A 55,800-nucleotide genomic window follows, 5' to 3' on the forward strand; every position below is an offset into this window, starting at 1 on the left:
TCATGAGCATGAACGTCACCCCTGGTCCTGGTCGGCGTCGACATCCCCGGCTCCGGACTGCTGCGCGAAGGACGCCATGACCCCGCCACCGGACAATGGCGCCTGCCTCCATCCCGGCATGCCAAGCCTCATGGGCTGGAGGCCACCCAGACCGAACGGCGCCTCGACCTGATCGAACTGGACCGCTTCCACTACAGCACCGCACCGCAGATCTCCGCCTGGGTCCAGCACCTGCACGGAGTCCAGAGCGGTCTGCGGCTCCTGGACGCGGGCCCTGGCACGCTCACCGAGGGCACGAAGCCCCTCTACCGCCGCACCAACGGTGTCGTCGGACTCCTGGAACGGCTCATCGAAGACGGCTGCCGCGAGGCCATCGACTCCGGCCGCGAACCGAGACCGCTACGACATCACCCACTGGCTCAAGCAGAACGAACAGCCCTACTACCAGCAGATGAAGCCCTTCCTCGACACTTACGCGGACCAGCTCATCCACGCCAACGACACCGAGCACTCCGGTCGCCAACTCACCTGCTCACTCGCCAAATGAAGCGCTCCTTACCTTATTGGCGGGTTGGTTCAGGTCCTTCGTACGATCGGGAGACCCGAGGCTGGAAGCGCTCATGCCGTGGTTGTGGCTCTGACTGATTGGCCACCCAGTGCCCCTCGACGACACGGCCACTCATCGGGATAAGCGAACAGAAATCGCTTCGTAAGGACACGTCGGCGCGGTCGTCTGCAGGGACCAGTCAACCGATCGACGAGGGAGGCTCGGGTGCCCGAGCTGTGGGCGGGGACGGATGCCGGCAAGGCCGCGCATCACTGCACGGTGATCGACTCGGACGGCACGAAGGTGCTCTCGCGCCGGGTGCCCAACAACGAGCCCGAGCTCCTGGAGCTGATGGGCGACGTTCTCGCACTGGCCGAGGACTGCCCGGTGACCTGGGCAGTCGACCTGAACGCAGGCGGGGGCGCTCTGCTGATCGCCCTCCTGAGCAGCCATAGTCAGCGACTCCTCTACATTCCTGACCGCACCGTTCACCATGCCTCCCGTGACTACCGCGGGGACGGCAAGACGGATGCGAAGGACGCCTACGTCATCGCCGACCAGGCACGGATGCATCGAGACCTGCAACCTCTGCAGGACTGGGACGAGATCGCGGTGGACCTCAAGATCCTCACAGCCCGCCGCTACGACCTCGCCGCCGACCGAACCCACACCACCAACCGGATGCGAGCACAGCTCCTGGAATACTTCCCCGCCCTGGAACGGACCTTCGACTACGCCGCCTCCAAAGCCGCCCTCATTCTCCTGACCGGCTACCAGACCCCGACCGGCCTGCGCCGGGTCGGCCCGAGCCGGCTCGCGACCTGGTTGAACAATCGCAAAGTCCGTGGCGCCCGGGCCATGGCCGAGGCGGCGATCGCCGCGGCGCAGGCGCAGCACACTGCTGTGGCCGGGGAGAGCACGGCCGCGGCCGTGGTCAACACCCTGGCCAGGGCCGTGCTGGCTCTGGACGAAGAGATCGCTGGCATCGACGCACAGATCGCGGTCCGGTTCCGAGAGCACCGCCACGCCGAAGTGGTCCTCAGCATGCCCGGCATGGGCCCTTTGCTGGGAGCGGAGTTCATCGCCTGCACCGGCGGTGACATGGACGCGTTCGGCAACTCGGGGCGGCTTGCCGGGGTCGCCGGCCTCGCCCCGGTCCCACGGGACTCAGGTCGCATCAGCGGCAACATGCGCCGACCACAACCGCTACCACCGCCGGCCTCTGCGCGTCTTCTACCTCTCCGCCCAGATCGCCGCCCGCTTCTGCCCCACGTCCAAGACCTTCTACGACCGGAAACGAACCGAGGGCAAGAGCCACAAACAGGCGATCCTCGCCCTCGCTCGCCGCCGACTCGACGTTCTGTGGGCCCTCATCCGCGACCAACGCCAATGGGAAGCACAGCCACCACAACCGGGCCTGACCAACGCCGCATAACGTTAGCCGGCCTGGTGAAGGTAGGTTCATCACCAGTTGGCTGGGGCCGTGGGAGGAGCTGCTGTGACACAGATCGAGGTCCCTGGACCTGAGCCCGACTGGCAGCCGGCTATACAACCGCCCTACTCCACCGGCAAGAACCCCGCCTTCCAGTACAGCGTCTGGGAACACTCCGCCCCGCTGTTCCAGATGATCGGAGTGCTGGCGTTGCCGGTGCAGCCCGTGGCTCAGAGGCTGCATCTGCACGTGGAGCGCTCGTGGGACGGGCTGGACGATCTCGACGTCGTTCTTTTCCGGCTGAAGGGTTTCAGCTTCGCAATCAGTAAGCACGACGGCAATCCGGTCGGCGTCTCGTATGTATGGCTCACCCAGCCGCACGAGCAAGCCGACAAGGCCCTGGACACCCTCCTGGAAGTAGTCGGGATCGGGGAGGACGCCGTCGCATTCCGCGGAGACGCTCACCAGGACCCAACAGAGCGGACCGCCACCGCACAGGATGCTGGCTCTCCTGATGAAGTCTCTGGCGTCACCTTGCCGACCTCTCTATGAGCAAGGGTCCGGCGTGCCATCGGCATGACCCCGTAGGCGCCTTCGGCGCTTGACAACGGTCATTGGGAATCAGTCACAGTCGGCGCGGGCCGGGTCCTTGCGACCGGGGATGTCTACAGGCCGAACTCGAGGTACTCGATGTCCGTGAAACGGACCTCTTCCAGGCTTCCGGCGCGGCGGCCCCCGTCCTGGAAGTACACCTCCTTGAGTGCCTCAGCGGCAAGCTCCTGGAGGCGCTGCTCGGTGGCGCCCTGCTCCTGGGCGTCGAAGAGGCGGGCGGCGTAGCGGGGCGGCAGTGCGATGGTCAGGTGCCGGAGGCGGTCCTGGTCCGTCGTGCCGATCGGTGCGGTGTAGCCGATCCGGGCGCGGGTATCGATGACGATGCCGCTGGTGGTGGCCGCCTTCTGGCGGGCCTTCGCACGGACCTGCGGCTGCCACCGCGCTTTCACCTCGCGGTCCAGGCGGGCCGCGAGGTCCGGGCGCGGTTTCTTGATCTGGTTCTTCACATACCGCTCGACGGTGCGCTGGGAGATCCGCAGGAGCTGGGCGACCACTCTGGTGCCGCCCAGTTGCCTGACCAGGTAACGCATCTGCGCGGGCGCGGCCTTGGGCACGAGCAGCGTCCTCTTGCCCCTGACGACCCTTGTCGACGAGCAGCAGAACCGCGCCATGCGACAAGATTTATGCCGCGGCGGCGGCACGGTGCAGCGTGAACCAGAACGTCGGAACCGGGTTCGTGCCGGGCGTCACGTCGACCAGCTGCCATCCAGCGAACCTGGTGCGGAGTTCGTCCGCGGTGACACCGGACCACGAGTCGTCAAACGCCCCGGGACCGTACCCGAACATCAGCAATCGTGCACCGGGGGCGGCACGCTGGGTGAGACCGGCGGCGTAGGCGTCGCGCCGGTGCGGCGGAATCCCGCAGTAGCAGCTCAGGTCGAAGAACAGATCGTACGGGCCGTGCACGCCCACCTCGTCGAGCCGGGTGGCGTCCCCGCACAGCACCCTGACGTCCACCCCGGCCCCGGCGGCCTTCCGCGTCGCCTGCCGAACCGCGCTGTCGACCAGGTCGACAGCTTCCACTCGCCAGCCGTGACGGGCCAGGTACACCGCGTTGGTCCCGGTGCCGCAGCCGAGCTCGAGGACCCGGCCCGGCACCGGCGCACCAGGACCCTCGACCAGAGCCACCAGCTCGGGCGGCGTGACGCCGCTGTCCCACGGCGGCTTGCCGGCCCGGTAGAAGTCCTCCAACACGCTGCGCACAAATGCCTCTTGGTTGAGCTCCGCAGCTGTCCGAGTTTCACTCATCGCTACCCCTCCAATATTTAGAGTTCAACTCTAGTGATTGACTCTAGATATAGACTTTCGACATGGATGCGGTCAAGGGATCCGACGGACAGAACACCAAGCGCCCCAACAAACAGGCCGAGCGCTCACGGCGAACCCGCGAGAAGATCGTCGCGGCGGCGCGGGACCTGTTCGTCGCGCAGGGGTACGGCGTGACGAGCCTTCAGGAGGTCGCGGATCGCGCGGGCGTGGCCGTCCAGACCGTGTACTTCGTGTTCCGCAACAAGCGCGCGCTGTTCAAGGACGTCGTCGACACCTCCATCGCGGGCGACGCCGAACCGGTCGCCACCATGGACCGCGACTGGTTCCGCGCAGCGTGCGCCGAGCCCACCGCGGCCGCACAACTGCGCGCCCACGTGCGGGGCGTATGCGAGATCCTCGGCCGCGTCGCCCCGATCATGCAGGTGATCGCGGCAGCGTCGGCCACGGACCCGGAGATCGCCGCGCAGTGGCCCGCCGCCCCAGACCCGCGCTACACCGTCCAGCTTGCCGTGGCGGAGTCGCTCCTCTCCAAGCCGGACGCCCGCGCCGACGTCGACACCGCCCACGCCGCCGACCTGTTGTACGGGCTGCTCAGCCCCGAGCTGTACCTGATCCTCGTACGCGACCGAGGCTGGTCACCCGACGCCTGGGAAAGGTGGGCCTGCGCGGCGCTGACCGCCCAGCTCTGCACCGACTACGAGTAGACGCTGTCCGGTGCCGGCAGTTCACTGGCAGCGGGGCTCTCTCGACCGGCGAAGCGAGACTCCGGTGATCGGATCTCGGGGAACCGTGCGACCGGCACTGCCGTCTCCGGTAGGCATCGCGCCCGGCGCGCAGGCGAAGCGAGCCACGGCGCGTCAGGCGTCGGGGAGCCAGCCCCGTTCGCGCAGCGCCTCGACGAACCGGCCGTAAGAGTCTTCCAGGGCAGGGCGCTGCGCCGACACCGGCTCGACAAGGGCGCCGCCGCGCACCATCGCGGCGGCGCTCGCCGCGAGGTCCTCGTGGAGCGTGCCGGACGCGGCGAGGAGCGCGGCGCCGAACGCCGTCTCCGCACGCTCGACAGCCCGGACCGGACGGTCCAGAACGGTGGCCCGGATCGCCGTCCACACGGCGCTGCGGCTGCCCCCGCCCGCCGCGTACAGAGGGCCGACCACCGGGACACCCAGACGCTCGACCCGGTCCAGGGCCAGGCGTTCGACGAAAGCGACCCCTTCGAGTGCGGCCCGGTGGGCGTCCGCCTCGTCCCGGGCGCGGCCCAGCACGAAACCGCGTGCCGCACCCGAGACGAAGGGGAACCGTTCGCCGTCGCGGCGCAGCGGGTAGCGCACGTACGAAGCGGGGCCCCGGGCCGCCGCCGCGGCGTCCAGCGCGGGCAACCGGGCCGGTGCGACATCCGCCATGCACTCCCCTCCGGTGTTGGACGCCCCGCCGGGCAGCCACCAGCCGTCGGGGTGGCGGTGGCTGTAGAACGCTCCGGTCTCGTCGCGCACCAGGTGCTCGGAGACGCCCTTGAGGACGTACGTGGTGCCGATGACGCCCACGAACCGGCCCGGCTCGACCGCCCCGGTGGCGATCTGGCCCGCGCAGCCGTCCGTCATCCCGAGGCGTACGGAGCATCCTTCGGGCAGACCCGTGGCCTCGGCCGCCGCCGGGCCGACGACCCCTGCCTCCGTGGCGGGGGCGCCTACGGCGGAAAGCAGCCCGAGCGGGAAGCCGAGCGCGTCGAACACCTCGTGCGCCCACTCCCCCGCACGGGCGTCGTAGCCGGACTTCAACGCGTGACTCCAGTCCACGGCCACGGGATGACCCGTCAACCCGCGGCCGATGACCTCAGGCGTGTGCAGAACACGGCGCAGGGCGGAGCCGTTGGCCCGCAGACACCACACCGCCCGGCCCAGCGCGGCCGTAGGACCCACCGACAGACCCAGCGCGTCCCAGCGGGCGCTGCCCACCCGCTGAGCCTCGGCGTTGATGTCGGCGCCCCGCCGGTCGTCGTACATCAGGGCCGGGCCGAGCGGTCCGCCGTCGGTCCCGATGGGCACGATCGTGCCGGATGTGGCGGACACGGCTACCGCGATCACCTCACGGCCACCCCTGGGCAGCACGCCCGTAGCGCGCCGCAGCACCGAACACACGGCAGGCCACCACGACGTGGCATCCTGCTCACTCGTCCCCGCAGTGGTCCGGACGGGGGGTGGCAGATCGGCCCGCGCCTCGGCCAGCACACGTCCCCGCCCGTCCACGCACAGCGCGCGGACAGACGCAGTCGCCACATCGATACCGATCACAGCCGGAGAGCCGAGAGCGGCGGGACGGGATTCACTGCTCATAGCGGAAGCGTCCTTCCCGACGGAGCGGGCCACACACACTCACACCAGTCCGCCGATCGGGTGGCGGTCCATCGTCGCGGTGGTGGCTCGGTGTGAAATTAACATGCTTTCCATCATGACGGGAGGACGCGTTCATGGTGCGACGGTCGCCACCGTGACCCGGGTCCGTTCGCGGAGTTTGCCGAGCAGTTCGGTGTCCGCGCCGTCGTCCACGACGAGATGGTCCAGGTCACCGACGGGCCCCACCCGGTGCAGCGCGGTCCGGGCGAGTTTGGTGTGGTCCATGAGCATCACCTTCGTCGCCGCCGACGTCAGCATCGCCCGTTTGACCAGCACCACGTCCTGCTCCTGGTGGTAGGCCGTCCTCGCGTCGAGCGCCGACGTGGAGACGGCGACGAGATCGACGGAGAGCGCCTCCACCGCCTCGACGCAGGGCATCCCGAGGAAGGAGTCATGGGTGCGCGAGTACTCGCCGCCCAGGGCGATCAGGCGGATGCCCTCGCACCCGGCGAAGACGTCGAGCACCCGGCGGGCGTTGGTGACCACGGTGAGCGGGGCGAGGTCGACCAGCAGGCCGGCCATGACCAGCACCGTCGTGGAGTCGTCGAGCATCACCGACATACCGGGCTCCACCAACGCGGCGGCGGCGCGCGCGACGGCCTTCTTCTCCGCCGTGTTGACGCCGAGCCGGTAGTCGAGGCTCGACTCGAACACCGTGGACGGCAGGGCGGACGCGCCGCCGCGGAAGCGTCGCAGCACCCCTTGCCGCGCGAGGTCGTCGAGGTCCCGGTGGACGGTCATCAGGCTCACGCCCGTGAGCCGGGCGAGAGCGGCGCCGGTGGCGGTGCCCTGCTCCACGACGTGGTCGGCGATGAGCCGTCGGCGTTCTTCGGCGGATCTCTTGGTCATGGGGGTCAGTCTCCCGCAGGGCTCGGACCGGGCGCGGGGGCGGGTGGCGAGGCGGTGGGTACGTTGAGCGAGCGCAGCGCCGTCTCGGCGCCGCGGATCTCGATCTCCGTGACGGCCCCGTTGTCCAGCCGCGGGAAGATCCGCCGGTAGCGCCCGAGGGGCAGTCCGAGGAGTTCGCACAGGGCGATGCGCAGCAGCGTGTTGTGGGCGACGACGAGCACCCTGCCTCCCTGGTGACGGTGTGCGAGGTCGCGCAGGGACGCGGTCGCCCGCGCCGCGGCCCGGGCGACGGGTTCGGAGCCGGGAAAGGCACCGGTGTCGGCGTCCTCACGGAACCGTCGTACGGCTTCGGGGTCCTCCTCGGCCATCTCCTCGATGGTCCTGCCCTCGCCCCATCCGAAGTCCACCTCCCGCAGCCCCTCCTGGACCTCCACCGCCAGGCCCAGCGCCGCCGCCGCGGGACTCGCCGTCAGGCGGGCGCGGCTGAGCGGGGAGCAGGCGACCGCGTCCACGCCGTTGTGCGTGGCCCAGGCTCCGAGGCCGGCTCCCTGGGTCACGCCTCGGGGCGTCAGGGCCACGTCGGTGACGCCGGCATACCGGTTCTCCGCGTGCCACTCGGTCTCGCCGTGCCGTACCAGCAGGAGACGAGAGGTCATGGAGACCGCCTTTTCGAGGTCGAGGAGAAGCCGTGGTCCACGTCGCAGTCGCAGCAGCCGGGGGCGAAGCCCGTATGCGCCGGGTGCATTGCCGGTTCACTCACGCGCTGTTAAATTTAACAGAAATTCCACAGCCCAGGACCGGCCTGTCGCGGCTCGGATCGCGCTCCGACCTGGTCGCCACGCAATCCCACCGGCTCTCCTCGCAGAAGGAATCCGACGTCATGCGCATCCTCGCCGCAGGCGACCACTTCGTCCGTCCCGCGTTGATTCGCGAGGCGGTGAGCCAGGAGCTGTCCCGCATGGGCCGGGAGCTTCCGGAATTCACGGAGCTGACCCTCCCCTGGCCCCATGAACCCTTCGGTCCGGTCGCGGAGGTCCACGAGGCGAGCGGCACGGAGGACGAGCTCGTGAAGGCGTTGGACGGGGCGTCCGTCTGCGTGACGCAGATGGCCCCGTTCACCGAGCGGGTGTTCGCCGCGTCGCCCGCGTTGCGTCTCGTCGCCGTCTCGCGGGGCGGTCCGGTCAATGTGGACCTGGCCGCCGCCACCCGCCACGGGGTCAGGGTCAGCTTCGCCCCCGGCCGCAACGCCCCCGCCGCCGCGGAGTTCGCCGTGGGGCTGGTGCTCGCCGCGATGCGGCACATCGCCGCCGCCGACGCGGAGCTCAAGCGGGGCGTCTGGCGGGGCGATCTGTACGCGTACGAGGAGAGCGGCGGCGAGCTGGGCGGGGCCACGGTCGGGCTCGTGGGCTACGGCGCCATCGGCCGCATCGTGGCACGGGTGATGCGCGCCTTCGGGGCCCATGTGCTCGCGGCCGACCCTTACGCCGACTCCGCGGAGGCCGCGGCGGACGGCGTCGAACTCGTCGAGCTGGACGTCCTTTTGAGCCGGAGTTCGGTGGTGAGCCTGCACGCCCGGCTGACCGAGGAGACCCACCACCTGCTCGACGCCCGCCGCCTCGGGCTGCTGCCGCACGGCGCGGTTCTGGTCAACTCCGCGCGCGGCGGGCTGCTCGACCACGCGCCGCTGCCGGAGCGCTTGCGCAGCGGCGCTCTCGGGGCGCTCGCCCTCGATGTGTACGACGTGGAGCCGATCCCCGCCGGCTGGGCCCTGCGTGACGTACCGAACGTGATCACCACGCCTCATCTCGCGGGCGCGACCCGGCAGACGGCGCACCGCGCGGCGGCCATCACGGCCGCTGAGGTCGGCCGCTTCGTGCGGGGGGAGGAGTTGCGGCACCTCGCTAACGGGGACGTCCCTGCGGCCGGCCGGCCCTGACGGCCGCCGCCGCCGACACCCCGGATCCCATCGGCTCGCACAGGAGGTAGCAGGGTTGAGGACCATCATCGGCGTGGACATCGGAACGTCGGTCACCAAGGCCGTGGCGTTCGACGAGGCAGGCGGGGCGCTGGCCTCCGCCATCCGGCGCTCGCACGTGGAGATGCTGCCGGGCGGACGGGTCGAGCAGGATCTCGACGACGTGGTGTCCGGCGTCGGCGAGGTCGTCCGCGAGGTCGCCGCCGAGGTCGGCCGGCTGCCGGACGCCGTGGCGCTCACCGGGCAGGGGGACGGGTTGTGGCTGCGGGACTCCGCCGGCCGCCCGGTGCGGCCCGCCATCTCCTGGATGGACGCGCGGGCCTCGGACCTGGTGACCCGCTGGCTGGCGGACGGCACGATCAACGCCGCTTACGCGCACACCGGCTCGGGCATGTTTCCCGGGTGCCACGGCCCGCTGCTGAACTGGCTCCAGGAACACGAGCCCCGATCTCTGGACCGGGCCGCCGTCGCGGGGTACTGCGTCGACGCGGTCGCCCAGCGTCTCACCGGCCGGGTGTGCCTCGACGCCTCCGACGCCACGCTGCCGTTCCTCGACCCCCGCACCCGCCGCTACGCGCCCCAGGCCCTGGCGGCGTGCGGCGTCGAGGACCGGGCGGGGCTGCTGCCGCTTCCCGCCGCCCCTGGCACGGTGCTCGGGCTGGACGGTCACGGCGCCGGACTTCTGGGACTGCCCGAGGGGCTGCCGGTGGTGGCCGGGCCGTACGACCTGCCGGCCTGCGCGATCGGCAGCGGGGTGCGCAAGGTGGGGGACGGGGTCCTCATCCTCGGCACGACCCTCGCGAGCCAGGTGCTGACCGACCGCGTCGATCTCGATCCGCTCGCCGAGCCCGCCGGCATGTGGCTGTGCACTCCGCATCCCGACCGGTGGCTGCGCGCCATGCCCGCCATGGTGGGAACGGCGGCGTTGGAGTGGGTGCTCGCCCTCGTCGGCGCTACCACCGCCGATGTGGACGCCCTGCTCGCCGACAGCCCGGCCGGCGCCCGGGGCGTCCGGGCCTTCCCCTTCCTGTCCGAGGCGGGCGAACGGGCCCCCTTCGTCGAGCCGTCGGCCCAGGGCAGACTCGACGGGCTCAGCCTGGGCACCGGCCGGGCGGACGCCGTCCGGGCCGTCTGCGAGGCCATCGGCTACGCGGCCCGGCACTGCCTGGACACGGCGGGGCTGAGCGGCACCCTCGCCCTGTGCGGTGGCGGCACCCGGTCGCGGACGTGGGCCCAGCTGATCGCCGACGTCCTCGGCCGGCCTGTCCGCATTCCGCTGGAGGAGCAGGTGGGGGCGCTCGGCGTGGTGTCCGTCGCCAGGGCCTCGCTGTCCCCCGGGTACGAGGCGCCGCCGGGACGCCATCAGGTGGTCGATCCACGCGCGGACGTACGGGCGTTGTACGAGGACGGATACGAGCGGTATCGAGCCGAGTTGGCGACGGCCCGAACCGCCTGGGGGGCTCACGCGCGGCCTGTCGGACGCCTCTGAGAGCCCCTCACCTCCCGGTGGGCACTCCCCCTCGTCGTTTGAGTGCTCACACCATCCTGTTACTTATGACATGCCCATTGACACTAATAACATGTTCGCTGTTAATTTGACGCGAAGGAGGCTCTCCGCCTGAAGACCGGGAGATTCCAGTGAAGCAACGCTCTGTCAGATCGTTTGCCGCGGCTCTGTCCGTGATGGCGGTGCTCCTCTCCGCCGCCGCCTGTACGACGAAAGCGCCGAACCGCTCGGACGGCAGGTCGTCGAAGGACGCGAAGATCGCATTCCTGATGCCCGATATCGCCTCCACCCGGTACGAGTTGTACGACGCACCGCTCTTCAAGGCCAAGATGAAGGATCTGTGCGGCGGTTGCGAGGTCCTCTATCAGAACGCGGGCGGCGACGCCGCGAAGCAACAGCAGCAGGCCGACTCCGCTCTCGCGCAGGGCGCCGACGTCATCGTGATCGACCCGGTGGACTCCGCCGCGGCGGCCAGCACCGTCCGTACGGCACAGGGGCGGGGGGTCCCCGTCATCGCGTACGACCGGCCGATCCCGGCGGTCAAGGCGGACTACTACGTCTCCTTCGACAACGAGAAGATCGGATCCATGATCGGCAAGTCGTTGGTGGACCATCTCGAGGCCACCTCGGCGAACGGCGGTCTCCTCCAGGTCAACGGATCGCCGACGGACGCGGCGGCGGGCCTGATCAAGAAGGGCATACACAGCGCGGTCGACTCCAGCGGGTTCGAGCTCCTCGCCGAGTACGACACCCCTGCCTGGGAACCGGGCAAGGCCCAGAGTTGGGTCAGCGGGCAGATCAGCAAGTTCCGGGGGAAGATCGCCGGAGTGGTGGCCGCCAACGACGGCACGGGCGGCGGTTCCATCGCCGCGTTCAAGGCGGCCGGAACGACCGTGCCACCGGTGACCGGGAACGACGCCGAACTCGCCGCCGCCCAGCGGATCATCAAGGGCGATCAGTACAACACCATTTCCAAGCCCATCAAGACCGTCGCGGAAGCCGCGGCCGTCGCGGCGTTCTCCTTCGCCGGGGGAAAGAAGCCCAAGGGCGACACCACCCTGTTCGGCACCCCCTCGGAACTCTTCACCCCCACCGTCGTCACCCGCGAGAACATCGCGCAGGTTCTGGTGGGCGACGGCAAGCCTCTGAAGACAGCCGAGGTGTGCACGGCGACGTACGCGGCCGCCTGCGCCGAGGTGGGCGTCACGTAGTCGCGGGACGACCGCGGCGCGCCCTCCCTTCCTCTGCCCGACTGCCCCACGCCTGCCTGCCCGCTTCGGAAGGTCGGTCATGACCGCTGAGTCCTTGCCCTCCCCTCGCGCGTCGTCAGGGGGCCCGCTGCTCTCGCTGCGCGGGATCAGTAAATCCTTCGGGGCCGTCGCCGCACTCACCGCTGTCGACCTCGACGTCGCCGCGGGTCAGGTCGTCGCCCTGGTGGGCGACAACGGCGCGGGGAAGTCCACCCTGGTCAAAGTTCTCTCCGGGGTGCACCAGCCGGATGCCGGAACCGTGGGCTTCGGCACCGGGACCGTCTCCATCTCCTCCCCGGCCGTCGCCCAGCGGCTCGGCATCGCGACCGTGTTCCAGGACCTCGCCCTGTGCGAGAACCTGAATGTGGTGGAGAACCTGTTCCTCGGACGGGAGTTGCGCGGGCTGCGCCTGGACGAGGTGGCCATGGAGGTCCGCTCCCGCGCTCTTCTCGGGGAGCTGTCGGCGAAGATCCCCTCGGTACGCGTCCCGGTCGCGGCCCTCTCCGGCGGCCAGCGGCAGACGGTGGCCATCGCGCGGACCCTCCTGGGCGACCCCAAGGTGATCATCCTCGACGAGCCGACGGCCGCGCTGGGGGTGGCGCAGACGGCGGAGGTCCTCAACCTGATCGAGCGGCTGAGGGAGCGCGGCCTGGGCGTCATCATGGTCAGCCACAACATGGCCGATGTGCGGGCCGTCGCCGACACCGTGGCCGTCCTGCGGCTCGGCCGCAACAACGGTGTCTTCGACGCGGCCGAGGCGACGGCGTCGGACCTGGTGGCGGCCATCACCGGAGCCACGGACAACGTGGTCAGCCGCCGCGCCGGCCGCGGCCGGACCGCGGGCATCGGGGCCGACGCCGACCAGACCGCGGGCGACGGGGCCGTGGGCAACGGACCGGAGGCGGCGCACAAGGGGGAGACATCATGACGGAACCGGCCACTGTCACGACGAGCCCGGAGCTCTCCCCCGGCGAGCCCCGCAAGCCGACGACCTGGTCCGCCAGGGCGCGCGACCGCCGGCGGGCGGTGTCCGCCCGGCTGCGCGGCGGCGATCTCGGCCTCCTGCCCGTCCTCGCGGGGCTCGTGGTGATCTGGGTCGTGATGCAGATCCTCAACCCCATCTTCCTCTCGAGCGCGAACCTCACGAACCTCGCCCTGGAAAGCGTGCCGGTCGGCATCATCGCCCTGGGAGTCGTCTGCGTCCTCCTTGTCGGGCAGATCGATCTGTCGGTCGGCTCGATCAGCGGCCTCAGCGCCGCCGTGCTGGCCGTCCTCTTCGTGGACCGGGGGCTGCCGGCCTGGCTCGCCGTCACCGCGTCGCTGGTGCTCGCGTCGCTGATCGGCTGGTTCTACGCCCAGGTCCACAACCGGATCGGGGTGCCCAGCTTCGTCATCACCCTCGGCGGCCTCCTCGGCTTCCTCGGCGTGCAGTTGTGGATTCTCGGGCCCAAGGGTTCGATCAACCTGCCCTTCGACTCGGGTCTCGTGGCCTTCGCCCAGCTCCAGTTCCTGCCGCCCTGGCTGGCGTACGCGCTGGTCGGCGTGGGCGCGGCCGTCCTGTACGCGACCGGTGCCGCCCGTGCCGCGGAGCGCCGTCGGGCGGGTCTCGCCGCCGCGTCCCGGCGTCTGCTCGTCGGACGGAGCCTGGCGTTGCTCGCCGGTCTCGGCGCGGCGGTCTGGTATCTCAACCGGGACCGGGGGGTGGGCTGGATGTTCGTGTTCTTCCTCGCTCTGGTCCTGGTGCTGCACTACGTCCTGTCCCGCACCTCGTTCGGCAAGTCGATGTACGCGGTCGGCGGCAATATGGAGGCCGCCCGGCGTGCGGGCGTCAACGTGAAGGCCGTTCTCACCACAGCGTTCGTGCTGTGCACGACGCTGGCCTGCGTCGGCGGGATCCTCTCCGCCTCGCGGCTCGCGGCGGCCAACCAGAGCAGCGGCGGCGGGGACGTCAACCTCAATGCCATCGCCGCCGCCGTCATCGGCGGCACCAGCCTGTTCGGCGGCCGGGGCTCCGCGTTCGCCGCTCTGCTCGGCGTACTCGTGATCCAGTCGATCTCCAGCGGACTCACTCTGCTGAATCTCGACTCCGCCTATCGCTTCATGGTCACCGGCGGGGTACTGCTCCTGGCGGTGTCGTTGGATGCCGTGGCCCGGCGTTCGCGGGTCTCCCACGGCAGGGCCTGAGGCACCCCCGTATCCCGCCGCGCCACACCCCAGGATCACGATCTCGGAGGAACCATGCGAAGCCGAGCACCCGCGCGTATCGCCGCCCTGTTCCTGTCCACCGTCGTCGCGTCGGCCCTCCTGGCGGCGGGCGGGGGCGCGGCCCGGGCCCGTACCCCGTCGCCGACCCCGGCCCTCACCGGGTACGACGCCGTCTCCGGCCGGGGCACCGTCCCGGGCCTGCCCTCGCTGCCGGCTTCCGTCGACGGAGGGGCCTGGTCGTCCGGGCATCTCCAGGGCACGGCCATCGACCGCCGCAAGGGCCACATGTACTTCTCCTTCACCGATCTGCTGGTGAAGACGGACCTGGCGGGCAGACCGATCGGCTCGGTCACCGGGCTCACCGGGCACCTGGGCGATCTGGACTTCAACAGCGGCGACGGCCGGATCTACGGCTCCCTGGAGTACAAGGCCGCCAGGGCTTTCTACATCGCCATCTTCGACGGGGCCCGCATCACGCGGATGAACATGGACGCCCGGACCACCGATGTGCTCTCCACCGTCCATCTCCGGGAGGTCGTGCGGGACTACACCGCCGACATGAACGGCGACGGCGTCTTCGACGGCAACACCGGCAACACCCCCGACCACCGGTACGGCTGCAGCGGGATCGACGGCGTCGCCTTCGGCCCCGGCCTGAACGGCAGGGGCGACGGGCGGCTCACGGTCGCGTACGGGGTCTACTCCAACACCACCCGCAGCGACAACGACCACCAGGTGCTGCTCCAGTACGACGTACGCGACTGGCGGACGTACGAGCGGCCCCTCGTCGAAGGTGCTCTGCACACCAGCGGCCCCGCCTCCCCCGACGGCAAGTTCTTCGCCTACACCGGCAACACCACCTACGGGGTCCAGAACCTGGAGTACGACGGGCACAGCGGCAACTGGCTGATGGCCGTGTACAAGGGCAGGAAGGCGGCCTTTCCCAACTACGCGCTCTATGTGGTGGACGGCTCGAAGCCGGCCCGCCGGGGCGTGGTGAAGGGGCAGCCGCGCCCCGAGTCCGGCCGCATCGTCTCCCTCCTCCCGCGCGGGCTGCACCACGAGCCGTCCGGTGTGTACGGCTACGAGTCCGCGGGCCAGTACGGTCTGGTCTCGCTCGACGACGGCCGCTATTACGTGGCCGAGGCGGGCACGGTCGACTCCGGGGGAACCACGCTGCAGACCGGGCGCGCGGTACTGCGCCGCTGGACGGGAGCGGTCCCGGACCCGTTCGCGGTCCGGGGGCTCGCCCGATGAGCGTGTCGCCGACCGCTCCTGTGGCGGGGCAGCATCGGTACGCCCGCCCGCCTCCGGCCAGTGACCCGCATCACATCCGCGTCCTGTCAGCAATCGAGGCGCCGTCCCGTTCTAGGGGTACGCGAACGAGACAGGGAGCCACGTCATGAAGCTCACGAAGCACCGCATCGTCGTCCTCGGCGCCGGCTACGCCGGGGCCTTCGCCGCCGGGAACCTGGCCCGTCGGCTCTCCCCCGCCGACACCGAGATCACCGTCGTCAACGCCGCACCCGACTTCGTCGAGCGGATGCGGCTCCACCAGGTGGCGGCCGGACAGGACATCGCGCGCCGCAAGCTCGCCGACGTGTTCGCGGGCACCGGGGTGCGGCTGCGCCTGGCCCGGGTGACCGGGCTCGACCCCGAGCGCAGGACGGTCGCCGTGACCGGCGAGGACGGGCCCGGGGAACTGCCGTACGACACCCTCCTCTACGCGCTCGGCAGCTCGGCCGCCCACCACGGCGTCCCCGGCGCGGCCGAGTACGCCTTCGACGTGACCGGTCTGGGCTCGGCGCTGCGGCTGCGCGAGCGCCTGGCCGACCTCGGCGAGGGCGGGTCCGTCCTGGTCGTCGGCGAGGGGCTGACCGGCATCGAGACCGCGACCGAGCTGGCCGAGTCGCGACCCGGCCTCTCGATCGCGCTCGCCGCCCGTGGCGAACTCGGCGCCTGGCTCTCCCCGAAGGCCCGCCGTCACCTGCGGGAAGCCTTCGACCGGCTCGGCGTCACCGTCCACGAGCACACGGCCGTCGAAGCCGTCGAGCCGACCCGGGCGGTCGCCGCCGACGGAACGGTCCTCCCCGCCGACGTGACCGTGTGGTCGGCCGGGTTCGCGGTGCATCCCATCGCGGCCGCCGCCGGCCTGAAGGTCGCGGACACCGGGCAGATCGTCGTCGACCGCTCCATGCGCTCGGTCTCGCACCCGGACGTCTACGCCGCCGGCGACTGCGCCTACGCGATCGGGGAGAACGGCCGGCCGCTGCCGATGTCCTGCGCCTCGGCCGGGCTCACCTGTCTGCGAGCGGCCGCGGCGATCATCGCGCGCCTGACGGGTGATGAGGTTCCGGCCACCGGGCTGAAGTACTTCGGCAACCACATCAGCCTCGGCCGCCGGGACGCCATCTTCCAGATGGTGGGCGGGGACGTCCGGTCCAAGCCCTGGTACGTGGGCGGCCGGACCGCCGCACGGCTCAAGACGCGCATCCTTCAGGGGGCCGGGTGGGGCATCTCCCACCCGACGTACGGCCTGCCGACGCGCAGGCGCCGACTGGAACCGGCGGCCGGCCGGGCCGGTGCGCGGGTCGCCGCCTAGGCTGCATCGCATGGACAGCGCAACCGTCGAAACGTTCGAGGCCGGTCGGGGGAGGCTGGCCTCGCTCGCGTACCGTCTGCTCGGGTCGGCAGCCGACGCCGAGGACGCCGTGCAGGACACGTTCCTTCGCTGGCAGGCGGCGGACCGCGATCGGATCGCGGTTCCGGAGGCGTGGCTGACCAAGGTCGCCACCCATATCTGCCTCGACCGGCTCCGCTCGGCGCAGGCACGTCACGAGCGAACGGCCGGCGCGTGGCTGCCCGAACCGCTCCTGGACGGGGACCCGATGCTCGGTCCCGCCGACACCTTCGAGCAGCGCGAGTCGGTGTCCCTGGCGGTGCTGACCCTCGTCGAGCGCCTCTCGCCGAACGAGCGGGCCGTCTACGTCCTGCGGGAGGCCTTCGCGTACAGCCACGCCGAGATCGCCGGGATCCTCGACATCACGGAGGCGGCGAGCCAGCAGCACGCGCACCGGGCGCGGACCCGGGTCGCCGACGAACGCCGCCGCGGGGGCGGCACGGCCGACCCGGCGTCCGCGCGCCGCGTGGTCGAGGAATTCCTCGCCGCTGCGGCGTCGGGGCGGACCGACCGGCTGGTGGCGCTGCTCACCGACGATGTGACGGCGGTCTCGGACGGCGCGGGACTGGCGAGGCGGCTGCTGCGGTACCGGACGCCCGAGCGGGTCGCCTCGTTCGTACGGGCCGGGTTCAAGCCCACAGCGGCGAAGCGTCGGCTGGCGGGCGGCCCGGCGGCGATACATGTGTCGCGGGTCAACGGTTCCCCGGCCGTCATCGCCGTGGTCGGGGACCGGGTCGTGGGGGCCGTGGCGTTCGACGTCGGCGACGGCAAGGTCGCGGCCCTGTACGGCATGGCCGCCGCGCACCGGCTCACGCGGCTGGATGAGGCCTGGCGGCGGCATAACCACGGCGTGCCGGTCATCGAAGCGTGGTGACCGGCCCGTCGCACGGGGCGGCCGGGCCGTGGGAGGGTACCCCCGCACCTGCCCGGGGCGGGGGCGGCACTCCGACGGGCACTCCGGCCTTCAGGGGGCGGCGGCCAGCGAGAGTTGGGTGTTCCAGTAGGAGGTCGGCGGCAGGGTGTCCCAGGGGTTGCCGTCCGCGATCGTGTCCGGCGTGATGTAGACGTGTCCGGCATTGCGCTGCTTGCTGAGGGACATCGCCGTGCGCAGCGTGCTCTCGTCGGGTGACGAATAGACCATGTGCCAGATCCTGTCCGCGGGTACGCGCGCCTCCCAGCTCTGCGGGCGATGGGAGCGGTAGGAGGCGTCATTGCCCTCGAAGGTGACGAGTGTGTCGGCGGCGGCGGTATAGCACTCCTCCACGCCGGTTCCCGGATTGTCGACGACCGCCGACGCGGCGCCGTGACGCTGCTCGACATAGGCGCGCAGTTCGATGTAGCGGTTGACGTCCACGTTGCCGGCTCCGCACCGGGACATGGCCTCGTCGAAGAAGACGCCTCCGAGACCGGCGCTTCCGTAGAGGCGGTACCAGGTGTCGACGTCGCTCTTGATCTGGCGCATCCACTCGGCAGGGTCGGTCGAGCCGCTGCGCGTGGTGATGCCGGTCGTACCGAAGTAGCCGGTGGCCACATAGCCGATGACGGTCATGCCGGCAGACCGGGCCCGCTGGATCGCCTGGGTGTACTGCGTGTCGCCGGTGCCGGGGCCGTTGTAGGGGTTGGCGATGGCGAGACCGACGCGGTCTCCGGCACCGACCAACTGGTCCCAGGTCGCTCCCGGATAGAAGTAGGCGGGTACCGATACCTTCTGGGCCAGAGCCGAGGCCGAGGCCGGCCGGGCATCGACAGCCGCAGGTGAGCCGACGGCGGGAGCGGCGAGCGCCGTCACGGCGACGCTGCCGACCGCCGCCGCCAGGGCGCACGTGCGTAAAGCGGAACGTAGAGAAGTCATCGAGTCCTCCAGGGCATGGCAGGTCGGGAAGGGAGTTCGACCGGCCTGCGGACGGGTGGGTAACCGGATGCGGAACCCGGCGGGGGAGTTCCGAGGAGGGTCAACTTAGGATCCGGCGGGAGGGCGCACAACCATGGAGTGAAAGAAATTCTTTGGTTACACGTGTCAAACGTCGGGCGAGCACACGAGCTCACACTTTTCCGCCAAGGAAAGCGCGTTCTCGATTGTCGGATCTGGCTGGTTCACGCCCCATCCCTGCCTGCACCATGGGAAGAACTACGGATGCGCGACTTTGATTGCTGCCTTGATCAAATAAAAAGATTCTTGCTTCATGTCTTTGCACGGCCATCGGAACGGTTCTAGGTTGACCGCGCCGGAGCCCTCGCGCTCGGGCCGACGTACCCCGTCAGACGCGAACCGGAGCCGCCCCATGAGATCTCGCAGCCCCTGGAAACCCTTACGCCTGGCAGCCGTGCTGGCGGCGATCTCGGCGGCCACCCTGCCGCTGGCGCCGTCCGCCTCACCGGCTGCGGCCGAGCCCGCCGGACCCGTATCGCGGACGGCGGATCCCGCCACGTCGATCGTGTACGACCCCGGCGTCAAGTGGCGCTGCTACAGCGTCTCGAACGAGACCGGCGGGAGCAATTACGGCAACGATTCCCGGGACTGCGGAAATATCGATCACCCGAACCGGGTGAACGCCGCGTGCACCTGGTTCGGTTACACCTCTCCCCGGGGCGTGGAGTGCCCTGCCTGGCGATTCGTCACCTACAACTGGGAACAGGAACACCTGCGCACCTATCCCGGCTACGACCACCAGGTGCAGGGGAATTCCGGCACACCCTTGAAGCTGGTCCTGCAGAACAACTCCCGAGGCCTGAGGAACGTGGTCAGCCACGCGCAGAACTGTGAACTCAAGGAGGTCGCCGTCTCCCACGAATATGTGGGGAGTTCGTTCAAGCGGAAGGCCGACGGCAGCACCTACAACTTCGCCGACGGCCAGGTGAAGGTCTCCTATGACGCGCTCGTCGAGCAGACCGGCGGCTTCGCTTGCGAGGAGAAGCGCGCCCTGCTCACCACGGACTTCATCTACCGGACGGCGCGAGGGATCAACGTCATCTCCGTCGTTCACTTCGACCCGGGGCCCTTCTCCCGACCGAATGACGACGGCGTGCTGTGGTCCAACAACTGCCGCAAGGCCGACGGCACAGCCGACGGCTGTCGGATGACGGTCTACGGCGAGCGACTGACATCCGGTGAGCGGCGGCACCTGGAGATCGACTTCTCCGGCATCGCGACGAAGTACCGGGGCTATCTCAACGACGAAGCGGTGCCGGTCGCGTCGCAGATCGAGGCCGTACAGGTGGTGAACAGCGCCAAGGGCGCCGATCTGAAGGCAGAAGTCTCCGGGCTGGACGTCACCCTGCGGTAGGGCACCGCGCACGGTAAGGAAGCCGGGGATCAGCACAGCGCCATGCGGGCCTCCGCGTGTGCCGGACGGCGGTCCGCGGCCATCGCGTTCATCGGCGGCGCCACGCGCGCCGCCGATGAACCCCGACTCCCTCTGTCCGTAATGCCGGGATATGCATCCTGCGCAACCGGGGGTTGACCGAAGCGGAATGTGTCCTTAGGTTTCTCGCAACCCGCAGGTATATCGATTAACCAACGTCGTCACCGTCCCGGTTGGAGACATCTCGCTGTGCGCTCATCCCTGAGCCGGCGCGGCTTCCTCGCTGCAGGTTCCGGCCTTGCCGCCGCCGCACTCCCCGCCCTGTCCGGCTGTTCCCCGTTCGCCTCGGCCGATTCCGACCCGGGCACGCTGATCGTCCACACCCAGCTCGGCACCACCGCCCCGGGCTCCCCCACGTACAAGGCCGTGGTCGAGGAGTTCCACGCGGAGCACCCCGGGCTCCGGGTCAAGAATCTCGTCAACGGCGACGACCTGCCCCAGGTCTACGAGACCTCCCGGCTGGCCCGCAAGGAGCCGGACGTCGTCATGGTCAACCTGTACGACAAGACCCTGGCCTGGACCGAGGTCGGCGCGACCGTCGACGTGCAGGGGTACCTCGACGACTGGGGTCTGCGCGAGCGGGTGCTGCCGGCCGCGCTGGAGGAGTGGACCGACGACGAGGGCCGGCTCCGCGCCTTCCCGTACTTCGCCACCAACTGGCCCGTCGCCTACAACACCACCCTGCTGGAGCGCGCCGGAGTGGGCTCCGTGCCCACCACCGGGGACCAGCTCATCGGCGCCGCCCGGAAGTTGCGGGGCAAGGGCATCGCCCCCGTCACCGTCGGCGGCAACGACTGGACCGGGCAGAAGCTGCTGGCCCAGATCATCCAGACCTTCCTCACCCCGGACGAGGCGCGGAAGGTCTACGCGAGCGGCGACTTCAGCGGCAGCCGGGCCGTCCGCGAGGGCATCGACTACTTCGTCGAGCTGCGGGACGCCGGTGTCTTCGCCGACAAGGCGCAGGGGCTGACCTCGGACACCATGACCACGCAGTACAACACCGAGGCCGCGGCCGTTCAGTCGGCGATGTCCTCGGCGCTGGCGAAGGTCCCGCCGAGGACCGCGGACCACACCGCGATCGGCGGGTGGCCGCTGGCCCCGGGGGCGGCCCACGACAGGCCCACCGTCCTGCGTTCGTATACCCTCATCGGTTTCTGGATCAGCCCGAACGGGGTCAGGAAGATCTCCTCGGTCGAGAAGTTCCTGCGCTTCATGTACCGGCCCGAGGTGGCCTCGCGCTTCATCACCGAGAGCGGGCGGGACATGGCCCTGGTGACGGACACCGTCAGCAGGGACTTTCCGCTGGTGGCGAAGGCCCAGCGGCTCGGGGACCGGGTCGGCCAGGTGCTGCTGCCCGATCTGTACGTCCCCCCGACGGCCACCCAGCCGCTGATCACCGCGACGAGCACCGCCTTCACCCGGGGGACGAGCGCCGCCACCGTGCGCTCCGCCCTCGAATCCGCCTACCGCACGGGCTGATCCCGCGCGCCCGAGCCCTAAGCGAGTCCCTCATGACGTTGCTCTCGTCCGCCCCGGGCGGCGCCTCGGTCGCCCGGAAGGCCCCCTCCGCCCCCGCCCCTCCCCCGCGCCGCAAGCAGGGCGGGGTGATCCTCGCCGTGCCCGCGCTGGTCTGGTACCTCGTCTTCATGGTCGGCCCGCTGGTCGCCATCTTCGTCATCGCCGCACTGCGCTGGCCGGGCATGTTGCAGCCGGTGTCGTTCGCCGGGCTGCAGAACGTCCGCACCGTGCTCGCCGACCCGGTCTTCATGGACGCGGTGACCAACACCGCCGTCCAACTCGTCGTCGCCCTGCCCCTGATGATCGTCGGCGCGTACATGCTGGGGTACTACGTCGCGCAGCAGCCGCCCGGGCACCGCGTCCTGCGCTACCTCCTCTTCATCCCGGGCCTGATCTCCACCCCCGCCAAGGCGATGGTGTTCTACGCGGTCCTCTCGCCGGACGGCCTGTTCAACGGGGCGCTGGACAAGGTGGGCCTGGGCTCGCTGGCCGACGCCTGGCTGGCCTCGCCGTCGACCGCGCTGGCCTGTCTGATCGTCCTGGACGTGTGGAGCGGCATCGGGTTCACCGCCGTGCTGTTCGCCGCGCGACTGGGCAGTGTGCCGGACGAGATCGGGGAGGCCGCGCAGCTCGACGGGGCGGGGCACTGGCGGGCCATGTGGCGCATCCACTTCCCCGTGATCCGGGACTTCGTGGGGGTGGTCACCATGCTCCAGTTCCTTTGGACCCTGTTCGGGTCGGCGCAGAACGTGCTGCTGCTCACCCAGGGCGGGCCGGGCTCCTCGTCGACGACCCTGTCCTTCCTCGTGTACCAGAAGGCGTTCATCGCGGCCGACCTGGGCTACAGCCAGACGGTGGGCGTGTTCCTGTTCCTGGTCGGTCTGGCCGGGCTGCTGACCATCCGTCGCGTCTTCCGCCAGAACTACTGATCGGAGCGGTTCCATGAAGTTCGGAAGGTCCTGGCTGCCGGCGCATGTCCTCGCCTGGCTGTACGCGGCGCTGCTCGTCGTCCCTCTCTACTATCTGCTGGTCTCGGCGTTCAAGACGAACGACCGGATATTCGGGAGCCCGTTCGCGCTGCCGACCTCGCTGTCCGCGCACAACTTCACCGAGGCGTTCTCCTCCGCCGACCTCGGCTCGGCCGTCGTCAACTCGGTGCTGGTGACGGCGCTGGCGCTGGCGCTCACCCTGGGCCTGGCCATTCCGGCGGCGTTCGCCATCGCCCGTACGGAGGGGAGGCTGGGGGCGTTCGTGGAGCGGGTGTTCTCGCTCGGCTTCCTGGTGCCGACGTTCGCTGCGCTCTTCCCCACGTTCCTGCTGGCCGCCGCGACCGGGCTGTTTCACACCCGGGCCTTCATGGTGCTGTTCCTGCCCGCGACGGCGATGCCGCTGTCGGTGGTGATCCTGGTGCAGTTCATGCGGACGATCCCGCGCGAGATGGAGGAGGCCGCGCGGATCGACGGCGCGTCCACGTTCGGTGTGCTGCGGCATGTGTACACCCCGATGTGCATGCCGGGGATCGCGACGATCCTGCTGCTGAACTTCCTGACCTTCTGGAACGAGTACCTCTACTCGCTCGTCATCATCGGGCCCGACCCGCAGCAGCGCACCGTGCAGGTGGCGCTGCCCACCCTCAAGTCCCTGACCGGCACGGACTACGGCATCCTGACCGCCGGTACGGTGCTCACGCTGGTCCCGGTCTGGGCGGTGTACACCGTGCTGCAGAAGCGCATGCAGCAGGCACTCGTCAGCGGGGCGGTGAAGATGTGAAGGAACGTCTGGAGGGCCGGCCGGGAGAACCCGCTCCCGGTCCGGTCGAAGGGGCATCGGCGGGCGCGGCCCGGCCGACCATCAAGGCGGTGGCCGCGGCGGCCGGGGTCTCCACGGCCACGGTGTCCCAGGCGGTCAACGGCACGGGCCGGATCTCGGATGCGACCCGCCGCCGGGTCCTGGCGGCGGCGGCCGAGCTGGGGTGGTCGCCCAGCGCGTCGGCGACCGCCCTGCGCCGCGCGCGGACGCGGACGATCGCGCTGGTCGTGCGCCGCCCCACGGACGTCCTCGGCGTCGACCCCCACTTCAGCGAGCTGATCACCGGTCTGGAGGGCGAGCTGGCCCCCCGGGGCTATGGTCTGCTGCTGCATCTGGTCCCGGGCCTGGCCGAGGAGAGCGCGCTGTACGAACGGCTCGTCGCCGAGGGGAGGATCGACGGTGCGGTGCTGACCGAGGCCCGGTCGCAGGACCCGCGCCCAGGGCTCCTCCAGGGTCTCGGGCTGCCCGCCGTGCTGCTCGGCGCGCCGGACTCCGCGGGCCCGGTGCCAGGGGTGGGCCTCGGGCAGCAGGGGGCGGGCGTCCGTGAGGCCGTCGGCCATCTGCTGGCGCTGGGCCACCGGCGTATCGCGTACGTCGCGGGCCCGGCCGAGCTGGTGCACACCGGGGCGCGGCGGGCGGCGTTCGAACGGGCGCTGGCCGAGGCGGGGCTGGCACCCGCCGCCGTCCGGCACACCGACTTCACCGAGGAGGCCGCCGTCGCGGTCACCGAGGAGCTTCTCGCGCTGCCGGACCGGCCCACCGCCCTGGTCTTCCCCAACGACTCCATGGCCGTCTGCGGGATGGGCGCGGCCCAGCGCGCCGGGCTGCGGGTGCCCGCGGACGTGTCGGTGGTGGGGTACGACAACCTTCCCCTGGGCCGCTGGCTGCACCCCCGCCTCAGCAGCGTGGACCAGCAGGTGCAGCGGGTCGGCGCGGCCGCCGCGCTGACGCTGCTCGCCCGGTGCGGCGAGGACGTTCCCGTGGCGCTGCTGGAGGGGCGACCGCGCCTGGTCGTACGGGAGTCGACCGGTCCCGTGCCTGCCGCTCCCTGACCCATGGACCGTTCACCTCGCACCGCGCGCGGGCCGCCTGGCCTGTCCCGCACCACTTCCTGGCCGGCGCGCCTCCCCCGGACCGCGGCCGGCCGATCCCGTACACCGAAGAACGCCGGAGAAGGACCATGCGACGCCACAGCGCCCAACTCACCCATGACCATGCCGTGCTCCCCTGGCTCGGCGCCAACTTCTGGTCCCGCACCGGCGGTCCGCTGATGTGGCGGAACTACGACCCGAAGACCGTGCGCGAGGAGCTGGCCGTCCTGCGGGAGCACGGGCTGACGATGACCCGGTCGTTCTTCTACTGGCCGGACTTCCACCCGGAGCCCGGGCGGATCGACGAGGAGCTGTGCGACCGCTTCCGGGACTTCCTCGACGCCCATACGGAGGCGGGGATGGGGACCGTGCCGACGTTCATCGTCGGCCATATGTCCGGCGAGAACTGGGACCCGGTCTGGCGCGGGGGGCGTGACCTGTACGAGGACGTGTGGCTCGTCGGGCGGCAGGCCTGGTTCGTCTCGCAGATGACCCGGCGGTTCAAGGACCACCCCGCCGTGACGGGCTGGCTGATCACCAACGAGATGCCGGGCTACGGGCGTGTCTACCAGGTGGACCCGCCCTCCAGTGAGGTGGTCACCGCCTGGGCGCAGTTCATGTGCGACGCGGTGCGCGCGGCGGGCGGGACCCAGCCCGTGTCGCTCGGCGACGGGGCGTGGGGCATCGAGGTGACGGGCCGTGACAACGGCTTCTCGCTGCGGGACACCGCACAGTACGTGGACTTCGTGGGCCCGCACGTCTACCGCTCGGACACGGACCGGCCGCGCCAGCACTACCGGGCCGCGTTCGAGTGCGAACTCGCGGCGGTGACCGGGCAGCCGGTCGTGCTGGAGGAGTTCGGGCTCTCCACCGACACGGTCTCGGCGGCGAACGCCGGGATCTTCTACCGGCAGACCCTGCACAATTCGCTGCTGGGCGGGGCCACCGGCTGGATCGCGTGGAACAACACGGACTACGACGACCTGTGGGACCAGTCCCCGTACGACCACCATCCCTTCGAGATGCATTTCGGCATCACCGACGCAAGCGGCCGCCCCAAGGAGCCGCTGCGCGAACTGGCTTCTTTCGCAGAGGTGTTGAAGCGGGTCGACTTCGCCCGGTGCCGCCGCTCCGACGCGGACGCCGCGCTGGTGGTGCCCGCGTTCCTGGAGCGCGGCTACCCCTACAGCCGGCCCGCCGACCGGCCGCTGATCTTCACCTCCCTGCATCAGGGGTACGTGGCGGCGCGCGGCGCGGATCTGCCCGTCGCGTTCGCCCGGGAGGCCGACGGTCTGCCCGACGACGCCGCGCTGTACCTGCTGCCGTCGACCCGTCAGCTGACGACCCGGACCCGGCGGGCGCTGGAGCGGCGGGCCCGTGCGGGCGCGACGGTGTACCTGTCGTTCTGCTCGGGCGAGCACCCGGGGACGCGCGGCCCGTGGTTCGACGACCTCGACGGGCTGTTCGGAGTGGAGCTCCAGCTCTCCTACGGGGTGGCGGAGCCCATCGAGGACGAGGTCCTGGAGCTGACGTTCGCCGAGGACTTCGGTTCCATCGCGGCAGGCGAGACGCTCCTCTTCCCGGTCGCCGGGAACGAGGACAGCCGCGCCTACCTCCCGGTGGTGCCGGCGGGGGCCCGGGTGGTCGCCACCGACGCGCACGGCCGACCTGCGCTGCTGTGCCACGGGACGGGCGAGGGCCGTACCGTGCTGGCGACCTACCCGCTGGAGCACATGGCCGCCCGCACGGCCCGCGCGAATCCCGAGCAGACGCACCGGCTGTACGCGGCGCTCGCCGAGGTCGCCGGGGCGGCGCGGCCGGTGACGGTGGACAGCCCGTACGTCGCCGCGGACACCCTCGTCCACGAGGACGGGACGCGGTACGTGTGGCTGGTGAGCCAGTCCGACGCGGAGGTGACCGTACGTCCCGCCGCGGACGGTGAGCTGCGCGAGCTGGAGGGCGGTGGGCCGGTGCGGGACGTGGTGATCGCCCCGTACGGGGTGCGCGTCCTCGAACTGCGCTGACCGGCCCGCCCGTCCCCTCTGCATGCCCGTCCCGACCTGCTCCGGCCGAGGAGATCCGTGCCATGACCGACGCCCTCTACCGCGACCCCGCCGCGCCCTACGCCGCCCGGGTGCGGGATCTGCTGGGCCGGATGACCCTGACCGAGAAGGTGGGGCAGGTCAACCAGCGGATGTACGGCTGGAACGCGTACGAGCGGACGGCGAACGGCCATCGGCTCACCGACGCGTTCCGTGCCGAGGTGGCCGCGTACGACGGGATGGGCGCGCTGTACGGGTTGCAGCGCGCGGACGCCTGGTCGGGCGTGACGGCGGAGACGGGCATCGGCGCGGCGGAGGGTGCGCGGGTGTCCGACGCCGTCCAGCGCCATGTCGTGGAGCACACCCGCCTCGGCATCCCGGTCCTGATGGTGGAGGAGATGCCGCACGGGCTCCAGGCGCTGGACGGCACCCTGTTGCCGGTCAATCTGGCGGTCGGCGCGACGTGGAATCCCGGGCTGTACGAGGAGGCGGCCGCGCTCGCGGCGGCGCAGCTGCGTTCACGGGGCGGGCATGTGGCCCTGGTGTCGGCGCTCGACCTGGTGCGGGATCCGCGCTGGGGGCGTGCCGAGGAGTGTTTCGGCGAGGACCCGTATCTGGCGGCCCGGTTCACCGAGGCGCTGGTGCGCGGGGTGCAGGGGCCGCCGGGTGAGCGGATCGGGCCGGACCGGGCGGCGGTCGTGCTCAAGCACTTCGCGGGGCAGGGGGCCACGGTCGGCGGCCGCAACAGCGCGGCGACCGAACTGGGTCTCCGTGAGCTGCACGAGATCCACCTGGAGGCAGCCCTGGCCGGGGTCCGGGCGGGGGCCGCCGGGGTGATGGCCGCGTACAACGAGTTCGACGGCCTGCCCTGCGCGGCGAACCGGGATCTGCTGACCGGGATCCTGCGCGAGACGTGGGGGTTCACCGGTGTGGTGATGGCCGACGGGCTGGCGCTGGACCGGCTGGTGCGGCTGGCCGGGGACCCGGTGGCGGCCGGGGCGCTGGCGCTGGCGGCGGGCACCGATCTGAGCCTGTGGGACGGCTGCTTTCCGCGGCTGGCGGAGGCCGTCGGCAGCGGGCTGGTGGACGAGACGGTTCTCGACGCGGCCGTGGGGCGGGTCCTCGCGCTGAAGTTCCGGCTCGGGCTCTTCGAGCGGCCGTACACCGGGGACCGGGCTCCGGCCGCCGGGCCGGAGCGGCTGAGTGAACGTGTCGCCCGGGAGTCCGTCACGCTCCTGGCGCACGACCGGGTCACGCTGCCCCTCACCGGCGGGGCCCGGATCGCGGTCCTCGGCCCGAACGCCGACTCGGTGCCGCAGCAGATCGGCGACTACACCGCACCTCAGCGTCCCGGCACCGGTGTGAGCGTCCTCGACGGGCTGCGGGCGGTGGCCCCGGCGGGCACCGAGATCGGGTACGCGCGGGGCTGCGGCCTCGTCGGCGGTGACCGGTCGGCCCTCCCGGAGGCGGTCGCCCTCGCGGCCGGAGCGGATGTCGCGGTGGTGGTGCTCGGCGGGTCGAGTGCGCGGGCGGCCAAGACGCACTTCGATGCCAACGGCGCGGCCGTCGTCACCGGCGACCCCGGTGGGATGACCTGCGGCGAAGGGGTGGATCTGGCGGAGCTCGCGCTGCCGGAGGGGCAGTTGGCCCTGCTGGACGCGGTGGCCGCGACGGGTACGCCCGTGGTGGTGGTGCTGGTCCAGGGGCGGCCGCACGCGCTGCCGGACCTGGCCGGCCGGGCGGGGGCGGTGCTCAGTGCCTGGTACCCGGGGCCGGGGGGCGGTCGGGCGGTGGCCGACGTGCTGTTCGGCGCGGCGGAGCCGGTGGGCCGGCTGCCGGTGTCGGTACCGCGGTCGGCATCGCAACTGCCGGTGTTCTACAACGGCAAGGACCATGGCTACCGGGGCTATGTCGACCAGCCCGCCACCGCGCGTCACGCCTTCGGCCACGGCCTGTCGTACAGCTCGGTGGAGTACGGCGTGCCGCGACTGTCCCGCTCGGTGGTGGGCGCCGCGGAGTTCGCCGAGGAGGGCCACGCGGTGACTCCCCCGCCGGAGCGCGGTGATGGGTACGGGCCGGGGCCCGGGGGCGGGTCGAGGCCGGTTCACCGGCCGGTCGTGTGCTCGGTCGAGGTGCGCAACACGGGTGAGCGGCCGGTGCGGGAGACGGTCCAGCTCTACGTACGCCGGGTGCTCGGCGGGTCGTCGTGGCCCCGGGTACGGGAACTGCGCGGGTTCGACCGGGTCGCCCTGGCACCCGGGGAGCGGGCGGAGGTCTCCTTCACCGTGGATGCGAGGGTGCTGGCGTCCGTGTCACGCTCGGGGCGACGGGTGGTGGAGCCCGGGGAGTTCGCGATCGAGGCGGGTCCGTCCTCGGACCGTGCGCGGGGCGTGCGGCTCACGGTGCGGGCTTCGGCGCCGGAGGGTGTCCAGGGTGTCTCCGGCGCCGAAGCTCCTGGTCCTTCGCGTCAGTCCACGTAGACCTCGGCGCGGTCGATGCTCACGAACGACGCCCCGGACTGGGGATTGTGGTCGCCCGTCACCCTGACCCGCAGGGTGTGCTCGCCGTGCGGGAGGCGTGGGCTGATGTACTGCACCGCTTCCCCGATCCGGATCGCGTTGTGCAGGTCCACCCGTTCTTCCGGTCCCCCGTCGACGCTGATGGCCGCGTAGCCGTTGCCGGTGTCCTTGACGGAGAGCAGGGAGATACGCGTACCGGTGAACGTGAAGGTCGCCGTGGCGCCCGCCCGGTCGCTCCAGTGGTCGTCGCCCCAGAAGCACTGTGCGGCGCAGCCCGTGCCCGCGTTCCAGGCGCCGGAGTAGGTGACACCGCCGGGGCCGCTGGAGCGGCCGTCGTCGTTGATCCAGTAGTTGCCGGATCCCGGGTCGCCGGAGGGCAGGTCCTGGGTCGCCCCCATGGCCAGCGGGCGGCCGAAGTCGGGGGTGCCGTCGGTGCGCCAGGTGAACTTCTGGGCCCGCGTCGTGCGGTTGCTGTAGGTGTTCACCGATGTCGTCTTCGCGTGGTAGACGATCCAGTCCTCCGTACCGTCGGGAGAGCTGAAGAAGGCATGGTGGCCCGGTCCGAACACGCCTCGGTCATCGGCCCGCGAGAAGACCGGGCCCGGGTGCCGGCGCCAGTTGCCCGGCACGAGCGGGTCGGCGTCCTGCGGCATCGACATCATCCAGACCTGGTAGTCCGGCTTGCCCGTGTCGCAGGCGGAGTAGGTCATCCAGACCCGCCCGTTCCGGTACAGGAACTCGGGTCCTTCGCGCACCTCGGGACAACCGCCCGCCCCGTCGATGGCGACCGCGTCGCCGGAGACGGTGTACGGGTTGGACATGGGGGCGATGTTGAGCCCGTTGTGCTGGTACTGGTTGATGCCGCTGTACGCGAGGTAGAGCCGCCCGTTCAGCTGGAGAATGCCCGCGTCGATGGCGAAGTCGTCGGCGTGGTTGGGCGGGGCGAGCTTCGCCTTGAAGCGGTACGGGCCGGCCGGGTCGTCGCCCTCCGACTCCAGGACGTACAGCCGGTGGTTCTCGTCCACGCCGTCGTCCGCGGTGTAGTAGAGGTACCAGCGGTCGCCGAAGCGGTAGAACTCCGGTGCCCAGATGTTCCGGTTGCGGGACGGGTCGGAGTCCGTCCAGACCGTCAGCGGGGTGGCGGTTGCCAAGGTGCCGAGCGACGGGGAGCGCCACATCCGGATGCTGTTGCCCTGGGACGTCGTGAGGTAGTAGTTCCCCTTCCAGTGCGTCATGAAGGGATCGGGGCCGGTGTTGAGGGGGTTGCGGAAGGTACCGGCCGCGGCGGCGCCGATGCGCGGTGCGGGAGCCGGTGCCGACGCCCGGTCGGGCGTGGGGCCGGGCAGCGACGCCGCGCCTGCCGGGGCGGCGAGTCCCGGCAGCAGTCCTACGAGAAGCCCGAGGAGGGCGACGACGAGGAGGGCGGTGCGGGGGCGGGAGAAGCCGGCCGGTCCGGAGAGGGCGGTGCGAGCGGTAGGGCTGGTGGGGCTGGGAGGCACGGGGGTCCTTTCCTCAGCAGCACGTACGCGAACTAGCCTTTACATCGATGTAATGACGAGGCGTCACGGTAGGGACGGTCTACCGCCGTGTCAACCATGTCGGCTCGACCCGGCTGGCATGGTGAAGCTGGGCTCACCGAGGTGGCACGGTTCGAGGAGTTCGGCGCGGAGCAGTGGTTCGGCGGAGGGAAGTCCGGTCGCGCCGGATCATCGGTGACGATTCACGTGGCGGGGCGGGTGTGCACACTGACCGCGTAGCCGCCGCCGTCGGTGTAGGGGTCGCCGCTCCAGGTCGCGCAGCGCTGTCGCAGGGCCAGCCCGGCGCGGGTGCACCACTGGTCGAACTCGGCGAGGGTCACCGGCGCTTCCGCGAGCGGCAGGTGGGCCGCGTCCAGTCCCATGCCCGTGACCAGGAAGCCGCCCGGGCGCAGTGCGGCGGCCAGTTGCCCGACGACGGTCGCTCCGGTGCCCGGGGCCAGCAGAGGGATGACGTTGCCGGCGGCGAGCACCAGGTCGAAGTCGGCGTCCAGGCCAAGGGTGTCCAGCCGGGCCAGGTCACCGAGGAGCCAGTCCTGCGCGGGCGCCTCGCGGCGTGCGACGGCCAGCATCGAGGAGTCGACGTCCACGCCGGTGCAGTGGTGGCCCACTTCGGCGAGCCGGATCGCGATGCGGCCGGTGCCGCAGCCCGCGTCGAGCACCCGGGCCCCGGGCTTCAGGAGCGCGGTGCAGAAGGTGGCTTCGCCGTGGACGTCATGGCCCGATGCGGCGAGCCGGGCGAATCGCCGCGCGTACTCCTCCCCCGCCTGCCCACCGGTCAGTTCCGCCCAACGGTCGCGTTGCCCTGTCATGTTCCAGCATGCCTTCCGGTTCGCCCTCCCCCCAGCGGGAGCATAAACGAGCGGCTCGCGCGGAGCTCCGTTCGGGCGGCCCTCCCCCGGGGGAAGCAGGGGAGAAACGGCGGCCCCTGCCGGTCAGTCCGTGGGTTGTTGAGGCCTGCGCCCCCAGGCCGTGAGCATCCCGGCCGACAACGCGGCGCACGCGTCGCTCCGCAGATACCGAACCGCTGCGTCGACGGCCGCGTCGTCGACCAGGCCGGTGGAGAGCATGGCTTCCCTGCCGCGCTGCCAGGTGTCGGCCCAGAAGCGGCTGATGGCGCTCCCGGGCAGCAGCGGCGGGACGTGGATCTCGGCCGCCACGTGCCCGAGCCCCGCCTCGCGCAGGAGGTTCGGGTATGACGGGACCTGGGAGACGTCGGTGCCGATGGTGGCCCGCAGCCCCTGCCACATCGCCCGCATCGCCGTGGTGTACGGGGTGGCCGGTGTCCGCTCGTTCGTCAGGTCGACCGCGTCGCTGAGCACCAGTACGCCGCCGGGTGTGAGGAGTTCGGCGAACTTCCCGATCAGGCGGTCCCGCTCGGGCAGGTGCATCAGCACGAAGCGCGCGTGTACCAGCTCGAAGCCGCCGGGGGCGAAGTCGGGTGCGGTGACGTCCGCCCGCAGCGTCCGGAGGCCGGGTGCGGGGCGTGCGTCCAGGAACCGTACGTCGCGGTCCACGGCGAGCACGCTCGCGACCCCCGCCTCGCCCAGAAGGCGGCGCGAGACGGTGCCTGTTCCGGCTCCGATGTCGAGGCAGCGCCATCCCGGTCCCGCGCCGAGCGCCCGCAGCCGGGCCATCGTGATGTCGTCGTAGGCGAGGGCACCGAAGTCGATGCGCTCCGCCTCCCCCGCCCGGTCTGGCCGGAAGAACGCCTCGCCGTAGCGGCCCTCGCCCGGCGCGCCCGCGGGAGGAGAGGAGTTCACGCCGTCACCGGTACGCCACCGGGCCGGCCGCCCCGGCTCCGTCGTGGCCCTCGGCCGTCCGCCGAGGGGGTGGGCGGGTCGTCGAGCAGTTCCATGGCCAGGCCTCTCCACGCGACCGAGGTGAGCGGGCGGCCCCGGACCGGGGCCGCCCGCGGTCATCCTTCACCGGCGCTCCTCCGCGCGGCCGAGGCTCGCCGATGCCCCGCCGCGGGGGGCCCGAAGAATCCTTCGTACGGTCCGCCGATCACGGACGACGACCCCCGGCGGCCACCACGGGGGCAGCTCACCGAGGTGAGCTGCCCCCGTGGTGGCCGATTGCGCGGTGCGGGGAGCCGGGTGCCCGCCCGGCCTCAGTCCTGCTCTTCCAGGGAATCCGCGAACGCACGCAGCGCGTCCGCCAGATCCTTCTTCGTGGGCAGTTCGTCGACCTTCTCCTCCAGGGCCTCGATGCGCTCGGCGACCTCCTCGAGGTCGACCGGATCCGTCGGCGAAGGGCTGGGTCCATCGGTGGGATGCGGCCCGCTCGGGCCGGGGGTCGGCTCGGAACCCCCGGAGGATCCGGAGTCACCGCCCTCCGATCCGCCGGAGCCGCTCACGCTCCCACCCCCGTCGGATCCCCCGGAACCGCTCACGCTCCCACCATCGGAGCCGCCCGAGACCTCGCCGCCGGCGCTCGACCCCGCGGGCACGCTCTCGACCGGCACCGGCTCCGGTCCGGCCGGCCCGTCGTCCGACGTACCCACCGCCAGCGCACCGCCGACGCCGAACACCACCGCGGCGGCGGCGCCGAGCAGTGCCGTCGTCACGCGTCTCGCCCGTATTTTCCCCATGGCTGCCATGGCTCGGAGCCTAGCCATCGCGCTTGGCGGAAGGGCGGATTCCCGCATGACCGTGCGCGCTCCCGGCACGTGCGCGCCTCGGCCGCAGCGGGGCGACCAGCGTGTCCGAGCCCGGTCTCCATGACTCCGCCACTCTAACCCTCAATCTTCCACTTGACAGGTTAGAGCAGAGCGACATGATGGATCTAACCGCTAAACGAGATCAAAGGAGTTAGACATGTCGACCGTCCATCATCGCTATGCGGACGTGAGCGGGCACCGGATCTTCTACCGGGAGGCCGGTGACGCCGACGCACCCACCATCGTCCTGCTGCACGGCTTCCCGACCAGCTCGTTCATGTTCCGCGAACTGATTCCCGCGCTGGCCGGACGCTTCCACGTCATCGCGCCCGACCACCTGGGTTTCGGCCTCTCCGACGCGCCCCCGGTCGACGCGTTCGGGTACACCTTCGACGCGCTCACCGATCTGACCGCCCGGCTTCTCGGACAACTGGGGGTGAGCCGCTATGCCATCTACGTGCAGGACTACGGAGCGCCGATCGGCTGGCGACTCGCCGTGGCCGACCCCGGGGCCATCACCGCGATCATCACGCAGAACGGAAACGGCTACGAGGCGGGCTTCGTCGAGAGCTTCTGGGAGCCGATCCGGGACTATCAGCGCGAGCAGACACCCGAGAACGAGGCGAACGCCCGCGGCGCGCTGACCCTCGACGCCATCAGGTGGCAGTACCTCACGGGCGTTCCGGACGAGAGCGTGGTCAGCCCCGACACCTGGCACCACGACTTCGCCCTCGTCTCGCGCCCCGGCAACGACGAGATCCAGCTGTCGTTGTTCCGTGACTACGCGAGCAACCCGCCGCTGTACCCGGCCCTCCACGCGTACCTCCGGGCGCACCGGCCCCCGCTTCTCGCTGCGTGGGGCAGGAACGACCCGATCTTCGGCCCCGACGGCGCCCGTGCCTTCGCCGACGACGTCCCGGACGCCGAGATCCACCTCATCGACGGCGGACACTTCCTCCTGGAGTCCGCCGGTGACGAGGTCGCCGACCTGATCCGCGGCTTCCTGGGCCGAGCGCTCGGCACGGCCTGACCACCCACCGGGGAGCGTCGAGAGGCGGGGGCGGACGCCCGGTGGGGTGCCCGGCGGGCGGGCACCCCACCGGGCGAGCGGTACGCGAAATGGGCTTCAGGTTCGCTTCAGTTCGGGCTGTTAGAGTGCAGTCCTGCGGCGGCAATTCGCCGAGCGGCTTTGGCACTTCGTTCTACGAGCCGAAATCAACCGGAGCAGGGAGCGTAGGAATGCGCTGCAGGGAGATGCTGGCACTCTTCGCCGGTATCGCCGTGCTCCTGATGATTTCCGCGTTCGCCCTCGGCTCCTCCTCCCAGACCCTGGGAACCGTCGACGCGGCCGCGCATTCCCAGGCCCACACCGCGTCCGTGTTCGACACATCGGGGCCGAACATTCCGCTGGAGGGCGTGGACGGTGACGCCACGCTCCAGCCGCGCCACAAAGCGGGAAGCACCACGGCTTCGTCTCCTGTCCAGGCAGGCGTTCCTTCCGCGGCACCGGATCTGCACGACTGCTCGGCGGACGTCGCCCGGCACCATGCTTCGCCCTCGGGATCGCGAAGCCCTGCCCAGGCCTGGATCCTTCGCTGCTGAGCGAGCCCGTCCGATCACCGGGTGATTGTCCGCACTACGAGCGCTGACCGGTCCGCTCGTCCATACGCACCATCGCGCCCCGTTTCGTGTGCGCCGCGCATGCGCATTCCCGATAGCGCATTTCGCCTTTCTCAGCCCGTAGACCGTGGAAGTCCTTCGCGATGCGGGCCGTACGGGATACCCGAAACCTATGACTCAGTCCTGGAGCAGACGTACATGTACCACTTCCCCCTCGCCTCGGAGCCGACGAGCGGCATCGCAGGGTGGGCGACCAGCCTCGTCGAGACCATGGGCGGCCCCGGGGCCGGGCTGGCGATCGCCCTGGAGAACCTCTTCCCTCCGCTGCCGAGCGAGATCATCCTGCCGCTGACGGGCTTTGCCGCGGGGCAGGGAGTGATCAGCCTGTTCTCCGCGCTCTTCTGGACGACGCTGGGGTCCGTGGTGGGCGCGGTCGCGCTCTATCAGATCGGCGCCCTCTTCGGTCGGGAGCGCATGTACGCCCTGTGGGAGCGGCTCCCCCTGGTGAAGGTGTCCGACCTGGAGAAGACCGAGCGCTGGTTCCTCAAGCACGGCAGGAAGGCCATCTTCTTCGGCCGGATGATTCCGATCTTCCGTAGCCTGATCAGCGTCCCGGCAGGCGTCGAGCGGATGCCTCTGCCGGTTTTCGTTCTCTTCACCACGCTGGGCAGCTTCATATGGAACTTCGTGCTCGTGATGGCCGGGTATCTCCTGGGTGACCAGTGGGACCTTGTGGAGCGTTATGTCGGGGTGCTCTCCAAGGTGGTGCTCGGGCTGGTCGTCGCGGCGCTCGTCGTGTGGGTCGTTCGCCGGGTGCGAGCGCGACGGAACGACCGGCGGACGAACCACGTATGACCTTTTTCCCCGCATGACCCTCAAGGGGCCGCGCGCGGTGCGCGGACCATCGATCCGATCGACAAGGTGGTAGGTATGGCAATGTGGGATCGCTTGAAGGACCAGGCCAAGGGGCTGCAGCAGCAGGCGCAGGGCGCGAGGGGCCCCGCCGGTCAGGGGCAGCCGGGAGCAGGGAGTCCGGGCGCCTCGGGGGGCTCGAAGGAGAAGCTGGTCGGGCTGCTCAAGTCGCAGCTCGGCTCCCTCAAGACGGAGCTGAAGAGCGGGGCCTACCGCGACGCCAGCATGGCGATGTGCGCGCTGGTCGCGGCGGCAGACGGATCCGTCGACCCCGCTGAGCGGCACCATGTGGAGAACCTGATCCTGCAGAACGACGTCCTGCAGAACTTCCCTCCCGAGCAGCTGCGGCAGCGGTTCAACAAGCATGTCGATCAGCTGACGTTCAACTTCCAGCAGGGCAAGGCCGATGCCATGCAGGAGATCGCGAAGGCGGCGAAGAAGCCGGTGGAGGCCAAGGCGGTCGTCCAGACCGGGTTCGTGATCGCCGGTGCGGACGGGTACATCGCCCCGGCCGAGGCGCAGGTTCTGCGGGAGGCGTGCATGGCGCTCGGTGTCTCCCCGCAGGAGTTCGGCCTCTGAGCCGACCTGTTCCGCGTCACCACGGGCCGTCGGAGTCGTCAGGGCTCTCTCCGACGGCCCGTCGGGTTCGGGCGGGGCACAGCACAACCTTGGACGTTCCTTGATCGTCAAAGGACTGCCGGGGCGTCCCGAGCCCCGGCGGGAGTGCATCGTGCCCAGTCACTGGAGAACCATGAGACCCGTCTCCGTCCACCCCTTCGTTCGCTTCGGCGCAGGTGCCGTCGCGACCGCCGGAATCCTGTTGGCCGGTCTGTCCGTGCCGGCGTCCGCCGCCGAGTCCGACCAGCTGTGGATCGCCGCGCCGTACGAGAAGAACCTGCAGACAGGCGCCGGGGCCGGCACCCCGGTCGAGGTCGGTCTATACCACGACAACGACAACTTCACCGTTACGGACGGCCGCCTGAGCGTCGACATCTCCGGGCTCGCGGGCGTCGCCGAGGTGACCTGGCCCGAGAACTGCGCGCCCCAGGGGACGACTGCCGTGTGCAGCGTCGCCCAGGTGCCTGTGATCGGCCCGGACTACAGCCCGCAGGTGCTGCTGGAGGTCCAGGCCGCCGAGGGCGCCGAGGCGGGAGCGCAGGGCCGGATCACCTACGCGGCGACCGCGACCGGTGGCCCGGAGGGGACGCTGGAGGCTCCGCTGGACTCGTTCGAGACGACGTTCACCCTGAGCTCCGGCCCCGACCTCGCCCTGGACGGGCTCGACCAGGTCGAGGGCGCCACCCCGGGCACGGTGCACACGGCGCCGCTCACGGTGACCAACGAGGGGCAGGAGCCCGCTGTGGGCTTCACCCTCGGGATGACGGCGTCGTACGGCCTCGGCTTCGACTCGCGGTACGACGCGTGCACGTACACGCAGACGGGCGGCGAGTACGCGCCCATGTCCCGTGCCGAGTGCGCCTTCGACCGGGTGCTCCAGCCCGGTGAGAGCTTCACCCTGCCGGAGCCGCTGCGGATCGCCCTGGCGGACCACGCGTTCCGGGAGCGCCTCGACGTGGATGTGCGGCCTGCGGGCGGGGCCACGGACATCGATGACGAGAACAACTACAGGATTCTCGAAGTGGACGCGGTGAACACGGCCGACTTCGCGGTGCGGGGCTCCCGGGTCGGCGGCGCCGTGGGCGAGACCGTGAAGGCCGCGCTCACGTTCCGCAACAAGGGGCCGGGCTGGCTCGGCAACCTCGGTTCCGGTGACTCGGTCGCCCTCGTCGACTTCACGGTTCCCGAGGGTGTCACCGTCACCCGCGCGCCCGCCGCGTGCGACCCCCGCACGTTGGACGGCGGCAGCTACCGGCCGGGGCGTCTCGGCGCTCCGCGTTACGTGTGCGAGATGCCGTACTGGGTGCTGGAGAACACCGTGCGCACCTTCCGCTTCGACCTCCGCGTCGACACCGTCGTACCCGACGCCAAGGGGCAGGTGGCCCTGCGTCCGGTGATCACGGGTGCGGGCTTCCCGCACGACCCGAAGCCCGGCAACAACACGGGCTGGGTGACGGTCAACCCCACCCCCGCCGCGTAGCGGCCGAAACCCGGCGGGGCGGGCGAGCTGTCGCGCCCCGCCGGGTCCGGCCCGGGCCGGACCCGGCGTCCCGGCCCGTCCGTCGCCGCCGTCCGTCGTCGGGGTTCAGTCGTCGGGGTTCAGTTGTCGGGGTTCAGTCGTCGGGGTTCAGTCGTCGGGGTTCAGTTGTCGGTGAGGGGCACCGCCCCGACCGGGCAGGCCCGGGCGGCTTCCCGTACCAGCGGGTGGTCCTCCGTCACCGCCGGGCGGTCGGGGAGCATCTCGCTGAACCCGTCGTCGTCCTGTGTGAACACGTCCGGCGCGGTCAGCGCGCACATGCCGGCCCCCACGCAGCGTTCCCTGTCGACCCGGATGCCCATGCCGCTCACCAGGCCACGGGCAGTTCGAGCAGGCCCTGGATCGTGTCGCCGGGTTTGTGCCGGATCTCGCCCGCGGGTACGGCGAGCCTGAGGGCCGGCAGCCGCTCGAAGAGGGTGCGCAGGGCGATGTCGAGCTCCGTGCGGGCCAGGTTCTGGCCCAGGCACTGGTGGACGCCGAAGCCGAAGGCGAGATGGTGGCGGGCGGACCGGTCCCAGTCCAGCGACTCCGGATGCTCGAAAACGTCGGCGTCGCGGTTGATGAGCGAGGTCGAGAAGAGGACGCCCTCGCCCTTGCGGATCGTGGCCCCCTCCACCTCGATGTCCTCGGCCGCCAGCCGTTGCAGCCCCTCGGCGATGGAGAGGAAGCGCAGCAGTTCCTCGACCACCGCTGCCGTCGTCGTCTCGCCCGACCGCAGCGCCGCCAGTTGACCGGGATGGCGCAGCAGCGTGAACGTGCCGAGCGAGATCATGTTGGCCGTCGTCTCGTGTCCCGCGACAAGCAGGATCAGGGCGAAGGAGACGAGGTCCTCGCGGCCGACGGGCCCGTCCGGGTGGTCCCGGTGGATCAGTTCGTCCAGCAGCCCCTCCCCCGGTTCCGCGCGCTTGCGGTCGATCAGGGCGCCCAGATACTCCTCCAGTTCGATCCGGGCGCCGTCCACATCGGTTGCGGCCGGGCCGCGCAGAAGACGGCGCGAGCAGCCCTCGAAGAACGCGTGGTCGGCGTAGGGCACTCCGAGCAGGGCGCAGATCACCATGGACGGCACCGGCAGCGCGAAGTCGGCGACCAGTTCGGATGGCGGGCCCTGCCGCTCCATCGCGTCCAGCAACTGGTCCACCGTCTCCTGGATGCGGGGGCGCAGCGCGGCGATCCGCTTCACGGAGAAGCTCGGGATGAGCTTCCTGCGCTGGGCGTTGTGCTCGGGGTCGTCGACGCCGAGGAGCGCCACGCGCCGCTGCCGCGTCCGCGCGAACCGCTCGGCCGGAATCGGGAAGCCGGGGTGCGTGCGGTCGGTGGAGAGGCGGGGATCCGCCAGGAGCCGGCGGGCCAGGGCGTGCCCGGTGACGGCCCAGACCGGGCGTCCGTCGAAGAGGGTGACCCGGCTCAACGGACGCTGCGCACCCAGCGGTTCGTAGCCGGTGGGCGGGTGGTAGGGGCACTCGCGGTCCTGCGGGAACGGTGTCGCGGAAGTCGGTTCGGGGGTGGTGCCGGTGAAGGCAGGGTCCTGGCGGGCCGGTTCCGTCGTGGATTCCGTCATGGGAGCGGTCGCCTCGCAGTGCTCGGTGATAGGTGCGGAGCGGGTCGCTCCGCCCCTCACCGCTAATTGGATGCCTCGGGCACCTATGTGGTCGACGTGCGGACCGGCCACTTCGCGGAGTCGCGGATCTGGCCGGTGTCTTTCGCACACGGTCGAACGGTTCCGCGTCCCCTCAGGCCGGGAGGGAGTGACGGACCGGCAGCGGACGGAGCGCCGGCGTCCGCGGGGCCCGAATCCGTTCACCGGGGTGTCCGGAACCATGCAGTCCGCAGCGAGCGTCGGCATCCGCGCCGCCCGTCGGCGGGCGGTGCGGGCGACCGGAGCTGCGCGGGCGACCGGAGCTGCGTGGGCGATGGCCTGCCCGCCGCCCGCGCCCGCGCCTTCGCAAAGCGGCTGCGGGTCACGCCGTGACGTTGGAGATGAAGGCGGCGAGATTCGTCATGGTGCGCTCGATCTGCTGTTCCAGAGTGAGGGACTCGCGCAGGCGCCCGCCCACGCCCGCGTCCTTCTTCCCGCGTACGTAGAGCGAGCAGGCGAGGTCAGTGCACATGTAGGCGCCGACCGAGTTGCCCTGCTGACCCGCCTTTCCCGGCTTGGGGGCCACCAGCAGGGAGACTCCCCCGGTGTGGACGGTCACGCACATCGAGCACATGCTGCGGCGGGCCTGCCGGGCTCCGGCGCCGGAGGAGCGCAACTGGATCCCGATGTGACTCTCACCGGACGGCATCACCAGGTAGGCGCGGTCAGGGGCCTGCGGGTCGCGCCAGCCCAGGAAGTCCAGGTCGCCCCAGGGCCGGTCGGCCAGGTCACGGGGGACGGACAGGCGCTTGGCCTCGCCCTTGGTGCAGTTCACGAAGGCGCCGCGGATCTCTCGCTCGGTCAGGGGTTTCATGAGAACCACGCTAATTTGCCTAAGAGCATTAGGCAAACGTATATTTCTTTAGGCAATCACGTAGAAGTCTTCGGAGGGTGACATGGCACGAGCGGGACTGGCCGCGGAGCGCGTGGTGCGGGCGGGCGCGGAGCTGGCGGACGAGATCGGCTTCGAGCACGTGACCCCTTCGGAGCTCGCCCGGAAGCTGGACATCAAGACCGCGAGCCTGTATTCGCACGTCAAGAACGCCCACGACCTCAAGACCAGGATCGCCCTCCTGGCCCTGGAGGAACTCGCCGACCAGGCGTCGGCGGCCATCGCGGGCCGGGCGGGCCGGGACGCACTCCGCGCCTTCGCCGACGCCTACCGTGACTACGCGCTCCGGCGCCCCGGCCGCTTCACCGCCGCCAGATTCCGTCTCGACCCGGACACGGCGGCCGCGAGCGCGGCCGTACGGCACTCCCGGATGATGCGGGCGATTCTGCGCGGCTACGACCTGACCGAGGTGCAGGAGACGCACGCGGTACGGCTCCTGGGGAGCTTCTTCAGCGGCTACGTGGAGCTGGAGGCGGCCGGCGGTTTCCGCTACAGCTCCCCCGATTCCCAGGAGAGCTGGACGGAGATCCTCGACGCACTCGACTCCCTGCTGCGCAACTGGCCGTCCCCCTCCTGACCTGCCCCCGCCCGCGACGAACGAAGAGACCGAGAACATGACCACCCGGAACGACTGGACGACGACCCCTGTCAGCGCCGACATCGTGCGGGGCGCGCTCGACCTGGAGCAGACCGAGCGCGGGGTGCTGCCGCACCGGCTGCCCGCCCGGGCACGGCAGCAGATCGCCGACGGCCAGCTGGCCATGGCCGAGTCGCAGCCCTCCGGGGTCCGGCTGGTGTTCCGCACCCGGGCCACCGACGTCGAACTGGACGTGGTGGCCACCAAGCGCGTCTACGTGGGAGCACCGCCGCGCCCCGACGGTGTGTACGAACTCCTCGTGGACGGCCGCCTCGCGGGCCGGGCCGGCGCCTCCGACGGCGACACGCTCACCATCGACATGGCCGCGGGCACGGCGGAGACCCGGCGGGGTCCGGTGGAGACGCTCCGGTTCACGGGTCTGCCGGACGACGAGAAGGACGTCGAGATCTGGCTGCCCCACGACGAGACGACGTGCCTGGTCGCTCTGCGCACCGACGCTCCGCTCCTGAGCCCCCGGCCGAGCGGCCGACGGGTCTGGCTGCACCACGGGAGTTCCATCAGTCACGGCTCCAACGCCACCACCCCGACCGGCACCTGGCCCGCCCTGGCCGCGGCCTCCGGCGGTGCCGAACTGATCAACATGGGGTTCGGCGGCGGTGCCCTGCTCGATCCCTTCACCGCCCGCGCCATGCGCGACACCCCCGCCGACCTGCTCAGCGTGAAGATCGGCATCAACATCGTCAACGCCGACCTGATGCGGCTGCGCGCCTTCGGCCCGGCCGTCCACGGCTTCCTCGACACCCTCCGCGACGGGCACCCCACCGCGCCGCTGCTGGTGATCTCGCCGATCTGCTGCCCCCTCCACGAGAACACCCCGGGCCCGCTCGCCCCGGACTTCCGTGCGATGAGCGAGGGGCGGGTGGGCTTCACAGCCACCGGCGATCCGGCGGAGGTCGCCGCGGGGAAGCTCACCCTGACCGTCATCCGGGACGAGCTGGCCCGGATCGTGCGGCAGCGCGCGGCCACCGATCCCCATCTGCACCACCTGGACGGGCTGGACCTCTACGGCGCGGCCGATCACGCCGAGCTCCCATTGCCCGACGGTCTGCACCCGGACCCCGCCACCCACCGGCGTATCGCCGAACGCTTCGCCCGGCACGCCTTCGACCGCGGTGGGCCCTTCGCCCCGCAGGACCGGTGATCCCGAACGCCCGGTTGTCGGTCGGCGGGAAGCCGAGCACGCCGTTGCCGGTCGGCGGGGAGCCGGGCGCCCCGTTGCCGGTCGGCGGGGAGCCGGTCGGGACACGAGCCCGGCCCCCCGCGCTTCGTCCCGCAGCCGGTTACGGGGCGTCCACCAGGATGCGACCGTCGGCCGGGGCGCGGGAGGCGAGGCCACCGGCGTAGGCGGATTCCACCCGGGACCGCTCGGCCGCGTTCGGAACCGCGTTCGTGCAGCTCGTACCGGCGCTGGAGCCCGACATCAGCTGGGAGCAGGGACCGGGCTTGGTGTCGGGCAGGCCCAGGCTGTGGCCGAGTTCGTGGGCGGCGATACGGGTCTTGTTGTGGCCCTGCGTGACCGCCTGGCTGCCCAGCTCCACCCGGGCCTGGCCGCCGGGGCGGACGGGGCCGAGCGTGGCCTGCGGCCAGCCGCTGGTGGCCACGATCTGTATCTCGGCGCGCGCGCCGGGTGCGGCCTCGACGAGCTTGACGTTGCCGACGTTCGCGTTCCAGGAGGCGACCCCTGCGGCGATCGCCGCCTCCCAGCCGCCGGCCCGACTGTCGTCGTAGCGGAGCGTCACCACGGCTGCCGTGCTCTCCGCGGCCGGCTCCGGCGCGGGAGCGGCGTGCGCCGCCGTGGCCGAGGCCAGGGTGATCGCCACCGCGACACCGGCCGCCTTGAACCATCTGGAATCCAGCATTGCTGTCCCTTCACTCATGGGGGGCTCGGCTCCGCGCGGAGCCGGGCGAGTGGGAGAGCGGCCGGTTCGCGGGGAACCGAACGACCTCGATGGCCGGCTGCCGTTCCTCCCGGGCCGCAGGACCTATGCCGCGATCGCGTCATGGTCATGCCCCTGTCAGAAAAAGAGGCCGGAAACCGACCCCCGGCCACCGGTGGCGCGACACCGACGGCGCCGGGGGCCCGTTCCGTACCCTGGAGGGCATGCGCATGCGACCGACCCTGAGCTGGACCTCCACCGAGGAGCTGCCACCGGGCACGACGGACCCGGAGCCGATCGCCGAGGCGCTGCGCGGTGGCGGTGTCCTGATCCTGAGCGGGGCGGGTATCTCCACCGAGTCGGGCATCCCCGACTACCGGGGCGAGGGCGGGAGCCTGAGCCGCCACACCCCCATGACCTACCAGGACTTCACAGCCGACGCCGGGGCCCGCCGCCGCTACTGGGCGCGCAGCCACCTCGGCTGGCGTACGTTCGGCCGCGCCCGGCCCAACGCCGGGCACCGGGCCGTGGCCGCGTTCGGACGGCAGGGTCAGCTCTCCGGGGTGATCACCCAGAACGTCGACGGCCTGCACCAGGCCGCGGGCAGCGAGGACGTCGTGGACCTGCACGGCCGTCTGGACCGGGTCGTCTGCCTCTCCTGTGGCGTCTTCAGCCCGCGCCGCGAGCTCGCGTACCGGCTGGAGGCGGCCAACGAGGGTTTCGCTCCGGTGGCCTCCTCGATGAACCCGGACGGCGACGCGGACCTCACGGACGAGCAGGTCGGGGACTTCCGCGTGGTGCCCTGTGCCGCCTGTGGGGGCGTCCTCAAACCTGACGTGGTGTTCTTCGGCGAGGCCGTGCCCCCGCAGCGCGTCGAGCGCTGCCGCGCGCTGGTCCGCGGGGCGCGCACCCTGCTGGTCCTGGGCTCCTCGCTGACCGTGATGTCGGGCCTCCGCTTCGTCCGCCAGGCCGCCGGGGCCGGTACGCCGGTGCTGATCGTCAACCGGGATGCGACCCGGGGCGACCGGCACGCCGTGACCCGTATCGCCCTCCCGCTGGGATCGGCCCTCACGGCCGCGGCGGACCGGCTGGGCGTGCCCGTCCACGACGACGCGACGGCAGGGCCCGCGTAGCGGGCGAGGCGCGCCCGTCCGTCATCCTGCGCGCGCGGGGTATTACCGATATAGATGCTTTTGGGCAGTTTTCTGCTCGGGCAGTCGGGTACCCCACAGAGAGGCGGCTGCCCGCCTCACCCATCCGTCCATCTCTCACACCGCCTTCCGAGGCCGGCGACACAGCAAGGAGTAACCGTGCCCTCAGTACCGTCCATCACCCTCAACAACGGTGTGACGATCCCCCAGCTCGGCTTCGGGACCTTCCAGATCCCGCCGGACGAGACCTGCGAGACCACCGTCGCCGCTCTGGAGACCGGCTACCGGCACATCGACACGGCGCAGATGTACGGCAACGAGAAGGAGGTCGGCCAAGCGGTCCGGGAATCCGGGCTCGACCGCGCCGACGTCTTCGTCACGAGCAAGCTGAACAACGGGGCGCACGCACCCGCCGAGGCGGTCCGGGCGTTCGACCGCTCCCTGGAGGAGCTGGGCTTCGACTACCTGGACCTCTTCCTCATCCACTGGCCCCTGCCGGGAGGTTCGGGCGACTTCGTGGAGACGTGGAAGTCCCTGGAGGAGATCTACCGGTCCGGGCGCGTCAAGGCGATCGGGGTCTCCAACTTCCAGCAGAACCACCTGCGCCGGCTGCTGGACAGCAGCACGGTGGTGCCCGCCGTCAACCAGATCGAGGTGCACCCCTACCTCACGCAGGAGCCCCTGCGTGCCTTCGGGGCGGAGCACGACATCGCCACGGAGGCGTGGTCGCCCATCGCCCAGGGCAAGGTGCTCGCGGACCCGACGATCATGCGCATCGCCGAGCGGGTGGGCAAGACCCCCGCGCAGGTGGTGCTGCGCTGGCATCTGCAGCGCGGGGACATCGTCTTCCCCAAGTCCGTGACGCTGAAGCGCATCCAGGACAACTTCGCGCTCTTCGACTTCGAACTCACCGAAGGGGACATCGGCGAGATCTCCGCGCTCAACCGTGACGAGCGCACCGGGCCCGACCCGGACACGTTCAACGGCTGACCCGGCCCGGCGGCATGGCGTGCGTACCCGGTGATTCCTGCCGCGTACGCACGCCATGGTCTTTTACCGTGCGAACTTGTTCAGATCCTCGGCGAGCGAGCTGATCGCCGCCGGATTGCGCGGGCTCTCGACGAGGTCCACGTAGTCGAGGACGACGATCCTGTCGTTCTTGATCGCCGATACGCCGGCGAGCGGCTTGTAGGACTTCAGGAACTTCCGCTTCTCGTCCGCGCCGGTGTCGCCGTAGTCGTTGATGACGATGACCTCGGGGTCGCGGTCGACCACCGTCTCCCAGCCCACCGTGGTCCAGCTGTCCTTGAGGTCCTTCATGATGTGGTCGCCGCCGGCCTTGGTGATGATGTCGTGCGGTCCGGCGTACGCGCCCGAGGTCAGCGGCTTGTCCTTCCCGTCGTCGTACAGGAAGACGCGGAGGCGGTCGTCGCCCCCGGCCGCCTTCGCCCGCACGTCTGCGACCTCCTTCTGGAAGGACGTGACGAGGGCGTTCGCCCGGTCCTCGACGTCGAAGATCTTTCCGAGGTTCCGCAGATCGGTGTAGAGCGCTTCGAGCGGGGGCATGACGCCGCGGGCCTTGCCCTGCCCGTTGCGGCACGACTCGCTGAGCAGGTAGGAGTCGACGCCCACGCGCTTCAGTTCGGCGGGGGTGAAGCCCTCGCCCTCGTTGAATCCGTAGTTCCAGCCGGCGAAGACCAGGTCGGCCCGGGCGTCGAGGACCAGCTCCTTGTTGATCCGCTCCTTGGAGAGCCACTTGGTCTTCTGGTAGCCGTCCTTCCAGGGGACGGACGTCATGTCGCCCTTGTCGTCGGGCATCACGTATCCGGCCATGTGGTCCTCGAGTCCGAGGGCGAACATGATCTCGGTGATGCCGACGTCGTTGGTGACGACGCGCTGCGGGGCCTTGTCGTAGCGCTTCTTCTCACCGCAGTTCTCCACGGTCACCGGGTAGTGGCGGTCGGCCCGCGATGCGCTCTCCTTCCCGTCGGCTTCCGGTGTGACGTCCGCTCCGCAGCCGGTGAGGGCCAGGGCGGCGGCGAGGGCGAGGGCCGCGGGACGCAGGGGGTGGGACATGGTGGGCGAATCTCCTCAGAGGGTGGGGCGGGCAGGGGGAAGGTCGAAGAGCAGTTGGAGCGCTCCGGTCTCCGGGTGCGCGACGCGGTGCGCCCGTACGCCGAAGACATCGGCCAGCAACGCCGTGGTCAGGACGGAGTCCGGCGCCCCGGAGGCGACGATCCGGCCGCTGTCGATGACGTGGACGAGGTCGCAGTGCAGGGCCGCCAGGTTCAGGTCGTGCAGGGCGGTCAGCACGGTCAGGCCGCTGCCGCGGACCAGGGCCAGGATCTCCAGCTGGTGCGCGATGTCCAGGTGGTTGGTGGGCTCGTCGAGCACCAGGACCCGGGGCTGTTGGGCGAGGGCCCGGGCGATGAGGACGCGCTGCCGCTCGCCGCCGGAGAGGGTGAGGAAACCGCGTTCGGCGAGGTGTCCCGCGCCGACGCCCTCCAGTGCCGCCTCGCAGTGGCGGCGGTCCTCGTCGGTCGTCCGGGCGACCGGCCCCTGGTGCGGCAGACGCCCCATGGCGACGATCTCGGCGACGGTGAAGTCGAATTCGGCGACCGCGTCCTGCGGAAGTGCGGCCAGCCGTCGGGCGCCGTCCCGGGCGCTCAGGGCGTGGAGGTCCTCACCGCCGATCCTGACGGCGCCGGCCGACGGGCGCAGGGCCCGGTAGACGCAGCGCAACAGGGTGGACTTCCCGCTGCCGTTGGGGCCGACCAGGCCGACGAGCTGTCCGTCGGCGGCGCCCAGGGTGACCTCGTCCACCAGGCGTGCGCCGGCGATCTCGACGGTGAGCGCGTCGATGTCGATCCGCATCAGATGCCTCCGAAGGAGTACGCGCGCCGGCGCATGAGGAGGAGGAAGCAGGGAACGCCGATGACCGCGGTGAGGACGCCCACCGGCAGCTCGGCCGGCGCCAGCACCAGGCGGGAGAGGATGTCGACCCAGATCAGCAGGACGGCTCCCGCGAGGGGGGCGACGGCCAGGAGCCTGCGGTGGTCCGCGCCGACCAGCATCCGTGCGGCGTGCGGGACCATCAGTCCGACGAAGCCGATCGCTCCGCTGACCGCGACGACCGCGCCGGTGACGGCCGCGGAGACGAGGAAGAGCTCCTTGCGGAGTCTTCCGGGGTCGACCCCGAGCGCGGCGGCGGTCTCGTCCCCCATCGCGAGGGCGTTCAGGCGGCGCGCCGACCAGCCGAGGTGCGCGAGGCCGGCGAGTACCGCTCCGGCGGCGATCGGCACGGCGGCCCAGTTGGCCCCGCTCAGGCTGCCGAGCAGCCACATCATCGCGGAGCGGGCCGCTTCCCCGCGCTCGGCCGCGAACACCATGAAAGTGGTGACGGCCGAGAAGCCGTAGTACATCGCGGTGCCCGTCAGGACGAGCCGGAGCGGGGTCAGTCCGCGTTCGGTGCGGGCGACCGCGTACACGAGGAGCATGGCGAGGAGCGCGGAGAGGAACGCCGCCGTGGACAGGGCCCAGATGCCCAGCGCGCCCAAGGCCCCGAAGATGAGTACGGCGTTGGCGCCGACCGCCGCGCCCGAGGAGATGCCGAGCACGAACGGGTCGGCGAGCGCGTTGCGCACCATGGCCTGGACGGCGACGCCGATGGCCGACAGGCCGGCCCCGACGACGGCGGCGAGCACGGTCCGTGGCAGGCGCAGTTCCCAGATGATGGTGTAGGCGGGGACCTCGTCGGAGCGGATGGCTCCACCGGTCAGCCCCGCCCACAGGTAGCGCAGAACCTCCGCCCAGGAGAGCCCCGACGCCCCGAGTGCCGCGCCGCAGACGAGCGAGAGGGGAAGGGCGAGGCTCAGGCCGGTCACGAGGAGCGGCAGGGGTACGCGGCGGGGTGGCGCCGGTCCGGTGCCGACGCGCGCGGGGCGTGGCGGCTTGGCGGGTATGCGGTCGAGAGACGTGGCCACAGGCCGGTCGCTTTCGCCTCGGGCCGTGCGTCGCGCGAGGAGGAGCGGCCCCGGACGGCGGCCGTCCCGCGCAGCGCCCTTTTCGCAGTCCACGGCGAATGGTCAGGAGCCTTCTGTGCCGCGGGTGATCGGGCTCACGGAACCGGGGGCTCCGCCTACCGTTGCGGGTCAGCGCCGGATTTCGACCGGACTTCCCCCGTGGCGAATCCGCAGCTTAGCGCGTGGGTGCGTGGGGGTCTCAGGGAAGGGCGGGCGGCCGGGAGTCCCTCGGCGAGCCGGACCGCTCTCGCGGGGCATGTGAGTGTGCGTGCGTGCGGGAGGATGGGCGCGTGCCAAGGTATGTCTACCGAATTACCAAGTACGACCCCGTCCACCGTGACGATCACGGGCGCTACACCGGCCCGGAGGACACCGTCAGTGACCGGGGCACGGTCGAGGCCGCCTACCTCCGGGCCGTAGCGGCGTTCGCGGAGGACTCGGGTATCGACCGGCCGGTGGTACGCGAACCCCAGGTGCCGTCCCTCGCGCACTTCGGCGTCGGACCACCGGTGGACGGCTTCGGGCTGACCGGCCTGTTCCCGTCCGCCCGTGAGAGCGCGCGGACGAAGCCGGCGGGAGGCCTGCCGGAAGTTCTCCCGGGAGGTTCGACGAACGGGCTTCCGAAGGGCTTTCACGACGGGGCCGAGGTGTCGCTCGATGTCGGTCTGGAGCTGGTGCGCTCCATGTTGCGTGACAGCGGGGCGTGGTGCCGACTGGAGGTGGAGGACAGGTTCGCGGTCCATGTGGGCCGGGACCAGTACGTCTACGTCGGCAGTGACCGGCCGTGCGAGCGGGCGCTGGCGCTGACCCGCCGGCTCGGGCTGTTCCCGGAGCGCCTGAACTCCTCCCCGTACGCCGTGGAGAGCGACGGCGAGGACATCGTGCGCCCGGCCGACGACGCGTTCTGGAGCGGGCTGTCCCGGATGGTGTCGGTGTACAGCGCGGGCGTGCTGGAGGAGATGTACATCGAGGGCGCCTCGCGTTGGCACCGCCTCACCCGGGACGATGTCGAGGCGGTGCGGGCCCGGATCGCGCCCCGGGCCCGGCTCGCCGTGTGGCCCGATCTGTCGTCCGACGTCGGTGCCGTTCTGGGCGCCTTCCAGGGCGAGGGCATGGTGGAGTGCGTCTGGCAGGACGCGGCGGACGGTCCTGTCCACAGCGCTCTCGTCGACGAGGACGCCTTCTCCGAGCTCGCCGAGCGGATATCCGGTGCCACCGCCGCATCGCTCCTGCCCGTGACCGTCGATGAGCGCGTTCCGTTGTGCACCGCTGTCGTGCCCGATGCGGACGGGGTCCTGCGCGCCCGGTGGCGGACCGAGCCGACGCCGAGCGACCGGCACTGGGCCCTCCTGCGGACACTCCGCCCCGGGCAGATCGTGACCGGCACGGTGACCTTCATCGCCCCCTTCGGCGTCACCTTCGTGGACATCGGGGGCTTCGAGGCGATGATCAACATCCCCGAGCTGTCGTGGCGCCGCTTCGAGCATCCGTCCGACGTCGTCTCCGTCGGTGAGGAAGTCCGGGCCCAGATTCTCGGCGTCGAGCTCCTGCCGGAGCGCGTGTCGCTGTCCCTCAAGGCCCTGCGGGAGGATCCGATGCGGCTGTTGACGGGACTGGTCGGCCGGACGGTCGTCGGGCCGGTCACCAAGGTGGTGCCCTTCGGCGTCTTCGTACGCGTCGAGGAGGCGGATGACGGGTTCGAGGGGCTCGTGCACCTCTCCGAGCTGGCGGACGGACAGCTGAACGGCCCGGCCATCGCGCTGCGGGTCGGCGACACCCTGGCGGTGAAGGTCCTGGACGTCGACCCGACCCGGCGTCGGATCTCCCTCTCGCACCGGCAGGCCGTCGCGCCGGACTGATACGGCGGCCCGGCCCGGGGAGCTTCCTCAGTTGCCCACACCGAGGCCCGCCATGAACGCGGACGGGTAGCGGTCGCCGCGCGCCGAGCCCGGCGGAATCGCCTTCTCGATCTCGGCGAGGTCGTCCGCGGTGAGGTCCAGGTCGAGCGCGGGCAGTGCCTCGGTCAGCCGCTCGCGGGTGCGGGCGCCGACGAGCGGTACGATGTCCCGCCCCTGGGCGGCGACCCAGGCGATGACCAGCTGGGCGACGGTGCACCCCTTCGCCTCGGCGACCCGGCGCAGGGCCTCCACGAGGGCCAGGTTGTGTTCCACGTTCCCGCCGGAGAAACGGGGGACGAGGCCGCGGCTGTCGCCGGGGGCGGAGCGGCCCACGGACCAGTGGCCGGAGATCAGGCCACGGCCCAGCACTCCGTACGCGGTGAGGCCGACGCCCAGCTCCCGCAGGGTGGGCAGGACCTCCGCCTCGATCGCGCGGGAGATCAGCGAGTACTCGATCTGGAGGTCGGCGATCGGGTGCACGGCGTGTGCTCGGCGGATCGTCGCGGCGTCCACCTCGGAGAGGCCGATGTGCCGTACGTATCCGGCGTCGACCATCTCCTTGATCGCGCCCACCGTCTCCTCGATCGGCACGTCCGGGTCCAGCCGGGCCGGGCGGTAGACGTCGATGTGGTCGGTGCCGAGCCGGGTCAGCGAGTAGGCCAGGAAGTTCTTCACCGCCTCGGGTCGGCTGTCCTGGCCGCTGAACTCGTGGCCCGGCCCCCGCAGCGCGCCGAACTTGACGCTCAGGGCGTAGCTGTCGCGGTCCCGGCCGCGCAGGGCTTCGGCGAGCAGCAGCTCGTTGTGGCCCATGGCGTAGAAGTCGCCGGTGTCGATCAGCGTGACGCCGTTGTCCAGCGCGGCGCGGACGGTGGCGACGGACTCCGCGCGGTCGGTCGGACCGTAGGCGTCGGACATGCCCATCGCGCCCAGGCCCAGCGCGGAGACGGCCGGGCCGGTGGCGCCGAGGGTTCGTGTCTGCATGGCGTGCTCCTTCGTCGTCGATCTGCCACCCACCCTGCGCCGGTGCCGCGCCGTGCGGGAGCGGAGCGTTTGTCCTGGGAGCGGCGCTCCCTGGCTCCGACCGCCCGCCGCGCGGGACCATGGGGGCATGGAACGTGATCAGCTGGCCGACTTCCTGCGCAGGCGCCGCGAGGCGATCCGCCCGGCGGAGGTGGGCATCGCGGACGGTCCCCGCCGCCGTACCTCGGGTCTGCGCCGGGAGGAGGTGGCCATGCTCGCCGGGATGTCGGTGGACTATGTCGTACGCCTGGAGCAGGGGCGCAGCAGTCAGCCCTCGACCCAGTTGCTCACCGCGCTGGCCAGGGCGTTGCGCCTCACCGACGACGAGCGGGACCATCTGTTCCACCTGGCCGGTCATCAGCCGCCGCCAGCCGACTCGGTGGCGGGGCCGGCCCGCGCCGGGCTCGTGCGGATGCTCGACCTGCTGGGCGACACCCCGGCCATGGTGGTGTCCGACCTGGGCGAGGTCCTCGCCCAGAACCGGATGTCCCTGCTGCTGGCGGGCGACCACACCGGCTTCTCCGGCGACCGGCGCTATCTCGTGTACCGGTGGTTCACCGATCCCGCCGTCCGCGCGGCGGGCGCTCCCGAGGAGCACGAGCACCAGGCCCGGCAGCTCGTGGCCGACCTGCGCGCAGCCGTCGGCCGCCGGTCCGGCGATCCCGTGGTCGCCGGGATCGTCGACCGGCTGCGGGCGGCGAGCGAGGAGTTCCGCCGGCTGTGGGCGGAACACGAGGTGGCGGTGCGGCGGGCCGACCGCAAGACCCTGCTGCACCCGCGGGTGGGCCGTCTGGTGATGGACTGCGAAACGCTGGTCACTCCCGACCACGGTCAGCTGCTGCTCGTTCTCACCCCGGCGGACGCAGGGACCCGTGAGCGGTTGGATCTGCTGCGTGTCCTGGGCATCGAGGAGTTCCCCATGGGGACGACGGGCTCGTCCGAGCGGTAGGTCGACCGCCGCCCCTGTGTCTCTCGGCTTCTTCGCCCTTGCGGACCGGCTCCTCTCGCGGAGTTCACCAGCGGATGCGGGCCGCCACCGGCAGGTGGTCGCTGCCGGTGGCGGGCAGCACCCAGGAGCTCCGCGGCTCCACGCCGCGTACCAGGATCTGGTCGATCCGGGCCACGTACACCGCCAGCGGTCCTCGGTGCGTGGCCAACGTCGTCCGCAGCCCCCGGTTGTAGACCTTCTTGACCTCGGTGGGCTTGGCGCCCCCGAGCGGCCCGGCGTCCATCTCCACGCCGACCGGCCAGGTGTCCCACAAGGGGAATCTGCTCCACCGTCCGACCGCTCCCCGCGCACACCGGTGGGTGAGCGACGGCGCCCGGGCGCCGTACGGCAGGATGGTGCCATGAGCGTAGTGAAGATCAATGTGCTGACCGTCCCCCAGGAACAACGCGAGACGCTGGAGAAGCGCTTCGCTTCCCGCGCCCACGCCGTGGAGGGCTCCGACGGGTTCGAATGGTTCGAGCTGCTCCGGCCCGTCGAGGGCACGGACGACTACCTCGTCTACACGCGCTGGCGTGACGAGGCGTCGTTCCAGGCGTGGATGGAGGGGCCGATGAAGGCGGCCCATCAGGGCGGCGGCGACGCCGGGAGCGGTGAGCGCCCCAAGCCTGCGGCCAGCGGCTCCACGGTGTGGTCCTTCGAGGTCGTGCAGCAGGCGGCGCCGACCGGCGCATAGGCGAGCGCGCGTTGACGGGTGACCTGCCCGGTCCCCCTGCCCGGCCCGACCTGCCCGGCATGACCGCCCTATGACGGGCCGGGCAGGCCCCTCCGGTCTTCCCGGCCCCGGGACCTCAGCGGTCGATGGGCGGCAGCCGGGCCAGCCCGGTGTCGAGCATGATGCGTTCGACGGTCCTGTCCAGGATGCTGCCGGGGCCGATCACGGTCTCCAGGCCGTCGGGCAGTACATCGCGGGGGCGGTACCAGTCCCGTAGTTGGTTCGCGTCGACATCGTCGGCGATCGGCTTGGTGGCGTGCCGGGCCAGGGTCTCGGCGAACGGGACGTCGAGGTAGTACCCGTGGGTGGGCCCCCGGTGGTCGGCGCGCAGCCGGGCGAGCATGTCGCCGTAGTGGTCGGCGTAGAGGATGCCTTCGACCACCACGTGGTAGCCCGCGTCCAGTGCGTAGCGGGCCGTCAGGTCGATCAGGCCGATGTTCGCCGCCCCTGGCCGGTCGCGTTCGCGCAGCACGGTGCGGCGGAGGTTGTCCTGTCCGACCACGGCCAGTCCCCTGCCGAATCTGTCGCGGAGGCCGGACGCAACGCTTGACTTCCCCGACGCGCTGTTGCCGCGCAGGACGATCAGCCGGGTCTCCTCGGCGCCCACTTTCACGAGCACCACGCTAGCCGTCGCCGGTCCGGCTCGGGGCCGAGAACTTCCCTCAGCAGGTCACTCCCAGGGTGCACGTGGTCTCCTCCCGGCGGTTGATTCCTCACCACCTGCGCGTTTCTAAGATCATTCTTCGAGGAAACGGACCGACGGAACCGGTGGAACACGACATGACACTGCTGGATGTACTGCTGGACGCGGTCCGTGAGGCTCCCGGGCAGGTCGTCGTGCATGTCCGGGGCGACGGCAGCGAACGGACGGTCACGCTGCGCGAGCTTCTGGACGATGCCCTGCGCGTGGCCGGCGGCTTCCGGGAGGCGGGCGTCGCGCCCGGGACCTGTGTGCCGTTGCTCGCCGACCGCAGCGAGGACTTCCAGCCGATGTTCTGGGGCGCGGTGGCGGCCGGTCTGGTGCCGGTTCCGCTGGCTCCGGACGCCCGCCGGGTGCTGCCGGTCTGGGAGCACCTGGGGCGGCCGCCCGTCGTGGTGGACGCCTCGACCGCGTCGCTGACGGGTGAGCTCCCCTCCGCTGTGAACATTTTGGCTCTCGACGCCCTGCGGGAGGGGCCGTCGTCGCGGGAACCCGCCGCAGCCGGGCCGGACGACGTCGCGTTCCTCCAGTTCTCCTCGGGAAGCACCGGGGCGCCCAAGGGGGTGGAGGTGACGCACGGTGCGGTGCTGGCCAATCTGGACCAGATACGGGCCGCCTCGGCGCTGGGCGCCGAGGACGTGGTGGTCAGCTGGATGCCGTACTTCCACGACATGGGTCTCATCGGCACGCATCTCGCTCCGCTGGCAGCCCGGGCCAAGCAGGTCAAGATCGGCCCGCTGTCGTTCGCCAAGCGGCCCCGCGTGTGGTTCGAGGTGGCGGCCCGGCACCGGGCCACCGTGCTGTCCGCGGCCAACTTCGCCCTGGCGCTCGCCGTCCGCCGTGTTCCCGACGAGGTCCTGGCCCGCCTGGATCTCTCGGCCGTACGGCTGGTCCTGGTCGGGGCGGAGCCGATCGCGCCCGCGGTGTGGCGAGCCTTCGCCCTCAAGACGCGGCCGGCGGGGCTGGATCCGGCGGCCGCCCAACCGGTCTACGGCCTGGCGGAGGCGACCCTGGCGGTGACCTTCCCGCCGCCGGGGGAAGTGGCCGAGCCGCTGGTCCTGGACCGGGCGTCGTTGAGCGCCGGAGTGGCGGTGTACGCCGAACCGGGCGAAGGCGCCGTCGAGTTGATGGATGTCGGGCGGCCGGTGGCCGGCTGCGCCGTGCGCATCGTCGACGACGCGGGCGATGTCCTCGGGGACCGGCGGGTCGGGCACATCATGGTGAGCGGCCCCCAACTGGCCCGTGGCTACCACCGCCTGCCCGGTATGAGCGCGGAGGTGTTCGCGAGGGGGTGGCTGCGCACCGGTGACCTCGGCTTCCTGCGGGACGGTCGGCTGTGCGTCACCGGCCGGCACAAGGACGTGCTGTTCCTCAACGGCCGCACCTTCCACGCCACGGACATGGAAGCGGTGGTGGCGGCGACACCCGGGCTGCCTCCCGGTACCCCGGCGGTGGTCGGTTCGACCGACCCGGTCACCGGTGCGGAGCGGGTCGTGGTGTTCGTGCCCTGGGCGCGGCCCCCGCGCGATGCGGCGGAGGTGCTCGGACGCGTCGCGGCCCGGGTGCGCGAGGCACTGCTCCATGACGATGTGCGGGTGCTGGCCGTGCCGCCGGGGGCGTTCCCCCGTACGACGAGTGGCAAGCTGCAGCGTCGGCGGCTGCGGGAGCGTTTCGAGGCGGGTGCGTTCGGGTCCGGTGCTGTCGGGTCCGGTGCCTTCGGGGCCGGTGCTGTCGGGTCCGGTGCGTTCGGGGCCGGTGCTGTCGGGTCCGGTGCGTTCGGGGCCGGTGCTGTCGGGTCCGGTGCGTTCGGGGCCGGTGCTGTCGGGTCCGGTGCTGTCGGGTCCGGTGCGTTCGGGTCCGGTGCGTTCGGGACGGCTGAGCGGGCGGCGGCGGAGCCGCGCGCGAAGGCGCCCCTGGCTCGGACGGAGATCGTCGAGACCGTCCGGGAGGTCTGGGCGCGGGTGCTGGGCCGGCCCGCCGAGTCGATCGGGTCGCACGAGCTGTTCGGGAGCCTCGGGGGTACGTCGCTCAAGGCGATGGAAGTGCTGGTGGCCCTGGAGGACGCCTTCGGTGTGACGCTGCCGCCGGCGGTCATCCGCGACCACGGCACAGTGGCCGCACTCGCCCATCACCTCCTGACCGTGACGCCCCGTCCGCCGTCGCCATCCCCGGAAGCCGGGGAGAGTTCCACGCCGCGGACCGGAGCGACGGCCGGGGCGGACCGGACCGGCCGCGACACCACGAACGCCACCGCCGCGTCCGCCACCGCCGACGCCTCCACCTC

The 55,800-nt window shown here is 71.3% G+C and carries 51 protein-coding genes, 2 pseudogenes and 1 riboswitch (2 of these 54 running past the window's edge); of the genes and pseudogenes, 33 read left to right on the plus strand and 20 right to left on the minus strand.

What is annotated here, in order from left to right:
- The 4 genes and pseudogenes from ACFWRV_RS06940 to ACFWRV_RS06955 all read left to right on the plus strand — a co-directional run.
- Positions 1-80: the 3' portion of a TniB family NTP-binding protein gene (locus tag ACFWRV_RS06940; protein WP_384329341.1), read on the plus strand. It extends 436 nt beyond the left edge of the window; the window shows 80 of its 516 coding nt (coding positions 437-516); its start codon lies off the left edge, out of view; its stop codon occupies positions 78-80.
- A gap of 242 nt (positions 81-322) precedes the next feature.
- Positions 323-547 (plus strand): hypothetical protein, encoded by a 225-nt coding sequence (locus ACFWRV_RS06945; protein ID WP_384329344.1) that lies wholly within the window; start codon positions 323-325, stop codon positions 545-547.
- Positions 548-772: 225 nt separating this feature from the next.
- Positions 773-1,982: pseudogene (locus ACFWRV_RS06950) on the plus strand (IS110 family transposase).
- Between the two features lie 63 nt (positions 1,983-2,045).
- A complete protein-coding gene (locus tag ACFWRV_RS06955) occupies positions 2,046-2,531 on the plus strand; it encodes a hypothetical protein (RefSeq protein ID WP_384329347.1) in 486 nt (161 codons plus the stop codon).
- Positions 2,532-2,644: 113 nt separating this feature from the next.
- Here the strand turns inward: ACFWRV_RS06955 and tpg are convergent, their stop codons facing one another.
- Together tpg and ACFWRV_RS06965 are read right to left on the minus strand one after the other, a co-directional pair.
- A complete protein-coding gene (gene tpg, locus ACFWRV_RS06960) occupies positions 2,645-3,202 on the minus strand; it encodes a telomere-protecting terminal protein Tpg (protein ID WP_384329350.1) in 558 nt (185 codons plus the stop codon).
- Between the two features lie 10 nt (positions 3,203-3,212).
- A complete protein-coding gene (locus tag ACFWRV_RS06965; protein WP_384329352.1) occupies positions 3,213-3,794 on the minus strand; it encodes a class I SAM-dependent methyltransferase in 582 nt (193 codons plus the stop codon).
- 107 nt (positions 3,795-3,901) lie between these two features.
- On the opposite strand from ACFWRV_RS06965, the gene ACFWRV_RS06970 reads away from it, so the two are divergent.
- Complete coding sequence (locus ACFWRV_RS06970; RefSeq protein ID WP_384329355.1) at positions 3,902-4,564, plus strand: TetR/AcrR family transcriptional regulator; 663 nt, start codon at positions 3,902-3,904, stop codon at positions 4,562-4,564.
- Positions 4,565-4,717: 153 nt separating this feature from the next.
- Here ACFWRV_RS06970 and ACFWRV_RS06975 read toward each other — a convergent pair whose 3' ends face one another.
- The 3 genes from ACFWRV_RS06975 to ACFWRV_RS06985 all read right to left on the minus strand — a co-directional run bounded on the left by ACFWRV_RS06975 (position 4,718) and on the right by ACFWRV_RS06985 (position 7,755).
- A complete protein-coding gene (locus ACFWRV_RS06975) occupies positions 4,718-6,190 on the minus strand; it encodes an FGGY-family carbohydrate kinase (protein WP_384329358.1) in 1,473 nt (490 codons plus the stop codon).
- 132 nt (positions 6,191-6,322) lie between these two features.
- Positions 6,323-7,099 (minus strand): DeoR/GlpR family DNA-binding transcription regulator, encoded by a 777-nt coding sequence (locus tag ACFWRV_RS06980; RefSeq protein ID WP_384329361.1) that lies wholly within the window; start codon positions 7,097-7,099, stop codon positions 6,323-6,325.
- A 5-nt stretch (positions 7,100-7,104) separates the two neighbouring features.
- Entirely contained in the window at positions 7,105-7,755 is a 651-nt protein-coding gene (locus ACFWRV_RS06985; RefSeq protein WP_384329364.1) for a histidine phosphatase family protein, read from the minus strand.
- Between the two features lie 224 nt (positions 7,756-7,979).
- Between ACFWRV_RS06985 and ACFWRV_RS06990 the strand changes: the two genes are divergently transcribed.
- The 8 genes from ACFWRV_RS06990 (at position 7,980) to ACFWRV_RS07025 (ending at position 17,590) form a co-directional block, all read left to right on the plus strand.
- Positions 7,980-9,035 (plus strand): 2-hydroxyacid dehydrogenase, encoded by a 1,056-nt coding sequence (locus ACFWRV_RS06990; RefSeq protein ID WP_384329798.1) that lies wholly within the window; start codon positions 7,980-7,982, stop codon positions 9,033-9,035.
- A gap of 55 nt (positions 9,036-9,090) precedes the next feature.
- On the plus strand, positions 9,091-10,563 hold the full coding sequence (locus ACFWRV_RS06995) for an FGGY family carbohydrate kinase (protein WP_384329367.1): 1,473 nt from the start codon (positions 9,091-9,093) through the stop codon (positions 10,561-10,563).
- Between the two features lie 194 nt (positions 10,564-10,757).
- Positions 10,758-11,792, plus strand: a complete 1,035-nt coding sequence (locus ACFWRV_RS07000) for a substrate-binding domain-containing protein (protein ID WP_384329370.1) — start codon at positions 10,758-10,760, stop codon at positions 11,790-11,792.
- 79 nt (positions 11,793-11,871) lie between these two features.
- Entirely contained in the window at positions 11,872-12,759 is an 888-nt protein-coding gene (locus ACFWRV_RS07005) for an ATP-binding cassette domain-containing protein (RefSeq protein ID WP_384329373.1), read from the plus strand.
- Entirely contained in the window at positions 12,756-14,015 is a 1,260-nt protein-coding gene (locus ACFWRV_RS07010; protein WP_384329376.1) for a sugar ABC transporter permease, read from the plus strand. The genes ACFWRV_RS07005 and ACFWRV_RS07010 overlap by 4 nt, the downstream gene beginning before the upstream one ends.
- A 54-nt stretch (positions 14,016-14,069) precedes the next feature.
- On the plus strand, positions 14,070-15,293 hold the full coding sequence (locus ACFWRV_RS07015; protein ID WP_384329379.1) for a hypothetical protein: 1,224 nt from the start codon (positions 14,070-14,072) through the stop codon (positions 15,291-15,293).
- Between the two features lie 145 nt (positions 15,294-15,438).
- Positions 15,439-16,638, plus strand: coding sequence for an NAD(P)/FAD-dependent oxidoreductase (locus ACFWRV_RS07020; protein ID WP_384329382.1), 1,200 nt, complete (start codon positions 15,439-15,441; stop codon positions 16,636-16,638).
- 10 nt (positions 16,639-16,648) lie between these two features.
- Positions 16,649-17,590, plus strand: coding sequence for a sigma-70 family RNA polymerase sigma factor (locus ACFWRV_RS07025; protein ID WP_384329385.1), 942 nt, complete (start codon positions 16,649-16,651; stop codon positions 17,588-17,590).
- Positions 17,591-17,680: 90 nt separating this feature from the next.
- Here ACFWRV_RS07025 and ACFWRV_RS07030 read toward each other — a convergent pair whose 3' ends face one another.
- The gene (locus tag ACFWRV_RS07030; RefSeq protein ID WP_384329388.1) at positions 17,681-18,568 is read right to left on the minus strand and encodes a spherulation-specific family 4 protein; all 888 of its coding nucleotides are present in this window, start codon (positions 18,566-18,568) and stop codon (positions 17,681-17,683) included.
- A gap of 430 nt (positions 18,569-18,998) precedes the next feature.
- Here ACFWRV_RS07030 and ACFWRV_RS07035 point away from each other — a divergent pair, with 430 nt between their 5' ends.
- The 7 genes from ACFWRV_RS07035 to ACFWRV_RS07065 all read left to right on the plus strand — a co-directional run bounded on the left by ACFWRV_RS07035 (position 18,999) and on the right by ACFWRV_RS07065 (position 29,018).
- A complete protein-coding gene (locus ACFWRV_RS07035) occupies positions 18,999-20,000 on the plus strand; it encodes a hypothetical protein (protein WP_384329391.1) in 1,002 nt (333 codons plus the stop codon).
- A gap of 267 nt (positions 20,001-20,267) precedes the next feature.
- A complete protein-coding gene (locus tag ACFWRV_RS07040; RefSeq protein WP_384329394.1) occupies positions 20,268-21,557 on the plus strand; it encodes an ABC transporter substrate-binding protein in 1,290 nt (429 codons plus the stop codon).
- A 32-nt stretch (positions 21,558-21,589) separates the two neighbouring features.
- On the plus strand, positions 21,590-22,525 hold the full coding sequence (locus ACFWRV_RS07045) for a carbohydrate ABC transporter permease (protein WP_384329397.1): 936 nt from the start codon (positions 21,590-21,592) through the stop codon (positions 22,523-22,525).
- 13 nt (positions 22,526-22,538) lie between these two features.
- On the plus strand, positions 22,539-23,366 hold the full coding sequence (locus ACFWRV_RS07050; protein ID WP_384329400.1) for a carbohydrate ABC transporter permease: 828 nt from the start codon (positions 22,539-22,541) through the stop codon (positions 23,364-23,366).
- Positions 23,363-24,457, plus strand: coding sequence for a LacI family DNA-binding transcriptional regulator (locus ACFWRV_RS07055; RefSeq protein WP_384329403.1), 1,095 nt, complete (start codon positions 23,363-23,365; stop codon positions 24,455-24,457). The genes ACFWRV_RS07050 and ACFWRV_RS07055 overlap by 4 nt, the downstream gene beginning before the upstream one ends.
- Before the next feature lie 128 nt (positions 24,458-24,585).
- A complete protein-coding gene (locus ACFWRV_RS07060) occupies positions 24,586-26,520 on the plus strand; it encodes a cellulase family glycosylhydrolase (protein ID WP_384329406.1) in 1,935 nt (644 codons plus the stop codon).
- 62 nt (positions 26,521-26,582) lie between these two features.
- A complete protein-coding gene (locus tag ACFWRV_RS07065) occupies positions 26,583-29,018 on the plus strand; it encodes a glycoside hydrolase family 3 N-terminal domain-containing protein (RefSeq protein ID WP_384329409.1) in 2,436 nt (811 codons plus the stop codon).
- Here the strand turns inward: ACFWRV_RS07065 and ACFWRV_RS07070 are convergent.
- The 4 genes from ACFWRV_RS07070 to ACFWRV_RS07085 form a co-directional block, all read right to left on the minus strand.
- Positions 29,006-30,556: a glycoside hydrolase family 43 protein gene (locus tag ACFWRV_RS07070; protein WP_384329412.1), complete on the minus strand. Its 1,551-nt coding sequence runs from the start codon at positions 30,554-30,556 to the stop codon at positions 29,006-29,008. The two genes, ACFWRV_RS07065 and ACFWRV_RS07070, sit on opposite strands and share 13 nt — an antisense overlap.
- Before the next feature lie 221 nt (positions 30,557-30,777).
- Entirely contained in the window at positions 30,778-31,404 is a 627-nt protein-coding gene (locus tag ACFWRV_RS07075) for a class I SAM-dependent methyltransferase (RefSeq protein ID WP_384329414.1), read from the minus strand.
- 123 nt (positions 31,405-31,527) lie between these two features.
- Entirely contained in the window at positions 31,528-32,355 is an 828-nt protein-coding gene (locus ACFWRV_RS07080; protein WP_384329417.1) for a class I SAM-dependent methyltransferase, read from the minus strand.
- A 350-nt stretch (positions 32,356-32,705) separates the two neighbouring features.
- Positions 32,706-33,161 carry a hypothetical protein gene (locus ACFWRV_RS07085; RefSeq protein ID WP_384329420.1) on the minus strand — a complete coding sequence of 152 codons (456 nt, stop codon included), beginning with the start codon at positions 33,159-33,161 and terminating at the stop codon, positions 32,706-32,708.
- Between the two features lie 250 nt (positions 33,162-33,411).
- Here ACFWRV_RS07085 and ACFWRV_RS07090 point away from each other — a divergent pair, with 250 nt between their 5' ends.
- The 5 genes from ACFWRV_RS07090 to ACFWRV_RS07110 all read left to right on the plus strand — a co-directional run bounded on the left by ACFWRV_RS07090 (position 33,412) and on the right by ACFWRV_RS07110 (position 37,884).
- Entirely contained in the window at positions 33,412-34,284 is an 873-nt protein-coding gene (locus tag ACFWRV_RS07090; RefSeq protein WP_384329423.1) for an alpha/beta fold hydrolase, read from the plus strand.
- 209 nt (positions 34,285-34,493) lie between these two features.
- A complete protein-coding gene (locus ACFWRV_RS07095) occupies positions 34,494-34,856 on the plus strand; it encodes a hypothetical protein (RefSeq protein ID WP_384329426.1) in 363 nt (120 codons plus the stop codon).
- A gap of 216 nt (positions 34,857-35,072) precedes the next feature.
- Complete coding sequence (locus ACFWRV_RS07100; RefSeq protein ID WP_384329428.1) at positions 35,073-35,729, plus strand: DedA family protein; 657 nt, start codon at positions 35,073-35,075, stop codon at positions 35,727-35,729.
- A 75-nt stretch (positions 35,730-35,804) separates the two neighbouring features.
- Entirely contained in the window at positions 35,805-36,365 is a 561-nt protein-coding gene (locus ACFWRV_RS07105; RefSeq protein WP_384329431.1) for a tellurite resistance TerB family protein, read from the plus strand.
- A gap of 172 nt (positions 36,366-36,537) precedes the next feature.
- Positions 36,538-37,884, plus strand: a complete 1,347-nt coding sequence (locus ACFWRV_RS07110; RefSeq protein ID WP_384329434.1) for a hypothetical protein — start codon at positions 36,538-36,540, stop codon at positions 37,882-37,884.
- 161 nt (positions 37,885-38,045) lie between these two features.
- Here the strand turns inward: ACFWRV_RS07110 and ACFWRV_RS07115 are convergent, their stop codons facing one another.
- The 3 genes from ACFWRV_RS07115 to ACFWRV_RS07125 form a co-directional block, all read right to left on the minus strand.
- Positions 38,046-38,243: a ferredoxin gene (locus tag ACFWRV_RS07115; protein ID WP_384329437.1), complete on the minus strand. Its 198-nt coding sequence runs from the start codon at positions 38,241-38,243 to the stop codon at positions 38,046-38,048.
- Positions 38,244-38,248: 5 nt separating this feature from the next.
- Complete coding sequence (locus tag ACFWRV_RS07120) at positions 38,249-39,499, minus strand: cytochrome P450 (protein WP_384329440.1); 1,251 nt, start codon at positions 39,497-39,499, stop codon at positions 38,249-38,251.
- A 400-nt stretch (positions 39,500-39,899) separates the two neighbouring features.
- On the minus strand, positions 39,900-40,391 hold the full coding sequence (locus ACFWRV_RS07125; protein WP_384329443.1) for an FBP domain-containing protein: 492 nt from the start codon (positions 40,389-40,391) through the stop codon (positions 39,900-39,902).
- Between the two features lie 82 nt (positions 40,392-40,473).
- Between ACFWRV_RS07125 and ACFWRV_RS07130 the strand changes: the two genes are divergently transcribed.
- Both ACFWRV_RS07130 and ACFWRV_RS07135 read left to right on the plus strand, forming a co-directional pair.
- Complete coding sequence (locus tag ACFWRV_RS07130) at positions 40,474-41,046, plus strand: TetR/AcrR family transcriptional regulator (protein WP_384329446.1); 573 nt, start codon at positions 40,474-40,476, stop codon at positions 41,044-41,046.
- A 37-nt stretch (positions 41,047-41,083) separates the two neighbouring features.
- Positions 41,084-42,268 carry a GDSL-type esterase/lipase family protein gene (locus ACFWRV_RS07135; RefSeq protein ID WP_384329448.1) on the plus strand — a complete coding sequence of 395 codons (1,185 nt, stop codon included), beginning with the start codon at positions 41,084-41,086 and terminating at the stop codon, positions 42,266-42,268.
- Positions 42,269-42,407: 139 nt separating this feature from the next.
- Here the strand turns inward: ACFWRV_RS07135 and ACFWRV_RS07140 are convergent, their stop codons facing one another.
- Positions 42,408-42,986: a snapalysin family zinc-dependent metalloprotease gene (locus tag ACFWRV_RS07140; RefSeq protein ID WP_384329451.1), complete on the minus strand. Its 579-nt coding sequence runs from the start codon at positions 42,984-42,986 to the stop codon at positions 42,408-42,410.
- 242 nt (positions 42,987-43,228) lie between these two features.
- On the opposite strand from ACFWRV_RS07140, the gene ACFWRV_RS07145 reads away from it, so the two are divergent.
- Positions 43,229-44,137, plus strand: coding sequence for an NAD-dependent protein deacetylase (locus tag ACFWRV_RS07145; protein WP_384329454.1), 909 nt, complete (start codon positions 43,229-43,231; stop codon positions 44,135-44,137).
- A gap of 177 nt (positions 44,138-44,314) precedes the next feature.
- A complete protein-coding gene (locus tag ACFWRV_RS07150) occupies positions 44,315-45,145 on the plus strand; it encodes an aldo/keto reductase (protein WP_384329457.1) in 831 nt (276 codons plus the stop codon).
- Between the two features lie 63 nt (positions 45,146-45,208).
- On the opposite strand, the gene ACFWRV_RS07155 is transcribed toward ACFWRV_RS07150, so the two are convergent.
- From ACFWRV_RS07155 to ACFWRV_RS07165, 3 genes are read right to left on the minus strand one after another with little or no spacing between them, the layout of a single operon-like run.
- Complete coding sequence (locus ACFWRV_RS07155) at positions 45,209-46,231, minus strand: ABC transporter substrate-binding protein (protein ID WP_384329460.1); 1,023 nt, start codon at positions 46,229-46,231, stop codon at positions 45,209-45,211.
- 15 nt (positions 46,232-46,246) lie between these two features.
- Positions 46,247-47,029, minus strand: a complete 783-nt coding sequence (locus ACFWRV_RS07160; protein WP_384329463.1) for an ABC transporter ATP-binding protein — start codon at positions 47,027-47,029, stop codon at positions 46,247-46,249.
- Positions 47,029-48,138, minus strand: a complete 1,110-nt coding sequence (locus ACFWRV_RS07165) for a FecCD family ABC transporter permease (RefSeq protein WP_384329466.1) — start codon at positions 48,136-48,138, stop codon at positions 47,029-47,031. Before ACFWRV_RS07165 ends, ACFWRV_RS07160 begins: the two co-directional genes overlap by 1 nt.
- 101 nt (positions 48,139-48,239) lie before the next feature.
- Positions 48,240-48,368, minus strand: a riboswitch (cobalamin riboswitch).
- Positions 48,369-48,467: 99 nt separating this feature from the next.
- Here ACFWRV_RS07165 and ACFWRV_RS07170 point away from each other — a divergent pair.
- On the plus strand, positions 48,468-50,036 hold the full coding sequence (locus ACFWRV_RS07170; protein ID WP_384329468.1) for a S1 RNA-binding domain-containing protein: 1,569 nt from the start codon (positions 48,468-48,470) through the stop codon (positions 50,034-50,036).
- A 27-nt stretch (positions 50,037-50,063) separates the two neighbouring features.
- On the opposite strand, the gene ACFWRV_RS07175 is transcribed toward ACFWRV_RS07170, so the two are convergent.
- Positions 50,064-51,056 carry an aldo/keto reductase gene (locus ACFWRV_RS07175; protein WP_384329471.1) on the minus strand — a complete coding sequence of 331 codons (993 nt, stop codon included), beginning with the start codon at positions 51,054-51,056 and terminating at the stop codon, positions 50,064-50,066.
- A 127-nt stretch (positions 51,057-51,183) separates the two neighbouring features.
- On the opposite strand from ACFWRV_RS07175, the gene ACFWRV_RS07180 reads away from it, so the two are divergent.
- Entirely contained in the window at positions 51,184-52,044 is an 861-nt protein-coding gene (locus ACFWRV_RS07180) for a helix-turn-helix transcriptional regulator (RefSeq protein ID WP_384329474.1), read from the plus strand.
- A 64-nt stretch (positions 52,045-52,108) separates the two neighbouring features.
- On the opposite strand, the pseudogene ACFWRV_RS07185 reads toward ACFWRV_RS07180, so the two are convergent.
- Positions 52,109-52,402, minus strand: a pseudogene (locus ACFWRV_RS07185) (hypothetical protein); the annotation flags it as partial.
- A gap of 42 nt (positions 52,403-52,444) precedes the next feature.
- Here ACFWRV_RS07185 and ACFWRV_RS07190 point away from each other — a divergent pair.
- Positions 52,445-52,777 (plus strand): antibiotic biosynthesis monooxygenase family protein, encoded by a 333-nt coding sequence (locus ACFWRV_RS07190; protein ID WP_384329477.1) that lies wholly within the window; start codon positions 52,445-52,447, stop codon positions 52,775-52,777.
- A gap of 115 nt (positions 52,778-52,892) precedes the next feature.
- On the opposite strand, the gene ACFWRV_RS07195 is transcribed toward ACFWRV_RS07190, so the two are convergent.
- Positions 52,893-53,438: an AAA family ATPase gene (locus ACFWRV_RS07195; protein WP_384329480.1), complete on the minus strand. Its 546-nt coding sequence runs from the start codon at positions 53,436-53,438 to the stop codon at positions 52,893-52,895.
- Positions 53,439-53,584: 146 nt separating this feature from the next.
- On the opposite strand from ACFWRV_RS07195, the gene ACFWRV_RS07200 reads away from it, so the two are divergent.
- A protein-coding gene (locus tag ACFWRV_RS07200) for an amino acid adenylation domain-containing protein (protein ID WP_384329483.1) crosses the window boundary here: on the plus strand, positions 53,585-55,800 show its 5' portion. Its footprint extends 10,498 nt past the window's final position; 2,216 of the gene's 12,714 nt are visible here — the first part of the coding sequence; the start codon lies at positions 53,585-53,587; its stop codon lies beyond the right edge, outside the window.

Origin of the sequence: Streptomyces sp. NPDC058576 (genome assembly GCF_042718715.1) — a bacterium.
In the GTDB taxonomy this organism is placed as follows: domain Bacteria; phylum Actinomycetota; class Actinomycetes; order Streptomycetales; family Streptomycetaceae; genus Streptomyces.

Bases quoted from the DNA above. Each gene is read 5' to 3' on its own strand.
- ACFWRV_RS07010 (WP_384329376.1), top strand. From the start codon at position 12,756: ATGACGGAACCGGCCACTGTCACGACGAGCCCGGAGCTCTCCCCCGGC.
- ACFWRV_RS07025 (WP_384329385.1), top strand. From the start codon at position 16,649: ATGGACAGCGCAACCGTCGAAACGTTCGAGGCCGGTCGGGGGAGGCTG.
- ACFWRV_RS07015 (WP_384329379.1), top strand. From the start codon at position 14,070: ATGCGAAGCCGAGCACCCGCGCGTATCGCCGCCCTGTTCCTGTCCACC.
- ACFWRV_RS07105 (WP_384329431.1), top strand. From the start codon at position 35,805: ATGGCAATGTGGGATCGCTTGAAGGACCAGGCCAAGGGGCTGCAGCAG.
- ACFWRV_RS06990 (WP_384329798.1), top strand. From the start codon at position 7,980: ATGCGCATCCTCGCCGCAGGCGACCACTTCGTCCGTCCCGCGTTGATT.
- ACFWRV_RS07005 (WP_384329373.1), top strand. From the start codon at position 11,872: ATGACCGCTGAGTCCTTGCCCTCCCCTCGCGCGTCGTCAGGGGGCCCG.
- ACFWRV_RS07065 (WP_384329409.1), top strand. From the start codon at position 26,583: ATGACCGACGCCCTCTACCGCGACCCCGCCGCGCCCTACGCCGCCCGG.
- ACFWRV_RS07115 (WP_384329437.1), bottom strand. From the start codon at position 38,243: ATGGGCATCCGGGTCGACAGGGAACGCTGCGTGGGGGCCGGCATGTGC.
- ACFWRV_RS07030 (WP_384329388.1), bottom strand. From the start codon at position 18,568: ATGACTTCTCTACGTTCCGCTTTACGCACGTGCGCCCTGGCGGCGGCG.
- ACFWRV_RS07145 (WP_384329454.1), top strand. From the start codon at position 43,229: ATGCGCATGCGACCGACCCTGAGCTGGACCTCCACCGAGGAGCTGCCA.
- ACFWRV_RS07130 (WP_384329446.1), top strand. From the start codon at position 40,474: ATGGCACGAGCGGGACTGGCCGCGGAGCGCGTGGTGCGGGCGGGCGCG.
- ACFWRV_RS07110 (WP_384329434.1), top strand. From the start codon at position 36,538: ATGAGACCCGTCTCCGTCCACCCCTTCGTTCGCTTCGGCGCAGGTGCC.
- ACFWRV_RS07035 (WP_384329391.1), top strand. From the start codon at position 18,999: ATGAGATCTCGCAGCCCCTGGAAACCCTTACGCCTGGCAGCCGTGCTG.
- ACFWRV_RS07075 (WP_384329414.1), bottom strand. From the start codon at position 31,404: ATGACAGGGCAACGCGACCGTTGGGCGGAACTGACCGGTGGGCAGGCG.
- ACFWRV_RS07140 (WP_384329451.1), bottom strand. From the start codon at position 42,986: ATGCTGGATTCCAGATGGTTCAAGGCGGCCGGTGTCGCGGTGGCGATC.
- ACFWRV_RS07125 (WP_384329443.1), bottom strand. From the start codon at position 40,391: ATGAAACCCCTGACCGAGCGAGAGATCCGCGGCGCCTTCGTGAACTGC.
- ACFWRV_RS06980 (WP_384329361.1), bottom strand. From the start codon at position 7,099: ATGACCAAGAGATCCGCCGAAGAACGCCGACGGCTCATCGCCGACCAC.
- ACFWRV_RS06985 (WP_384329364.1), bottom strand. From the start codon at position 7,755: ATGACCTCTCGTCTCCTGCTGGTACGGCACGGCGAGACCGAGTGGCAC.
- ACFWRV_RS07100 (WP_384329428.1), top strand. From the start codon at position 35,073: ATGTACCACTTCCCCCTCGCCTCGGAGCCGACGAGCGGCATCGCAGGG.
- ACFWRV_RS07050 (WP_384329400.1), top strand. From the start codon at position 22,539: ATGAAGTTCGGAAGGTCCTGGCTGCCGGCGCATGTCCTCGCCTGGCTG.
- ACFWRV_RS07175 (WP_384329471.1), bottom strand. From the start codon at position 51,056: ATGCAGACACGAACCCTCGGCGCCACCGGCCCGGCCGTCTCCGCGCTG.
- ACFWRV_RS07045 (WP_384329397.1), top strand. From the start codon at position 21,590: ATGACGTTGCTCTCGTCCGCCCCGGGCGGCGCCTCGGTCGCCCGGAAG.
- ACFWRV_RS06970 (WP_384329355.1), top strand. From the start codon at position 3,902: ATGGATGCGGTCAAGGGATCCGACGGACAGAACACCAAGCGCCCCAAC.
- ACFWRV_RS07135 (WP_384329448.1), top strand. From the start codon at position 41,084: ATGACCACCCGGAACGACTGGACGACGACCCCTGTCAGCGCCGACATC.
- ACFWRV_RS07090 (WP_384329423.1), top strand. From the start codon at position 33,412: ATGTCGACCGTCCATCATCGCTATGCGGACGTGAGCGGGCACCGGATC.
- ACFWRV_RS07060 (WP_384329406.1), top strand. From the start codon at position 24,586: ATGCGACGCCACAGCGCCCAACTCACCCATGACCATGCCGTGCTCCCC.
- ACFWRV_RS07180 (WP_384329474.1), top strand. From the start codon at position 51,184: ATGGAACGTGATCAGCTGGCCGACTTCCTGCGCAGGCGCCGCGAGGCG.
- ACFWRV_RS07120 (WP_384329440.1), bottom strand. From the start codon at position 39,499: ATGACGGAATCCACGACGGAACCGGCCCGCCAGGACCCTGCCTTCACC.
- tpg (WP_384329350.1), bottom strand. From the start codon at position 3,202: ATGGCGCGGTTCTGCTGCTCGTCGACAAGGGTCGTCAGGGGCAAGAGG.
- ACFWRV_RS07155 (WP_384329460.1), bottom strand. From the start codon at position 46,231: ATGTCCCACCCCCTGCGTCCCGCGGCCCTCGCCCTCGCCGCCGCCCTG.
- ACFWRV_RS06975 (WP_384329358.1), bottom strand. From the start codon at position 6,190: ATGAGCAGTGAATCCCGTCCCGCCGCTCTCGGCTCTCCGGCTGTGATC.
- ACFWRV_RS07160 (WP_384329463.1), bottom strand. From the start codon at position 47,029: ATGCGGATCGACATCGACGCGCTCACCGTCGAGATCGCCGGCGCACGC.
- ACFWRV_RS07095 (WP_384329426.1), top strand. From the start codon at position 34,494: ATGCGCTGCAGGGAGATGCTGGCACTCTTCGCCGGTATCGCCGTGCTC.
- ACFWRV_RS07000 (WP_384329370.1), top strand. From the start codon at position 10,758: ATGGCGGTGCTCCTCTCCGCCGCCGCCTGTACGACGAAAGCGCCGAAC.
- ACFWRV_RS07020 (WP_384329382.1), top strand. From the start codon at position 15,439: ATGAAGCTCACGAAGCACCGCATCGTCGTCCTCGGCGCCGGCTACGCC.
- ACFWRV_RS07190 (WP_384329477.1), top strand. From the start codon at position 52,445: ATGAGCGTAGTGAAGATCAATGTGCTGACCGTCCCCCAGGAACAACGC.